Origin of the sequence: Acidovorax radicis N35 (assembly GCF_000204195.1) — a bacterium.
In the GTDB taxonomy this organism is placed as follows: Bacteria; Pseudomonadota; Gammaproteobacteria; order Burkholderiales; family Burkholderiaceae_C; genus Acidovorax; species Acidovorax radicis.
Genome location: NZ_AFBG01000008.1, coordinates 115,343 through 166,884 on the forward strand (window position 1 = coordinate 115,343; position 51,542 = coordinate 166,884).

Consider the following 51,542-nt stretch of genomic DNA (forward strand, 5'->3'; position numbering starts at 1 on the left):
AGCGGTGCAAAGTGGCAATACATCCCCTACAAGGGAGGCGTTACCGCCATTCAAGACACCGTGGCTGGCCAAACCCAGATCCTGATGAACGGCATGCTCGCCACCCTGCCCCAGGTGCAGAACGGCAAGCTCAAGGTGCTGGGCGTTTCCAAAGCCACGCGCATGCCGCTGATTGGCGATGTGCCCACCCTCGCCGAACAAGGCGTGGCTGGTTTCGAATCGGGCACATGGCAAGGCATTCTGGTGCCACGCGGCACCCCGGATGCCATCGTGCAAAAGCTCAATAAAGCCCTCATCACGGCCATCCGCGCTCCCGAGATCCGCTCGCGCCTGGCCGGCCAGGGTGCTGAAGTGGTGACCATGACCCCCGCCGAGCAAGACCAGTTCTTCACCAAGGAACGCGCACGCTGGGCCACCGTGGTGAAGGCCGCCAACATCAAGCTCGACTGATTTCCCACTTCGAAGCTCCAAGGCTTTCAAGGTTTTTCTCACCAGACCCACCATCACCATGAACCCGCAAGAACTCAAATCCATCATGGGCTCCGGCCTGCTGTCCTTCCCCATCACGGACTTCGACGAGCAGGGTGAATTCCGCCCCAAGACCTACATCGAGCGCCTGGAGTGGCTGGCCCCCTACGGCGCCAGCGCCCTGTTCGCCGCTGGCGGCACGGGCGAGTATTTCTCGCTGTCCGGCCCCGAGTACGGCCAGGTGATCAAGACCGCCGTGGATACCTGCCGCGGCAAGGTGCCGATCATTGCCGGTGCCGGTGGCCCCACCCGCACGGCCATCGCCCATGCCCAGGAGGCCGAGCGCCTGGGCGCCCACGGCATCCTGCTCTTGCCCCACTACCTGACCGAAGCCGGCCAGGAAGGTTTGATCGAGCATGTGGCTGCGGTCTGCAAGAGCGTGAAGTTTGGTGTGATCGTCTACAACCGTGACCGCACCAAGCTCACGGCCGATTCCCTGGCCATCCTGGCCGATCGCTGCCCGAACCTGGTGGGCTTCAAGGATGGCGTGGGCAATATCGAGACCATGTCTTCCATCTTCATGAAGATGGGCGATCGTTTCTCGTACCTGGGCGGCCTGCCCACGGCCGAGGTGTATGCAGCGGCCTACAAGGCGCTGGGCACGCCGGTGTACTCGTCGGCGGTGTTCAATTTCATCCCCAAGACGGCGATGGAGTTCTACAAGGCCGTGGCCAGCGACGACATCGCCACGCAGCACAAGTTGCTCAAGGAGTTCTTCATGCCTTACCTGGCGATTCGCAACCGGGTGGAAGGCTACGGTGTGAGCATCATCAAGGCGGGCGCCAGGATCGTGGGCCATGACGGCGGCCCGGTGCGGGCTCCGCTCACGGACTTGAAGCCCAGCGAGATGGAAGAGCTCAAGGCACTGATCGACAAGCTCGGCCCGCAGTAAGCACCCCGAAAAGTGAGTCAAGGGCCTGGTTTTCCAGGCCCTTTTTTCCAGCGATTTCCATACACCTCACACCACGCGCCTGGCCGTGCACGGGCGCGTGGTGCCCGCACGGCACGCCAATACAACACCATTACGGAGACACACCACATGCTCAAGACTCTCATCCTCGCCGCAGCCGGCGCCCTGGCCCTTGTCACGCTGAGCGGCTGCGCCACCCACGCGACGACCACCGCATCTGCCGGGTCCGAGCAGGCCGTGGCCGCTGCTGCCGAACGCCTGCGCCTGGCCATGATCGACCCCACACCCGCCGCGCTGGCCCCCCTGGTGGCAGACGACCTGAGCTACGGGCACTCCGGCGGCCGTGTGGACACCAAGGACAGCTTCATCGGCGACCTGGTCGCAGGCAAGTCCGACTTCGTGACCATCGCCATCTCCGACCAGACTATCAAGGTCGTGGGCCACACCGCCATCGTGCGCCACACCCTCACGGCTGACACCAACGACTCGGGCAAGCCCGGCAAGGTGCAGATCAAGATCTTGGGCGTGTGGCAGCAACAAAGCGGGCAGTGGAAGCTCCTGGCCCGCCAGGCCGTGCGCACGGCGGCATGATGTAACCCGCAGGGCCGCCGCGTGCGGCCCTTTGTTTTTGCACTTCAGCTCAACGAAGCCCATGACAGAAAATTCCCAGCCCCGCATTCTGCAAATCGGCCGCCTGCCCCTTCCCGCGCTGGAGGCCGAACTGGCAACCCGGTACCACGTCGCCTGTCTGGCCGACCAGCCCGATCCGGCATCCTTTCTGGCCGCACAGGGCGCGGAATTCACCGGGGTGGTGACGACGGCATCCATCGGCCTCAAGGCCGAGGTCATTGCCGCCCTGCCCCGTTTGCAGGTCATCAGCAGTTTCGGCGTGGGTTTTGACGCGTTGGACATCGGTGCTGCCAAGGCGCGTGGCGTACAGGTGGGCTACACACCCGGCGTGCTCAACGACTGCGTGGCCGACATGGCGTTTGCGCTGATGCTGGATGTGTCGCGCGGCATTGCAGCCAGTGACCGTTTTGTGCGCCGCGGCGAATGGCCCCAGGCTCGCTTCGCACTGGGAACCCGGGTGTCGGGCAAGCGCCTGGGCATTGTGGGCATGGGCCGCATCGGCCAGGCGGTGGCTGAGCGCGCCAGCGGTTTCCGCATGGAGGTGGGCTACCACAACCGACGCCCGGCCGAAGGTTGCTCACTGTCCTATTTCGAGTCGTTGACTGCGCTTGCGCAGTGGGCCGACTACCTCGTGCTGACCGTCGCCGGTGGCTCTGGCACGCGCCACCTCGTCAACCGCGATGTGCTCAACGCCCTGGGCCCGAACGGCTACCTCATCAATGTGGCGCGCGGCAGTGTGGTGGATGAGGCCGCGTTGATCGAAGCGCTGACCGAACGCCGCATCGCCGGTGCCGGGCTCGACGTGTTCGAGAACGAACCCAGCGTGCCCGACGCGCTGATGGCGCTGGACAACGTGGTGCTGACCCCGCACACCGCCAGCGCCACCCACGAAACCCGCCGCGCCATGGCCGACCTGGTGCTGGAGAACCTGGAATCCTTCTACGCCACGGGTGCCGTGCGCGTGCCCGTACCGGTCGCCTGATGTAAAAAAGCCCTCGCCGGCATGCATCGGCGAGGGCCTAGAAACGCGCGCGCCAGGGGCGCGCCGTCCCGGTTACTTCAACACACCCTTGGAGATGTCCATCACCATGCGCGTGGCCAGGTACAGGCGCGGCACGATGGTGTTGATCTGCACGTACTCGGCGTCGTTGGAATGGGCACCGTAGCCCGACAGGCCCATGCCTTCCACGACGGCTCCCTTGGTCTTCAATGCAGCAAACGCCGCATCGGTCCCCCCGCCCGTGGCCTTCTCGACCACGCTGAGCGGCAGGCCCAGTTCCTGGTAGATGACCTTGCCGTAACCCGCCACGCGGCGCGATGCCTCGCTGGCTTCGAGCGGCGGGCGGCGCACCTCGAACTTCACGTCCACCTTGGAGGCAGGAATGAGCTTGGTCTTGATCTTGTCCTGCAGCGCCTTCTCCAGCCCGTCGAAATCGGCAACCTTGAGGGCCCGCGCATCGGCCTGGGCCGTGGCTTCGGCGGGGATCACGTTGCGGTTGGTACCGGCCTTGGCAACGGTCCAGTTGAGCTTCAGACCCTCGTCGGTCTTGGACAGGTCCTTCATCTGCAGCAACTGGTGCGACAGCTCGTACAGCGCATTCACGCCGTCTTCGGGCTTGGCGCCTGCATGCGATGCCTTGCCTTGCACGGTGATGTAGGCCGCGCCGATGCCACTGGTGGCCAGGCGCAGGGTGCCGTCGGTGCCGCCGCCTTCGAACGAGAGCACCACGTCCTGGTCCGACGCCACGCGCGTGATAGTGCTGCGCCATCCGGGCGAGCTGATTTCCTCGTCGCCGTTGATCAGCACGGTGAGCGTGCCGTAGTCCTTGAAGTTGAGCTTTTGCAGCAAGGCCACGGTGTGGATGATGAGCGCGATGCCCTGCTTGTCGTCCGAAATGCCCAGGCCATAGGCCTTGTCGCCATCGATGCGGAACGGCTGGCCTTTGAGCATGCCTTTCAGGTACACCGTGTCCATGTGCGCGATGAGCATGATCTTCTTGCTGCCCGTGCCCTTGAACACGGCCTGCACGGCAGGGCCCACCTTCTCGGGGGTGTCGTCGAGGCGGTAGATGTCGCTGGTTTGCAGCACATCCACCGTGCCGCCCAGTTGCTTGAGCTGGCTGGCAATGCGCTCGGCGATCTGATTCAGGCCTTCGATGTCCTTGCTGCCCGACTCGATATGCACCAGGTCACGCAGGGTGTCGAGCAGCGGCTGCTGCTCCTTCTGGGCCAGCGCATGGACATCAGCCACCGGCGCAGCGTGGGCCACGGCGGCGGCAAACGCCAGCGCCAGCGAGGCCATCAGGGGGCGGACAAACGAAGGGGCTGAGTGTGGGCGGCGCTGCGGATGGTGCATGGTGCGAAGGCTCGGTGAAGGGATGAGGAAAGCGATTATGGAGTCTTGCAACACCAATTTCAAACACTGATCCTCCTTGCAATGTTTCGGTCAGCGCCTGCGCGCCAGACTCAGCCCGCGGGCGCAAACACCTCGGGGCCCAGCCGTGACCTGTGGCCCCGGGGTTCGAACAGCCACATGCCATACAGCGGCAGAGATTCCGCCAGCCGCAGGGGCGCCACCAGCGTGGACGCGCCGCCCAGCAACGCAGGGTGCGGCACAACAGCCAGCAGATCGGACTGCGCCACCAGGTGCAACAGGCTGGCAAAGTCGGGGCAGCGCACGGACATCTTGGGCGCGGGCATGCGGCGCACACGGTGCGCTTCCGTCAACACATCCACCGGCCCGCTGACACTGGGCCCCACACACGCCCACGCAGCGCCCTGCAGTTGCGCCAGCGAATGGGCCCGGACCCATGGGTGGCCCTTGCGCGCATAGACCTGGGGATGCAACTCGTACAGGGGGCGCTCCGTCACATCGGGATGCGCAAACTTGCGCGGTTTGGGGGCAATGACCGCATCAAAGCGCCGCTGCAGCAGGCCTTCCAGCAGACTGCCTTCATCGGCCGTCGCCATCTCCAGCGAGCGCCGGGCGTTGGGCAGGCACCAGCTGGCATACAGCAGCGGTCCACAGACCAGCGCCGCTGAAGACGTGAGCCCCACCCGCAGCAGGTATCGGTCTGCCGCAGCCACTGACGCGCGGGGCAGCGCCTCCACCCCTTGTGCCAGGGGCAGGGCCTGCGCAGCCACGGCCCGGGCCAGGTCGGTGGGCACATGGCGGCGCCCCTCGCGCACCAGCAAGGGCTGCGCGAAGTGGGCTTGCAGCGCCTTCATGCCATGGCTGATCGCAGGCTGCGACACGCCGCAGGCCTTGGCCGCCAAGGCGAACGAGCCTTGTTCGATGACCGCGTGGAGGTATTGCAGGTAGCGCAGATACATAAACACCTTTTATGTATAAGCCACCATTGTCTCTTGTCGTGCGGCGCGGAGTTGGCGAAGCTACGCACTCCACTCCACGCCCTTTGCATCGCCACGTATGAGCCATACCCCCATCGATACCGTCCGCACCTACCTCGCCCACCTGCATGCCAGCCACACCGACGGGCTGATTGCCTGCTTTGAAGAGGATGGCGTGGTGCATTCGCCCTTTCTGGGCACCATGCGCGCGAGCGACTTTTTCCAAAAGCTCGCCCAGGCTTCCAGCGGCAGCGTGATCACCGTGCTGGATCTGTTCGTCTCCGCGCAACCAGACAACGGCGGCGCCGTGCGGGTCGCCGCCTATTTCCGCTACGACTGGACTTTGAACGATGGGCGAGAGGTGACGTTCACCTGCGTGGATGTGTTCACGTTCGACGCGGGCAGCACCCGCATCCGCGACATGAACATCGTCTACGACACCCACCCGCTGCGCGAGGAGGTGGGCGACAAGTACGCGCCTGATCCGGTCACAACAGCTCCACGCCCTTGAGCGTCACAAAACTGGTCTCGCGCGTCACCTGCACAAAGTCCTGCAGATACGCCTTGGCCGACAGGCTGGGCAGGCAGGCTGCGTGCAGCTCGCCGCGCAGGCCTTTGTCGCCAGGTCCTGCCGCAATGGGCCGCGCCGTCACATAGCCCCGGTCCAGGTAGCTTTGCACCGCCCACAGCGGCAGCGCTGCCACGCCGCGCCCGCTGGCCACCAGCTGTAGCATGGCCACCGTCAGCTCGGTGGTACGGCGCGGGGGGCGCACACCGGCGGGCTCCAGCACCTGGCGGATCAAATCGAGCATTTCGTCGGGCACGGGGTAAGTGATGATGGTCTGGTCGGCAAAGTCCTGCGCCACCAGATGCGGCTTGGCCACCAGCGGGTGTGTGTTGGCCAGCAGCGCGCGGATCTCGAAGCCAAACAGCGCGTGGTAGTCCACGCCCGTCTCGTCGGCATCCACCTCCGACACGATGGCCACATCGGCCCGGCCCTGGTGCAACAGGCCCACCGGGTCGGCGTGAAAGCCGCTCACGATGTCCAGCTCCACCTCGGGCCAGCGGGTGCGAAAGGCGTCCATCGCGGGCATCAGCCAGTCAAAGCAGGTGTGGCATTCCACCGCAATGCGCATCTGCCCACCCTGCCCCAGCACCAGGCGGGCGATGTCGCGCTCGGCGCCTTCCACCTGGGGCAGCATGGCATCGGCCAGGGCCAGCAGGCGTTCACCCACGGCGGTGAACTGCGGCGGCACCGATTTGCGCTCAAACAGCGGCTGGCCGTAGCGGTCTTCCAGCAGCTTGATCTGGTGCGACAGCGCCGACTGCGTGAGGTTGAGCAGCTGCGCGGCCCGCACCAGGCTGCCGCTGTCGCGCAAGGCCACCAGCGTGCGCAGGTGGCGCACTTCCAGGATCGACTGGTTCATTATTAATTTTCAAGTTGATCGACTAAAACTTTCGTTTGAATAATAAACGAGCCCGCACGACCATCGGTGCCTTCATTGCATTGCTCCATTCAGAAGAAGGAAATCACCATGTCGCTCGCAGCAGTTTCCGTAACCGCCGCCACCCGCCGCCCTGTGCTCACGCACACCCTGGGCTTTCCGCGCATGGGGGCGCAGCGCGCGCTGAAATTCGCGCTCGAATCCTTCTGGCGCGGCGACAGCACCGAGGCCGAGCTGCAGGCCACCGCCGCCCAGCTGCGCCAGCAACACTGGCAGGCGCAGGCCGACGCGGGCCTCGGCTTTGTGAGCGTGGGCGACTTTGCTCTGTACGACCACGTAGCCAACCACATCCAGCTGCTGGGCTGCGAGCCTGCGCGTTTTGGCTTTGACGCCCAAGCGCCCGAGCTGGCGCGCTACTTTGCTATGGCCCGGGGCGTGTCGGCCCAAGCTGAAAACCACCAAGGCTGCAGCGCCGGTTGCACAGCCCAGCACCACACCCCCGGCCAACCCGCGCTGGAGATGACCAAGTGGTTCGACACCAACTACCACTACCTCGTGCCCGAGTTCAGCGCCCACACCCAGTTCCACCTGGCCAGCGAGCGCCTGTTTGCCGAGGTGGCCGAGGCCCAGGCGCTGGGCCACCGCGTCAAGGCCGTGCTGCTGGGGCCGCTGAGCTTTTTGTGGCTGGGCAAATCCAAGGCGGCGGGCTTTGACCGCTTCAGCCTGCTGGAGTCCCTGCTGCCCGTGTACGAAGCCGTGCTGGCACGCCTGAAGGCCCAGGGTGTGGAATGGGTGCAGATCGACGAACCCATCCTGGGCCTGGACCTGCCCGATGCCTGGCGCCATGCCTTTGAGCCCAGCTACTGGCAACTCGCCCGCAGCGCGCCCAAGCTGCTGCTGGCCACCTACTTCTCGCCGCTGGCCGAGAACCTGCGCCTGGCCTGCCAGCTGCCCGTGGCCGGGCTGCATGTGGACGCCGTGCGCGCGCCCGACGAGCTGGTGGGCGTGGCCGACTGGTTGCCGTCGCACAAAGTGCTGTCGGTGGGCATCGTGGACGGCCGCAACATCTGGCGCACCGATCTGGATGCGGCGCTGCAAAAGCTGCGCCCCGTGGCCGACAAGCACCAGGGCGAGCTGTGGCTGGCACCGTCGTGCTCGCTGCTGCATGTGCCGTTCAGCTTAGAGGCCGAAACACAGCTGGACGCCGAGGTGAAGTCGTGGCTGGCGTTTGCGGTGGAAAAACTGGACGAGCTGCGCGTGCTTGCCACCGCCTTGTCGCAAGGCGAAGCGGCGGCAGACGACGAACTGCACGCCGCCCGCACCGCCCTGGCCGCCCGCCGTGCCAGCCCGCGTGTGCACCGCGCCACCGTGGCGGCCCGCATTGCCGCGGCCGCACCAGGGGCCGACCAGCGCGCCAGCGCCTTCCCCGCCCGGCAAAAGGCCCAGCGCGCACGGCTGAGGCTGCCGCTGTTGCCCACCACCACGATTGGCTCGTTCCCGCAGACGGCGGAGATCCGCGCCGCACGCGCCGCCTTCAAGCGCGGGGCACTGGATGCGGCCCACTACCAACAGAAGATGGAAGCTGAAATTGCCCTGGCCGTGCGCAAGCAGGAAGCCCTGGGCATTGACGTGCTGGTGCATGGCGAGGCCGAGCGCAACGACATGGTCGAATACTTTGGCGAGCAGCTCGACGGCTTTGCCTTCACCGTCAACGGCTGGGTGCAAAGCTATGGCTCGCGCTGCGTGAAGCCGCCCATCATCTACGGCGATGTGGCCCGCCCCGCGCCCATGACGATGGGCTGGACACAGTACGCGCAGAGCCTCACCGCCAAACCCATGAAAGGCATGCTCACCGGCCCCATCACCATCCTGCAATGGAGCTTTGTGCGCGACGACCAGCCGCGCGCCACCACGGCCGACCAGATCGCCTGGGCGATCCGCGACGAGGTGTGCGACCTCGAAGCCGCAGGCATTGCCATCATCCAGATCGACGAGCCCGCCATTCGCGAAGGCCTGCCGCTGCGCCGCGCGGGGTGGAAGAGCTATTTGGAGCGCGCCACCCGCGCCTTCCGCATCAGCGCCAGCGGCGTGCGCAACGACACGCAGATCCACACCCATATGTGCTACAGCGAGTTCAACGACATCCTGCCCGCCATCGCGTCCATGGATGCGGATGTGATCACGATTGAAACGAGCCGGTCGGATATGGAACTACTGCAGGGCTTTGGCGACTTCAAGTACCCCAACGAGATCGGCCCCGGCGTGTACGACATCCACTCGCCCCGCGTGCCCGGCGTGCAGGAGATGGCCGCGCTGCTGGAAAAAGCCGCCGAGGTCGTGCCCGTGGAGCACCTGTGGGTGAACCCCGACTGCGGCCTCAAAACCCGGGGCTGGCCCGAGACCGAAGCCGCCCTGCGCCACATGGTGCAGGCCGCGCAGGAAGTGCGCGAGCGGTTGCTGGAAGAGGCGGCCTTGGCCTGACGGCCCCCCGGTTCAGCCAGCAGCGCGCTTCATCTCGGCCAACTTGACCAGCACCTGCAGCGCGTGGTTCAGCGGCGTCGGCACGCCCAAGGCGGCGCCGCGCTTGACCACATAGCCATTCAGATGGTCGATCTCGGTGGGTTTGCCACGCGCCAGATCCTGCGCGGTGGACGAATACTGCCCGGGCATGGTGCTGGCGATGCCGCGCACCGCCGCCTGCACATCGCCCGGAATCGTCACTCCGTCAGCAGCAGCCACCGCCAGGCACTCGGCCACGATGTCGGCAATCACCTGCGTCACGCCGGGCACCTGCACCAGCGGGCCGTAGGGCTGCTGCGACAAGGCCGACAGCGCGTTGTAGGCGCTGTTGAGCACCAGCTTGGCCCAGAGCGCCCCGCGCACGTTGTCTGACACCTGGGTGGGAATGCCAGCCGCTGTGAGCTGCCGTGCGGCCTCGTCGCTGCGTGGCGATGGCGCAATCACCAGCTCGCCCCGGCCATGGTGCACCACGTGCCCCGGGCCGCCCATGGCGGTGGCCACGTACACCACGGCGGCCGCCACAGGGGTGCTGGCGTGCAGCACGGCGCGCACACGCTCGTCGTTGTCCACACCGTTCTGCAAGGTCAGCACCAGCGTTCCGGGGGTCAGTTGCGGGCGTATCTGGCGCGCAGCATCTTCCGTGTCGGACGACTTCACACAGAACAGAACCACGTCTGCGCCGTGCACGGCACTGGCCTCGGTGCTGGCCGCCAGGGGCACCTGCACATCCAGCACGGCAGTCTGCAGCCGCAGGCCGTGCTTTTGCACCGCCTCAACATGCGCCTGCCGCCCGATGAGCGTGACGGCGTGGCCCGCACGCGCCAGCAAAGCGCCAAAGTAGCAACCCACGGCGCCCGCGCCCATCACGGCAAAACGCAAGCCGGGGGTGGCACATGGAACAGCAGCGGGGGTGGCGGTAGCGGTCATGGGCGGATGTTCGGCGGTGACTGGAAAAAGAACGGAAGGCAAGCCATGGTATCGCCCCTAAGAACGTGTTTACGATCTTTTCAGGACCGCGCAAGTGCCTTGCCGGGATGGGTTGCAAGGCCCGGTGCGCAGCCAATAGCTCGGCTATTGGCAAGCGCCGCAACGCCGCAGACCGCCCGGCAAGGCACTTGCCCGAAGGGTTGGAGTGAAATCGGGCGACAAGGCCGCCCCGGCTGCTTGCATGGGCACGAGCCCATGCGGCACATCCGAAGCATCCACTCATCCCGATTGCACTCCAACGCGGCCCCGAAAAGATCGTAAACACGTTCTAAGAGTCTGCGCCCGCCCACCGAGCGCATTGCAACCCCCGCCTGATTGGCGCAAAATGCGCCAATCAGGAGATCACATGTCCGCCACTGCCTTTTCTTCCGTCAAGCTCCCCGCCCACCTGGTGGAGCAGGCCCGCCAGGCCGCGCAGCCCATGCGCCGCTCGGTGGCCAGCCAGATCGAATACTGGGCCACGCTGGGCCAGATCGTGGAACACACGGGCCTGAGCGTGCAAGAGGCCCGCAGCGCCATCGAGCAGTATGAAGCCGCTGCCGCGCGCCCCGCCACCCTGGCAGCCCCCGCGTCGGTGGACGCACTCACTGCCCGCTTGCTGGCAGCCCAAACGCGCGGCACGCTGGCGCAGCGGGTGCGTGAAGTGGTGCTGGAGAACCAGGCCAAAGCCGCCGCCCCTGTCGTCTGACCTTGCATGGTGGCCCCCGCCCAGCAGCCCTCCCCGCCGCCCCGCCACAACACGCCACCTCGCTGGTTCCACCTGCTGGCAGGCCCGAACGGCGCGGGCAAATCCACGCTGTACCGCGCCCTGGTGCGCGAAGGCATCCTGGGCCCGCCGCTGGAGTTTGTGAACGCCGATCTGTACGAACAGGCGCACCTGCAGCACATTGCTGACCCCGAAGCCCGGTCCGAAGCGGCGCGCCACTGGGCCGATGCACGCCGCGCTGCCTTGATGAGCAAAGGCGCAGACTTCGCCAGCGAAACCGTGTTTTCGCACCCCTCCAAACTGGCGCTGATCGAAGAAGCCCAGCGCTGCGGCTACACCGTGGCCCTGTACATCGTGGCGCTGAACGACCCGGCCCGGCTGCTGGCCCGCGTGGCGCAGCGCGTGCGCGAAGGCGGGCACGCGGTGCCGCCCGAACGCATCCTGGCCCGCTACCCTCGCACCATGGACAACCTGGCCCAGGCCGTAAGGCGGGCCGACGTGGCCTACCTGTATGACGCGGCAGAGGCCGACGGCACCGGACCGCAACTGGTGGCGGTGTGCTCGCCCGTTGAGGTCAAGGCACTGGCCCAGCCGCTACCCGCTTGGGCTCAGCGTCTGACCGAGCGGTAGAGCGGCCGCGGTCAGCCCGCTTGGGCAATGGAAATGGTGCGTGCCCCGCCCAGCGATGGAAATCAGTTCCAAATCAGCCTCCAGCGCTTATTCCAAAAGCGTTACAAGCTATGCTTTATATAGCAAATTATCGCTTCTTATAACCATTTTATTGTCACGGTCTTTATTTAATTGCAAAGACAATCATTGTCTAGTCAATTAAATTCACCGCCATGACTTCCGACACCTCCAAGCCTTCTTTGCCCCACGCGGGGTTCTACAACGCGGGTCAGCTGCAGCCTGAGAACAGCGTGGGCTACCTGATGCGCAAGGTGATGTCTTCCATCCGCACCCAGGCCGATGCGCAGCTGTCATCCCACGAACTGACCTATGCGCAATGGTTGCCGCTGTTCAAGCTCTCGCTGAACGAGACCGCCACCGTGGCCAGTCTGGCGCGCGACCTGGAGACTGACCCCGCCTCCATGACCCGCTCGCTGGACCGCATGGAAGCCAAAGGCCTGGTCGTGCGCGAGCGCTCCACGGTCGATCGGCGCGTGGTGCAGCTCAAGCTCACCGCGGAAGGCCAACGCATCGCCGCCTTGGTGCCCCCGGTGCTGGCCGACGTGCTCAACGGCCACCTCAGCGACTTCAGCCACGACGAATGGCAACTGCTGTTGTCCATGCTGCGCCGCATGCTCGTGAACGGAAAACCCCCTGTGCCACCTTCGGCGCCTCCTTCCCCCTGAAGGGGGCGCCACCGGCGGCCCTGGCCCAGGCCATGGCCGTTTCCAACGCCCTCGTTTTCCTCCACACAACACCCAAAAACCATTCTGGAGATTTCCGTGACCCCCACCGCCCCTGCTCCGCTGTCCACCCGCTCTGCCCTTGTCGCCCACCTGGCGGTATCGGCCATTGCCCTGGCCGCCGCCCTCTTCCTGGTCGGCTGCGCCAACCCTGGCCCCAGCCACACACCATTGGCGCAGACCACCCCGTCGGCCGCCGGCCTGAACGCTGCAGCCACCGAAACTGCCGCCCCCTCCCAATGGTGGAAGGCGCTGGGCGATGAACAGCTCAACACCCTGACCGACCAGGCCCTGCAAGGCAACCCCAGCCTGGCCGTGAGCCGCGCCCGGCTAGAACAGGCCGTGGCGCTGAGCCAGGTGCGCGAGGCCGCCAACGGCCCGCAGGCCACGCTGGGCGTGGACGCCACCCGCCAGCGCTACACCGCCAACGGACTGGTGCCCGCGCCTGTCGCAGGCAACACCTACAACAGCGGCACCGTGCAGGCCTCGCTGAGTTGGTCGCCCGACTTCTTTGGCCAGCATGCCGCCGAGCTGCAGGCCGCCCTCGGCCAGGCCCGCGCCGCCCAGGCTGATGCAGCAGCCGCCGCCAATACCCTGGCCGCGCAGGTGGGCCGCAGCTATGTGGCGCTGGCCCGGCTGGTGGCGCAGCGCGATGTTGCCGTGCGGGCCCTGGCCCAGCGCGAGGAGCAACGCCGCCTGACGCAAGAGCGCACCGCCGCAGGCCTCGATAGCCAGGTCGAGCTGACCCAGGCCCAGGGCGCCGTGCCCGATGCACGCACGCAGATCGAAGCGCTCGAAGAACAGATCACCCTGGCCCGCCGCCAGCTGGCTGTGCTGACCGGCCAGGCGCCCGACGCGCTGCCCACGGTCACGCCGCAACTCGCCGCACTGCAACCCACCGCCGTGCCCGAGGTGCTGGGTGCCGACCTGCTGGGCCGCCGCCCCGACGTGGTGGCCGCGCGCTGGCGCGTGGAGGCAGCCACCCAGGGCGTGAACAGCGCGCGCAGCGAGTTCTATCCCAACATCAACATCGGCGCGTTCATTGGCCTGAACTCGCTGGGGCTGGACCGGCTGTTCAACGGCAGCTCGCGCCAGATGGGCGTGACGCCCGCGCTGCGCCTGCCAATCTTTGACGGGGGCCGCCTGCGCGCCCAGCTGGGCGGCCGCGCCGCCGAGCTGGACGTGGCCATCGCCCAGTACAACGGCGCCGTGCTCGACGCGGTGAAGGAAGCCGGCGATGCCGTGGCCTCCATCCAGTCGCTCACCCGCCAGCAGGCCTTGCAGGACGAGGCCGTGGCCAGTGCCGAAAAAGCCTACCGCTTTGCGCAGGAGCGCTACCGCGCGGGCCTGGGCAACTACCTGGTGGTGCTCTCCACCGAAAGCCAGGTACTGGCCCAGCGCCGCCTGGCCGTGGACCTGCGTGCCCGCCAGCTCGACACACGCCTGGTGCTGATGAAGGCCCTGGGCGGAGGCTGGACAGATGACACAGCGGTGCTGCACACCGCCGCAGCACACTGACCGGCAACCACACCACATACATCCAAAAACACAACAACACATTCCTGAAAGAACACTGCCATGACCTCCAACAGCGAACCCCTCACCGCCAACGAAGCCAACACCGCCCGCCGCCGGGGCCTCACGATCATTGCCGCCGCCGTCGCGCTGGTGGCCATCGGTTGGGGCGGCTGGCACTGGGCCAATGGCCGCCATGTGGAGACCACCGACAACGCCTATGTGGCGGGCAACGTGGTGCAGATCACGCCGCAGATCGGCGGCACCGTGGTCTCCATCGGCGCGGATGACACCGACTACGTGAAGGCCGGCCAGCTACTGGTCAAGCTCGACCCTGCCGACGCCCGCGTGGCGCTGGAGCAGGCCGAGGCCCAGCTGGCGCAGACCGTGCGTGAAGTGCGCACCCTGTTTGCCAACAACTCCACCCTGAAGGCCCAGGTCAGCCTGCGCAGCGCCGACCTGGCCCGCGCCCAGGCAGAAGCCGCGCGCCTGCAGGACGACGTGAACCGCCGCGCCCCTCTGATGGCCAGCGGCGCCGTGGGCAAGGAAGAGTTCCAGCACGCCAACGCCCAGGTCACCGCCGCCAAGAGCACGGTGGCCGCAGCCCAGGCCGCCGTGGTGGCCGCCCAGGAGCAGTTGGCCGCCAGCCAGACGCAGACCGAAGGCACCTCCATCGAGCAGCATCCCAACGTGCAGCGCGCCTCGGCCCGCGTGCGCGAGGCCTACCTGGCCGTACAGCGCGCCCAGCTCGTGGCGCCGCTGGACGGCCACATCGCCAAGCGCGGCGTGCAGGTGGGCCAGCGTGTGCAGGCCGGCGCACCGCTGATGACGCTGGTGGCGCTGAACGACCTGTGGGTGGACGCGAACTTCAAGGAAAGCCAGCTCAAGACCCTGCGCATCGGCCAGGCCGCCGAGCTGGAAGCCGACGTGTATGGCACCAAGGTCACGTACCACGGCACCGTGACCGGCCTGGGCGCCGGCACTGGCGCCGCCTTTGCGCTGCTGCCTGCGCAGAACGCCACCGGCAACTGGATCAAGGTGGTGCAGCGGGTGCCCGTGCGCATTGCGCTCGACCCCAAGGAAGTGGCCGAGCACCCGCTGCGTGTGGGCCTGTCGATGGAAGTGAAGGTGGACACCGCCGACCAGAGCGGCAAGACGCTGGCCGACACCCAGCGCACCACGCCCGTGGCCGCCACCGCTGTGTTCGACGCGCAATTCAAGGCCGCCGACGACGAAGTGGCGCACATCATTGCGGCCAACCTGGGCCGCAGCAAGGCGGCAGTGGCCGTGGCGTCGCCCAAAGTCAGCGGACAGGCGCCTGTGCAAGCCCAAAAGCATGCATCGGCCCCAGCGCCCTCCGCCATGCAGTCCCCGGTGGTGCAGTAAACAGGGTGAATAGAGCATGACCGCCGCCAACCCCACTGCAGACCAGGCGCCCGCCCATTCAGCGCCTGCTGCAACACCTCCCCCTGCCCCACCCGGACCACCTGCCGCCTACCCACCGCTGCAAGGCACGGCCTTGCTGCTGGGCACGTTGTCCCTGTCGCTGGCCACGTTCATGAACGTGCTGGATTCGTCCATCGCCAACGTCTCCATCCCCGCCATTGCCGGTGACCTGGGCGTAAGCCCCGGCCAGGGCACCTGGGTCATCACCAGCTTTGGCGTGGCCAATGCCATCTCGGTGCCGCTCACGGGCTGGCTCACCCAGCGCTTTGGCGCGGTGCGCCTGTTCACCATGAGCGTGCTGCTTTTTGTGCTCACGTCCTGGCTGTGCGGCTTTGCCTCGTCGCTCGAGATGCTGGTGTTCTTCCGCGTGCTGCAGGGCCTGGTGGCCGGGCCGATGATCCCACTCAGCCAGACGCTGCTGCTCGCCAGCTACCCCAAGGCCCTGGCAGGCACGGCGCTGGCGCTCTGGGGGGTGACCACACTGGTCGCGCCCGTGGTGGGGCCGCTGCTGGGCGGGTGGATCACGGACAACATCTCGTGGCCGTGGATCTTCTACATCAACGTGCCCGTGGGCCTGCTGGCCGGGCTGCTGACCTGGGGCATCTACCGCAAGCGCGAGACGCCCATCCGCAAGCTGCCCATCGACACGGTGGGCCTCTCCCTGCTGGTGCTGTGGGTCGGCGCGCTGCAGCTCATGCTCGACAAGGGCAAGGAGCTCGACTGGTTCGCCTCCGGCGAGATCATCACCATGGCCGTCGTCGCGGTGGTGGCCTTTGCCGTATTCCTGGTGTGGGAGCTGACCGAGACGCACCCGGTGGTGGACCTGAAACTCTTCAAGGGCCGCAACTTCACCTTTGGTGCGCTGGCGCTGTCGGTGGCCTATGCGCTGTTCTTTGGCAACGTGGTGCTGCTGCCGCTGTGGCTGCAGCAGTGGATGGGCTACACCGCCACTTCGGCCGGCATGGCGCTGGCGCCGGTGGGCATCTTTGCCATTTTGCTCACGCCGCTCGTCGGCAAAAAGGTGGGCCAGTGGGACCCGCGCCGCATGGCGACGGCCGCGTTCATCGTGTTCGGCATCGTGCTGTGGATGCGCTCGCAGTTCACGGTGCAGACGGACTTCATCCACATCCTGATCCCTACGCTGCTGCAGGGTGCGGCCATGGCGTTCTTCTTCATCCCGCTGACCACGCTGACGCTGGCGGGCATTGCGCCCGAGCGCATCCCCGCCGCTGCAGGCCTGTCCAACTTTGTGCGGATCACCGCCGGAGCCATGGGCACCTCGATCGCCACCACGCTGTGGGAGAGCCGCGCCGCCATGCACCATGCGCACCTGACCGAAGGGCTGGTGCAGGGCCAGGGCGTGTTTGCGCAGACGCTCGACACCCTGACTGCCACGGGGCTCACCCAGTTGCAGGCGCTGGCGCAGGTCAACCGGTTGATCGACCAGCAGGCGTTCACCCGTGCGGCCAACGACATCTTTCTGGGCTCGGCCGGGTTGTTCCTGCTGTTGATTGGTCTGATCTGGCTGACCCGCCGCCCCGCCAGAACGGGGGGCGCAGGTGCTGCGGATGCAGCCGGGGCGCACTAATTTGAGAAAAATTGGCCGCTAGCGCTTATTCATAAAGCGCTAGCAGCTATATTTTCGATAGCATTTCATCTTTTCCCAGCAGCACGACCTCAGCCCTCCATCCCACACGGCGTGTCGGAAAACCCTGACCGCCGTGCGGGCGTGGCACCTGCGGGTAGCGCGCTGGATGCGCCCAACAATGCATTCACCGCAACCCACAACAAGGAACCGCCATGTCACTTTCGCTGATTCTCCTGATCGTCCTGATCCTCATCCTGGTCGGCGCACTGCCCACCTGGGGCCACAGCCGCTCATGGGGCTACGGACCCAGCGGCGGGATTGGCCTGGTGGTGCTGATTCTGGTGATCTTGCTGCTGATGGGTCGGATATAGACCTCTGACCGCACCGTGCACATGCCGCCAGCCTCAGAAAAGGGGCAACGGCCACCGCAAAAAGCACAACGGCCCTTCGTGGGCCGTTGTGCTTTTTTGTGAATGGAACCGCGTATCGCGCCCAGACACAGCCGCCGCTTACGCCACGCCGGCCCGCTTGGCGCCCGTCGCGGCAAACGCGGTCGAAAACGCTGCAAACTCCTTGTCCGCCACACTGCCATCGGCATTGCCGTTGCGGTCCATCAGTTGCATCACGGCCTGCGAAAAATCGCTGCCCGCCTGGACGCCCTTGGTCTTGGCCAGGCCCTTCAAGAATTCATCCTGCGTGATGGAGCCATCCTTGTCCGCATCAAACCCCGCCGTCAGCTGCGCCTTTTGCGCATCGTCGGCGCCAAAACGGGTCAGCAGTTCCTGAAAATCCTGTGTGGACACCGGGCGGCCCGACAATGCGGCCGACGCTGCATTGGCGGCCGAACCCGCGCTGCCACGTGCCACCGCACCCAGGGCGTTCTCCAACTTGCCCTGCGACACCAGGATGCCTTTGCCTGCAAAGCCCGCCAGAGCCTCCGCCTGCGGGCTCAGGGTAAGCACGGCAGACGGCTCGGGTTCCACATCGGCCCCGCTGCGCCGCGACGCGGCCGACTTGCCAGGGCCGCCGGAGGTGGCGTTGAAAATCAAGGACGCGACCGAAGCAAGGCCAGAGAGAAGGGGGGACATCGCTGTGAACTCCTGTGTGGCGAAAGCCTCGGTGCCTGTGTCAAAAAGACAGGCCACCGCTTCGCCCAGTGAGCCGAGGGTACGCGCCCTCCACCGCGGCAATGCCCGGATGAAACCGTGAAATGAGCGTTACTTCAGCACGTAGCCAGCCAGCACCGACTGCACCTCATAGATGCTGAGCTTCTTGTTGAACTGCTTTTGAAACGGCGCCGCAGAGCCAGAGATCCAGATCTTGAGCTCCGCATCCAGATCGAACGTGCCCCCGGTCTCTATGCTGAAGTGCGTGATGCTCTTGTACGGAAGAGAGTGGTACTCGACCTTGCTGCCCGTCATGCCCTGCTTGTCCACCAGCACCAGCCGCTTGTTCGTGAACACGAAGTAATCGCGGATCAGCTGATAGGCATGCTCCACCACCTCGCCCGGGGCCAGGATGCGGCTGAATTCCTCCTGGATCTTGGCGGCATCGATCTTGGATGCGTTGCCCATCACGCCGTCAAACAATCCCATGTGCTGTGCTCCGGTGAAGTCGTTGGATCGCGTGTTGTACCGCAACGGCTGCAACGGCTATGGATAGCCCGGCCCAAAGGCCACAAACTCCCCCACCAGCTGGCCCGCAGACTGTCCCTGGTAGTGCAGCGCGGAAGCCTGCGCGATGCGGCCCAGCCCCTTGCGCTGCAGCATGCGGGTGAACGGCTGCCAAACCTCTGGCGCAGGAGCCTGGGCCACGGCGGTGAAGGTGCCGTCGATGGGCGCCAGGTAGTCCATGGTGTTGCGCTGGATCACCAGGCGGCTGCCCAGCCCTTCGGCGGACAGCCGCAGGTGCAGCATCGACCAGGCGGCCAGGATGGCCACGGCCGACGCGCTGCCGCCAAACACCGTCTCGCGGTGGTTGATGTTGGGGGCCAGCGGCGCGCTCAGCACCACCTGGTGCGGCGATGCCTCGACCACGGTGACTTCCATGGCCTGGGACAAAGGGATGTGCTGGTGCAGATAGGACTGCAGTTCAAGAGAGTTCACGGTGCGGCGCCAGGTGGTCAGAGGATGGCAGGGGCGAAACCGGCACATGGATCATGGAAACTGCCCCGCCCCCGCGACGACCACGCCGTTGGAAGGCTCGGGCAGCGTGTCGATCAGCGTCGCGCCGCCCAGGGCGGTGATGCGCACCTGCAGCGGGCCGGTGGCGATTGCGCTGGGGTGGACAAAGTAGTTGTAGTCGGTCCGCGCGACGGCGATCCAGTCCGCGCTGCCGCTGGGCTTGATCTCCAGGCCGGTGATGGGCAGGCGGTGGTTGCGCACCTGGATGGCCACCCACCAGCGGCTGCTGCCCTCTTTGTAGCGGTAGCTCACCGGGCCGGTGAGATCACCCGGCACCACGTGCCAGCGGATGGGCACGCGGCCCGCGATGGGGTCGGCAATGCGGGCGAATGCGGACTCGCTGAGGTCCAGGTCGCCCGTCTTGCACTCGGGGCACTGGTCGGTGATGCGCACGGTGATGGACCCCTTGGGCCCGGTCACCGCCACGAACTGGCCGCAGACGGCGCTGCCCGCGTAGTCAGGGCCGTTCATCGCCGCCACCATGAGGTTGCCGGGGCTCGCGTCGAAGGTGCAGTTGCCCTCGCCCGTGGCGCCGTAGAACGTGCCTTCGCCGGTGTAGGTGGGCGACAGCGCACCGGGTACGGAGGGCGCAGGGGATGCACCCGGTACGGGCGCCGGGGCCGGAGATGGCGCATCGGCACCTGCGGTGGGCCCATCGGCCGAGCCCCCGCCACCACAGGCGGCCAGGGCCACCAGAAAAATCAGTGCCGCGTGGCGGGCATTGCGGGCATGGCAAACCTGGAGCAGTTTCATCGCAAGGGCCTCGGTTCAAGAAAAAGACAGCGGAGTATCCACAATGGCGGACGCTGGCTGGGGTGCATCGCGGTGCACGATGTGCAGCGCCCCGGCCGAGCTGGGAGGCTCGGCCAACGCGCTGCGCAAAAAGGCGGGCCGCAGGTCCAGCGCGGCCAGCTCGTGCAGGGGGAACCACGCAAAGATGAGCGTCTGGTTGCCCTCCACGCCCTCATACGGCCCGTCAGAGGCCGCCAGCAACGACCCGGGGAGCGGGGTCGCATGCAGGTACAGCCCGATCTCGTGGTACGAGTCACCGGCATGGCAGAAGAAGTTTTCCACCACAAAGGCCAGGTTTCCCAGGGCCACGGCCGTGTCGAGCTCTTCGTGCAGCTCGCGCGCAATGGCCTCCGAGGCACTCTCCCCCGGCTCGATGGCGCCGCCCGGCAGCGCCCAGAATGTGTCTCGCTCCAGGCGGTGCAGCAGCACCCGGCCGTCCGCGCGCCGCACCACGGCTGCTGCACGCTGGCGGGTGCGGATGGGGGGCGGCGCAGGGCGGGAGGCTGGCGGGGCGGCGGGCGTCGTGGTCATGAAGGCGGCAGTAGGGTTGGGGTACAGGGCGAGACGATCCTATCCACTGCAGCCCGCATGGATGCGCCCCTGCCCCGGCCACGTTGCAAGCAATCGCAACAGGGCACGACGAGGGCGCTGGCGGTTTTGGGCGGCCTCCTGTGTCCCACCGCCTGCTAGATCCATGCAGTGCGAATCCAGTCCACGGCGTTCTGCAGCGGGTGGTGGGAGGCGATCTCGTCCATGCGGCCGAGCTTGTCCACCGCGTCCAGCGCAATGATTTCGTTCGGATTGAACACAATCTGCAGCCGGTGGTAGCGGTCGTCCAGCAGCTGCTGCGCCTGGTAGTCCGAGATACCGGCAACCCCGTCCATCAGCACATTGATCAGCGGCTGCGCCCACTGGGCATAGCCCCAGTCAAGCGCTTGGCCCTTGATGTAGGTCAGGCTCACACCCGTGCCCAGCGAGAGCATCACCACCTCGTCGAGCGCCGCCCGCTCCGCAGGCTGGTTGCGGCGGGAGATGGCCTGGGCCAGCGCCACGATGCTGGGGTTGTTGGCATACAAGCCACCATCGATGTACCCGTCGGCGGAAGGAAAGTACGTGGGCGCCGAACTGGTGTACAGCGCAATGCTGGCCACCAGCTGCTCGCCGTCGGAATCGGCCCCCTTGAAGTTGTGGAAGATCTTGGGCTTCCAGGTGCGCTTGGCGGCCACCTCCTCGTTGTCGAGATCGAACGTGGGAATGGCCACCTTGCGCAGGATGTCCTTGAGCTGCAGGTCGCCAAACACAGCCTTGAGTTCGGTCTTAAGAACGTGTTTGCGATCTCCCAGGGGTCGCGCAGCAGTCTTGGCGGGATGGGATGCAAGGCGCGGTGCGCAGCCAATAGCCCGGCTATTGGCAAGCGCCGCAACGCCGCAGACCGCCCGCCAAGACCGCTGCCCGAAGGGTTGGAGCGAAATCGGGCGATTGGAAGCCCTGGCTGCTTGCATGGGCACGAGCCCACGCGGCGCATCCGAAGCATCCACTCATCCCGATTGCGCTCCAACGCGACCCCTGCGAGATCGCAAACACGTTCTCAGGCCTTTGCTGGAGTAATCGGCGCCCACCGTCTTGCCCAGATCGCGCACGTTGTCCCACAGGCTGTCGTCAAAGATGACGCCACCGCGCTGCTGGTAGAGGGTGCAGATTTCCTCGGGCGTCTTGCCGCAGGCCAGGCCGAGCGCGAGGATGCCGCCCGTGGAGGTGCCCGCAAACAGATCCACCGTATCCAGCCAGCCCGCAATCTGCGGCTGGACATTGAGCCGCGCGAGCAGCCGTGCCGTGATCAGCCCCCGCAGCCCGCCACCATCCAGGCTCAATATCCGGTACTTGGCCATCGCAAGCCTCCTTCTTCGGCGGATCCACCCTGCATCCGCCACACATGCTAGAGACCCGGCAGCTGAAAGAAAAGACCAGAGGAAGGCGGCGTGGGGCGAAAATAACCGTCAAAACTGGCCCTGGCGCTTATCCATCAAGCGCCATTAGCTCCTCATTCAATAGCATTGACCGCTGGCAGCAGCAGCCCTTGCTGCGCAGCCACGGTTTCGCGCAAGAACGCCCAGGTCGCCTGCATGCGCGCAACGTGTTTGTTCTCTGCAGGCATCGACATCCAGAACGTGCGCTGAAACCGCGCCACCCCGGGCAACACCGGGACCAGCGACGGGTCTTGCGCCGCCACGAAGGCGGGCAGCACCGCCAGCCCGGCACCAGCGCGCGCCGCCTCGTACTGCGCCAGGATGCTGGTGCTGCGCAGCACAAAATGCGCGGGGCGGTGCAACTCGTCCAGGATCTGCAGTTCCTTGCTGAACAGCAGGTCATCCACATAGCTGATGAAGGTGTGGCCGCGCAGGTCCTCGGCTGTGTGGATGGGCGCATGGCCCGCCAGGTAGCCGCGCGTGCCGTACAACTGCAGCACGTAGTCGGTGAGCTTGACCACCAGCACCGCGCCGCGCGCCGGGCGTTCCAGCGAAATCACGATGTCTGCCTCGCGCCGCGACAGGTGCACCAGCCGGGGCAGCGCCAGCAGGTCCACCACCAGACCCGGGTGGCCCAGCGCAAAGCGGGCCAGCTGGGGCGCCAGGATCAGGTTGCCAAACCCTTCGGTGGTACCAATGCGCACCAGGCCGTGCAGCCCCTGGCGCACACCCGGTGCAGCACTCTCGACCGCAAGAAAGGCCGCCTCCATCGCCTCCACCTTGGGCATCAGCTGCCGCCCGGCCTCGGTCAGCCGGTGGCCCCCGGCGTCACGGGCAAACAGGGCCGAGCCGACTTGCTTTTCCAGCGCCTGCAGGCGGCGCGACACGGTGGTGTGCTCCACGCCCAGGCGGCGTGCGGCACCCACCAGCGTGCCGGCGCGCGCCAGCTCCAGAAAGTAGCGGAAATGGTCCCAATCCATGTCCCGATTGTGGCGCCCCGCACAGTGAAGACGGAAAAACACCCACTTCAGCGCCCTCAAAACGAGACCGCTCCAGGCCGATCGGGCCCCCTGGATCGTTATGTCGGACATGTATCGCGTGATACATGTCATTTAGAAATTTACACAGTATGCTTTTTATTGCACACTGCGCCCGCACTGACAACAGCCAGAACTGGGCAGCGCAACCAAAAGAGCCTTACAGCCATGGCGGCCGCGATGACCGCCAGAAACAGTCCAGCGCAAGGGAGAAAAAATGAACGCATTTGCGCAGCCTTCGGGGCTGCCCGCAGGCACGCCTGTGCCCAGCCACACGCCACGCTGCCTGCAGCGCCTGGCCATGGCGCACACCTGTGTGGCCATTGGCCATGAGCCACCCCTCTTTTTGCGCACCGTGGGCCACACCCTGCCCTCCTTTGCCCACCCGCATCCTTAGTCCCCGACCTCTATGCAACGCACCACCTTTCCCTATAAGTCGCTTTGGGCTGGCCAGGCCTGCCTGGTACTGGCCACTTTCACCGTCCATGCTGCGGATGTGAGCATCACCCCGCCGCCCGGTGGAGGGTTCGTGATCAAGGGGCCCGCCAATACCGAGCGCCTGCGCGTGCAGGACTCCGGCGAAGTGCGGGTTCCCAGCTTGTCGGGAACCGCCAATACCAATGCCAATGTGCTGTGTTTTGACGGCCCGACCGGGCGGCTCGGCCAGTGTGCACCGGGCGTGACTGCGGGAGCCACCGGCGCCACGGGCCCAGCTGGCCTCACAGGGGCTACGGGCGCCACCGGTGCGACAGGCCCGGCTGGTCTGACGGGCGCAACAGGTGCAGCAGGCCCGACGGGGGCCACGGGCTCTGCGGGCGCGACCGGCGCTACCGGCCCTGCAGGAAGCCCTGGTGCGCAAGGAACAGCAGGTCTCACGGGCGCCACCGGAGCCACGGGCACGGTGGGCCCTGCAGGTGCCACAGGCGCCACGGGTGCGACCGGCCTCCCAGGCCCTGCGGGATCGCTCAATGTCAACGTGCGGACTGCATCCGGCACGGGAACGGCGGACAGCTGCAACGCGACCGCTTGCTGCCTGCCCGGGGAGAAGGTTGTAGGGGGCGGGTACGAGGGTGCCAGCGGTGCTGGCGGGATCGACGCGGGCGGCGTGTTCATCGCCGCCAACTACCCCACGGTGGGCGGCACCTGCGGCGCTTCGGTGCAAAGTTGGAGCATTCGACTTCTGAACTCCTACCGTGTTCCCGCTTTGACCACCGCCTGCAGCGCTTACGCCATCTGCGCGCAATGACGTCTCCGGAATCCTCGCTTTCTTACCTGCAGCCGCAAGGCCTGATGGTGCAGGGCATGCGGACAGCCCGGCTGCCCTGGCGGTTTGACACCGCAGCCGCCCTGGCCGAGGTGAATGCCCTGCCTGCGTCCCTTTGGCGCACGCATTTCAACGAAGGCCGCCACGACGGCGGGTGGCAGGCGCTTGCGCTGCGTTCTGCGCCTGAGGCCCCCATCGACATCGTCCCTATTGATGTCGCGGCATCGGGCTATGCCAACACGCCCGCCCTGGAACAATGCCCCACGCTGTGCGCCATGCTGGACACCATGGCTTTGCCATGGAAGTCCGTGCGGCTCATGCAGTTGCTGCCGGGCTGCGAGATCAAGGAGCACACCGATGCCGGTGTGTGCGCAGCGCGTGGCGAGGCCCGCCTGCATGTGCCGCTGCAGACGGGCGAGCAGGTGTTCTTCCATGTTGATGGCGAGCGCATCCCGCTGCGGGTCGGCGAGTGCTGGTACGTGGATGTATCGCTCCCGCACCGCGTGCGCAACCGGGGCAGCCAGCCCCGGGTCCACCTGGTGGCGGACACTTCGGTGGACATGCGCCTGTTCGAGGCCTTCCGCGCCAGCGATGGCGGCGATCCTCTGCCCGACCCCAGTGACCCGTGGAGCCAGTTCATCCGGTTTCGTGACTTTGTGGGAGCAGATGCAGAGTACTCCGCAAGGCTCAGCGCCATCACCAACACCACCGAGTTCGTGCACGAATCGGTGCGCATGGGGCTAGACGCGGGCTTTCAATTTGACGCATCGGATGTGGAGTCGGCCCTGAAGGCCGGGCGCCGCGCATGGGTGGAACAATGGATTCTGTGAACTTCAGCGGCTGGCGCCCGATCCGTTTTTACATCGCCAAGGGCCAGGTGATGGTGGACTGGATCCGCTTGCTCGACGAGCCGCTGCGCGAGCCCTTCTTCCAGCACGGCATCCAGAGCCAGATGCAGCGCCCTTTCCATCTGGCGTTCCGGCGCCAGACGCCACTTCACGACCTGCTGGCCTGGCATGAACAGTCTCCGGGCCTCGATCCCTCGCTCGTCATCTTCCACGTGTCGCGCTGTGGCTCCACGCTCATCACGCAGGCGCTGGCCGAAAGTCCGCACCATCTGCAGCTGTCGGAGCCCGCTCCGGTGGACTTTCTGCTGCGCCAGGCCTTGCCCAGCGGGCTCATCGACAAGGCGCAGGTCGTGCGTGCACTGCGCGCATGGGTCAGCGCCTGGGCCCAGCGCTGCGACAGCGCCAGCCCACGGCTCGAATCCGTGAGCCTCAAGCTCGACGCCTGGAACACGGACAAAGCCCCGCTGGTGGCCGAGGCCTGGCCCGAAGCGCGCTGGGTGTTCCTCGCCCGGGAACCGCTGTCGGTGCTGGTTTCGCAAATGCGAGAGCGCGCATTTTTCTTGGTGCCGGGCACACTGGGCGCCTGCCTGGATGGCCTCAGCCTGCAGGAGCTGGCCGCCATGCACCCTGAGCTTTACTGCGCACGGGTGCTGGGCGATATCTATGCGGCCATGGCCCGGGAGTTCGACCCCGCACGCACGCTGCTGCTCGACCATACCGAGCTGCCCGGCACCATCGAAACCAACGTGCTTGTGCACATGCGCTGGCCCATGTCCGCAGATGATCGTGTGCGGATGCGCGAACGCATCACGCGGCACGGCAAGCACCCCCACCAAGCCTATGTTCCAGACACGGAAACCAAACACAGCATGGCAAGCGACCATCTCCAATCCCTGACTGCACAATGGATCGCCCCTCACTACCAGAGGATTCAGGACTTGCGCCAGTCCCACCGTTCGGCGACCTCCCATCCGCTGGTTGAGGAGGCACTGCCATGATCGCGCCCCTGCATCGGCGCCATTTCCTGGCCACGGGCGGAGCGGTGGCGGCCACCGGCGCCCAGCTCTCGGCACCTGTTCTCGCTTCCGTCGGCCCGACTCGCCCCCAGTGGCGCATTCTGGGCATCGCGCCTGCATCAGAAAAGCTGCCGCAGCTTGCACACGACTACCGGCAAGGCGTGGAGCTGGGCCTGGCACAGGCTGGCGCCTCGCAGGTCGGGCTGACCTGGCTGTCGGCAGGCCCCTTGCCTGGAGCTCCTGCCAAGGCCATCGGGTCCGCACTGCAGGACGGCAAGATCGATGCCGTGATGGGGTGGATGCCCCCTTTGCTGGCAAAAAAGGTATTGGCCCTGACGGAAAAGGCCGGTGTGCCCCTCTGGATCAGCGACAGCGGGGCCGACATCGCAGCCCCTTCGGAGCACCACCCCCTGCAGGTTCGCCACAGTCTCGAGCTGTGCGCCATGGCATCTGCCCTGGCCGACACAGTGCATGCGCAATGTGGCCCACGCGCTTTCCTGTCGATGGGCTGGCACGAGTCGGGGTATGACTTCATCCAGGCCTTCCAGCACCGCTGGCGCTCATTGGGCGGGCAGATCGTGGGCCGCCACATTGCAGGCGCACCAGGACGCTCACCAGAGTTTGGTGACCTGAAACAGGCGATTGTTTCGCAGCAACCCGACGTGGTGATTGCGTTGTTCTCCGGCTCTCAGGCGAACCGTTTTACCCAATGGTGGCAAGCCCAGACGGCCTCGCTGCGCACCGAATTGGCGGGGTTTCCCTGGCTTTCCGATGGCGCCTCGGGCGTTCGTGCATGGACCGTGGCAAGCTGGCCCACCGCCAACATCGCAGAGCCTGGTTGGAAGGCCGGCTTCGCACAGGCAGGCCTTGCGTGGACCGCTGGCGCACTGCTGGGTGCCGAGGCGGGCTTCAGCCTGGGCACCGCCCTGGCGGCGGCCACCCCGGGGACCAGCGCACACGACCTTTGGGCAACGCTGCACACAGCCTCGCTAACCGGCCCTCGCGGTGTACGCAGGTGGGCCGATACCGCCAGTGACAGCGTCGGCCCGCTGTGGGAGCGCTCCACCGTGCTCAATGCCCAGGCTTGGCGTGAGCGCCAAGCCTATCCCGCCCTCTCCGTGTCCTCAGCCGCACATGGCGGCTGGACAACCGGCTATTTTTTGACTTGACGAGGAATACCTATGAATCCAATGATGGGTGAAATCAGAATGTTCTCGGGCACTTTCGCCCCGAGGAATTGGGCGTTCTGCAATGGCCAGCTTCTCAGCATCTCCCAAAACTCCGCACTGTTTGCCATTCTCGGTACCACCTACGGCGGCGACGGGGTAAACACCTTTGCACTGCCGGACTTGCGCGGCCGGGTCCCGGTCGGCACAGGACAGGGGCCGGGGTTTCCTCCAGTGCTCGTGGGTGAGATTGGGGGCGAGCGCACCCAGACACTCAACAGCACGCAAATGCCAGCCCATGTGCACACAGCCCCTGCCCCACTGGCATCTACTACCCTGGGCACTCAGCAGGAACCCGGCGCCACGGCCATACCAGCCGGGTCCAACCAGCGCAATGCGCAATACGCGGCAAGCGGTACCGCCAATACCCAACTGCCCATGAGCAGCACAACGACCGGCAGTGCCGGGGGCAATCAGCCGTTTTCCATCATGCAGCCCCATCTGGGCATGAACTACATCATTGCCCTGGAAGGCGTATTTCCGTCCAGAAACTGAGCGAAACCGCCCCGCGAGACGGGTGCAAAAAAGGGCAAACGCTTGCGTTTGCCCTTTTTGTTTTGCGGTGCCCGGCCCCACTACCCGCCGCAGAGATGCGATGGCACCCGCCGGATATGCCGCAGCCAAGACGACCATCGTCCGAATGTGCATAAAAGCACATTGAACTTGCAGTTTGCCGCATTGTAATTACATATTTGCACGCATAACATGCACGGGTTGGCCTGCATTGCGGGCCCTTTCCAACCCCCCGGAGACAAACCCATGAACGCACCCACCAACGTGGCCGCACTGGCCCCCACCGTCAAGCTGCTGATCGGCGGCCAGTTCGTCGAGTCCAAGACCACCGAATGGCGCGACGTGGTCAACCCCGCCACGCAGCAGGTGCTGGCCCGCGTGCCCTTTGCCACGGCCGAAGAAATCGATGCCGCCGTGGCATCGGCCAAGGAAGCGTTCAAGACCTGGAAGAAGACGCCCATCGGCACCCGCGCCCGCATCTTCCTCAAGTACCAGCAGCTCATCCGCGAAAACATGGCCGAGCTGGCCGCGATCCTCACGGCAGAACAAGGCAAGACCCTGCCGGACGCCGAAGGTGACGTATTCCGTGGCCTCGAAGTGGTCGAACACGCTGCCAGCATCGGCAACCTGCAGCTGGGCGAGCTGGCCAACAACGTGGCCGGTGGCGTCGATACCTACACTCTGCTGCAGCCGCTGGGCGTGTGCGCGGGCATCACCCCCTTCAACTTCCCGGCCATGATCCCGCTGTGGATGTTCCCCATGGCGATTGCCACGGGCAACACCTTCGTGCTCAAGCCCTCCGAGCAGGACCCCATGGTGACCATGCGCCTGGTCGAATTGGCGCTCGAAGCCGGCATTCCACCCGGTGTGCTCAACGTGATCCACGGCGGCGAAATGGCCGTCAACGCGATCTGCGACCACAAGGACATCAAGGCAGTCTCCTTCGTGGGCTCCACCAAGGTGGGCACCCATGTGTACAACCGCGCCACCCTGGCCGGCAAGCGTGCGCAATGCATGATGGGCGCCAAGAACCACGCCATCATCCTGCCCGACGCGAACAAGGAACAGTCGCTCAACGCCATCGCCGGTGCCGCATTTGGCGCAGCCGGCCAGCGCTGCATGGCCCTGCCCGTGGTGGTGCTGGTGGGCGAGGCGCAAAAGTGGATTCCCGAGCTGGTGGCCAAGGCCAAGACGCTCAAGGTCAACGGCGGCACCGAAAAGGGCACGGACGTGGGCCCACTGGTCTCCTGTGCAGCTTTGGCCCGTGTGGAAAGCCTGATCGAACGCGGCATTGCCGACGGCGCCACGCTGGAGCTGGACGGCCGCAAGCCCACGGTGCCCGGCTATGAAAAGGGCAACTTCGTGGGCCCGACGATCTTCTCGAACGTGAAGCCCGGCATGGCCATCTACGACCAGGAAATCTTTGGCCCCGTGCTGGCCCTGGTGCCCGCCGCCGACATCGATGAAGCCATCGAGTTCATCAACAGCAACCCGAATGGCAACGGCACCGCCATCTTCACCCAGTCGGGTGCGGCTGCACGCAAGTTCCAGGAAGAGATCGATGTGGGCCAGGTCGGCATCAACGTGCCAATCCCCGTGCCAGTGCCGTTGTTCTCGTTCACGGGTTCGCGCGCGTCCAAACTGGGCGACCTGGGCCCTTACGGCAAGCAGGTCGTCATGTTCTACACGCAGACCAAGACGGTGACGGCCCGCTGGTTTGATGACAGCACCACGTCGCATGGTGTGAACACAACGATTAGCTTGAAGTGACATCCCCCTGAGGCGCTGCGCGCCTTCCCCCTTCTCTCGCGCTTTGCGTGGGAAGGGGGACGCCACCCGTGCCTGAACCGTGAGATGGCGGCCCTTGCACGGTGGCACTGGCCCGGGCCGCGCCGGTTTCAACGACTGCGCGCGGTGGTAAAAGCGGGGCATGCAAATTGATCTGACAACGATGCGGGGATGGGCCATGGTCTTCGGTGCTGCTTGCGCGATGCTGATGGGTGCTGATGCCCACGCACAGGCCGGTGCTGCCTGCAAACCCGGCGGCACGGTGGAAGAAACCAACGCCTGCGCCGTGCAAGCCTTCCAGGCGGCAGACACCGAGATCGCTATCCTCTACGGCGACGTGATGCGCGCCCTGTCGGCCCACGAACGGCCCCAGCTGCGGCAGGAGCACACGGCCTGGCAACGCGAGCGCACCACGCGCTGCAAGCAGGCGCAGCGCAGCACCGAATCGCAACCCCAGTGGCCGCGTCTGTACCACGAGTGCCTCACGGCCGAAACCCAGGCGCGCCGCAAAGGCCTGATGCGCTGGCTCACGCTGGACCACCCGTCCGCCAAGCCCTGAGCAAGGCCCCCAGAACAACAAGAACTGACGACGAGACAGAACACCATGGACTTTGAACTCACCGAAGAACAACGCGCCTTTGCCCAGACGGCCCGCGACTTTGCACAAGCCGAGTTCGCGCCCCACGCGGCGTTGTGGGACGCTGAAGGTATCTTCCCCAAGGAAGCTATCGCCAAGGCGGGCGAGCTGGGCTTTTGTGGCCTGTACGCGCCCGAGAACGCGGGTGGCCTCGCCCTGCCGCGCCTGGACGCCACCCTGGTGTTCGAGGAAATGGCCGCCATCGACCCCAGCACCACCGCCTTCATCACCATCCACAACATGGCCACCTGGATGCTGGGCACCTGGGCCACCCCCGCCGTCCGCGATCACTGGGGGCCGCTGCTGACCACGGGTGAAAAGCTCGCGTCGTACTGTTTGACCGAGCCCGGTGCTGGCTCGGACGCCGCCTCGCTCAAGACCCGGGCCGAGCTGGTGGGGAACGAATACATCATTAACGGCAGCAAGGCCTTCATCAGCGGCGCAGGCAGCACCGATGTGCTGGTGCTCATGGCACGCACTGGCGACGCGGCCTCGGGCGCCAGCGGCATCAGCGCCTTTGCCGTGCCAGCCGATGCGCCCGGCATCACCTACGGCAAGAAGGAACACAAGATGGGCTGGAACAGCCAGCCCACGCGCACCATCAGTTTTGACAACGTGCGCATCCCTGCCGACCACCTGCTGGGCCGCGAGGGCGAAGGCTTCAAGATCGCCATGAAGGGCCTGGACGGCGGCCGCATCAACATCGCCACCTGCTCGGTGGGCGCGGCGCAAGGCGCGCTCAACGCCGCCCAGCAGTACATGCAAGACCGCAAGCAGTTCGGCAAACCCATCGCCAGCTTCCAGGCGCTGCAGTTCAAGCTGGCCGACATGGCCACCGAGCTGGTCGCCGCCCGCCAGATGGTGCGCCTGGCCGCCAGCAAGCTCGACGCCGGTGCGCGCGACGCATCCACCTACTGCGCCATGGCCAAGCGCTTTGCCACCGACGCAGGCTTCACCGTCATCAACGACGCCCTGCAGTTGCACGGTGGCTACGGCTACATCCGCGAATACCCGCTGGAGCGCCTGCTGCGCGACGCCCGTGTGCACCAGATCCTGGAAGGCACCAACGAAATCATGCGGGTCATCATTGCGCGGCGCATGCTGGATGGGGATGCGACGGAGGCGATTCGCTAAGCGGTTACTCCTATTTTCATAGCTGTTAGCGCTTATCCAACGGGCGGTAGCAGCACATTTGAATCAGAACCCATGCCCGCCCGCCCCCTCTCCGACGAAACCCTGCACCTGATCGACGCCGTGCGCACGGCGCTCGCGCACCGCAGCGACGTGGAAGAGCGGACCATGTTCGGCTGCTACTGCTTCTTTGTGGACGGCAAGCTGTGCATTGGCATCAAAGGTGAAGAGCTGCTGGTGCGCCTGCCACCGGACCGCCACGCCGAACTGCAAGAGATGCAGAACACCCGCGAACTCTCGCCCGGCGGCGGCATGCAGGGCTACTTCTGGGTGGAACCCAACGGCTACGCCACACGCGCGCAGTGGAACTACTGGGTCGAAGAAGCCCTGGCTTACAACCCGCTGGCCAAGGCCTCGCCGCGCAAGAAGAAAACAGCCAACACCCCGGCTGCAGCGAAGAAAGCACCCGCCAGCACCGACACCAAGCCGAAGACAAAAGCCGCCGCGAAGAAGCACAGCATCTTCGAAGCCGACGACTGATCTGCCCCACCCCACCCGGAGCCCACCACCATGCCCCTTCGCATCGTCCGCCTCGGCACCCCGCGCGCCGCCGGGGAAGGCACCCGCATCGGCACCGTGCGCCGCCCGCCGCGTGGCGTGCCCAAGGCCGAGTTTGCCAGTCGCGACTTCTACGACGTGTGGTACCCCCTGCTCTCCCCCAGCGCCGACCTCATGGCCCAGGGCCAGCAGGTGCCCACCGGCCAAGAAGGCGACAAGGCGTGGGAGGCCTTCGCCAAACAGTTCCGCAAGGAACTGGCCCAGCCCGAGGCCAGCCGCACGCTCGATTTGCTGGCCGCGCTGTCGCACCACAGCGCCATGTCGCTGGGCTGCTACTGCGAGGACGAAGCCCGCTGCCACCGCTCGGTGCTGCGCGCCGAGCTGGCCCAGCGCGGGGCCGACATCAGCCCCTAGATTTCAAGCTTTTTAGGCCATTACCGCTCGATGGACAAGCCTTTCTAGCTATCAAATTCATACCAAACCTACACACCTTCCCTTTCACCATCACAACGACATCCAGGAGCAACACAGCATGAAAATCGCATTCATCGGCCTCGGCAACATGGGCGGCCCCATGGCACACAACCTGCACAAGGCAGGCCACGAAGTGCGCGCATTCGACCTCTCGCAACCCGCCCGCGACAAGCTGGCCGCAGACGGCGTGCCCATCGCCGCCGACGCCAAGGCCGCCGTGGCGGGTGCCGAAGTCGTCATCAGCATGCTGCCCGCCAGCCAACATGTGGAAGGCCTGTTCCTCGGCGCGGGCGAGCTGCTGGCCCAGTTGCCTGCGGGCACGCTGATCATCGACTGCTCCACCATCGCAGCCGCCACCTCCCGCAAAGTGGCCGACGCCGCCAAGGCCAAGGGCATGGCCTTTATCGACGCGCCCGTCTCGGGCGGCACGGGCGGCGCCATTGCAGGCACCCTGACCTTCATGGTGGGCGGCGACGCCGCCGACCTGGAACGCGCCCGCCCCGTGCTCGAAAAAATGGGCGCCAACATCTTCCACGCAGGCAGCGTGGGCGCGGGTCAGACGGCCAAGATCTGCAACAACATGCTGCTGGGCATCCTGATGGCGGGCACCAGCGAAGCCATTGCCCTGGGCGTCGCCAACGGCCTGGACCCCAAGGTACTCAGCGAAATCATGCGCCGCAGCTCGGGCGGCAACTGGGCGCTGGAAAAGTACAACCCCTTCCCCGGCGTGATGGAAACCGCGCCCGCCAGCAAGGGCTACGCGGGCGGCTTTGGCACCGACCTGATGCTCAAGGACCTGGGCCTGGCGCAAGAGAACGCGATGGCGGTGAAGGCTGCTACGCCGCTGGGGGGCATGGCGCGCAATCTGTACGCGGCGCACAGCCTGGCGGGGCATGGGGCGCTGGATTTTTCCAGCATTATTAAGATGGTTCAAAAGGGGTAATCGCTCTTCCATCAAAGAAAAACGCCAGCGTCTGCTGGCGTTTTTTATTGGGGTTACCGGAGTTGAAAAGACTCCTCAAAACCCGGCGAGATTCACTTCCCATCGCGCTTCAGTTCCAGAGTGGAGGCGTTGCAACGTCGGAGTTGACCGGCGCGAACCGGCAGTGCGTGTCCGCGTCGAACGACATGTTAGGCAGCATCGTCACGTCGCCTCGGGCTCAAAGAACAGTTCATCGAGATCAATAAATTCATCTGCGACGTGACGCAAACGCCGGCTCAAACCGCTCGAAAACGCGGCTAGCCATACCTGCTTTCCGTTCCGTGAGACTTCTTGCGCAAGCGGGAGAAAGTCTCCATCCCCACTCAATAGAAAAATGATGTCGATCCGGGGATCTGCAGCATGACGAAGAACATCAATTGTTAGATTGATATCCACGCTCTTCGTTTTTGCAGATCGAGATTCCTTCTTGAAAATGCGTGGATACAGCGACCCCGAATAGGTAATTGAATCGTCCTGATTTTCAGGTGAATATCCGAACCGGACGCCCGTGATCCGCTCATGGATCTCTTCCAATTTGAGATCATCTCCGGAGACGGTCTGGTAATAAGAGAGTCGAACGACGTCAGAAACGAATTGTTCGGTGATTTCTTCATGCCATACCAAAACGTCTTTTTCATACTCGATACCGGCGCGCGGCGTGCGACCGGCTTTCACTATTGCTTGATAGCGCGCGACGAGGTTTTCGCCATCGGCAAATCCCATTAAGCGGTGTGTCATGTGTTACCTAACGTTAAAGCTCCGTGGGCGGCGAAGCCGTCCGCTGCAGCAAGAGGTTAGAAGGCGTGTTGGCAGAAACTGTTGGTTCTTCTTTGGTAAGGACAGACACGCACTCGTCGCGACCGACAACCAAATACTCGCGGACCCAACTTTGGCGACCAGAAAAGAACGTTGGACGGGACAGTTCCAAAGCCTTCCAACCATTGGCTGTGACTTCGAAAAACCAGCCATCACGCAGGGAGCATTGCGACCAAAACTCTGTCAGGTCCAATTCGTCCAACACGCGGAACCCGTATGTCTGTGTGAATGTGACCTTTGCACTCCACTGAGCTGACGAGACCAAAATAACTAGACCATCAGAGGAAAAGTCCACAGACAACACATCGATTGTTTCGTCTGATGTGAAGGGGGTAGCAACGGCAGTAACGTGGGGTGGATCGATCACCAAAAAAAACCTTCTAACGTGATGTATCCCGCAAACCTTGCGAAATACACTGGACCGTGCGGAATATTCTGGACATTGATTTCTCTTGGATGCGGCTCCGGGCCTATGTTTGCAGCCATAGAGCTGTTCAAAAATCCAGGTATAAAAATTCCGCCAAACCCGGCGGCTTTGGCCGGTCAGACTATAGCTCGCGAAAGTGCGGAGCCGACGCATCGGCGCTTCCTCGCGCCACCACCCGCACTTAAGTATGATTCGCATCCCCTCATGCTGCGCCGCACCATCCCCGCCCTGCCTTTCCACATCGTGCTTCTGCTGGTGGCGTTGTTCAACGCGCTGGCGGGTGCGCCCTTGCATGAAGCGCGGCACATTCAGGAGCTGGTGCGCAGCGCCACAGCCTCGGCAACCGCAGGCGATGTGGATGCATTGGCAACCCGCTCCGCAGCCAGCGACGATCACAGCGAAGAGACACACACCACCTGCGCCTGGTGCCTGACCCACGCGCTGGAGGCGGGGCTGGCGCATGCACCGGCTCGCCAACCGCAACTCCCCGCAGCACCCAGCGCCATCGCGCCGCACAGCGCAGCCCCCTTCACGGCCCAGCAGGTGCGCTGGCCGTTTGCAGCACGCGATCCTCCGCCAGCCCAGCGGGCCTGACACGCGTCGGGCCCCAGCCAGCCTGCGCTCTATAGCGCATCCCCTTTTCGTTTTTGCCCTTGCATTCACCCCCGTGGGGTGGGTGTGGGCGCGCGGCCATGTGCACCTGCCAACTCCCAGGCGGGTGTGAGCCGCGTTGCTCCTGGCTTTTGCATACACCGCTTTTGGACTGGTTTGCCATGCGTTCTTCCTCTGCTTCTGTTTCTTCTTCACGCCCTGCGCCCCTGCCGCGCCCCACATTGACGGCCATGGCTACCGCCGCGCTGCTGACCTCCCTCCACCCCGCCTGGGCCGCAGACGGCGATGTGGTCACCCCGTCCACCCTGTCTGCCGTGGACGTGGTGGGCCGCAGTGCCTCGGGCACCTATTACGCCGACGAGGCCGAGGGCGCCAAGACCAGCCTTCCGCTGCGCGAGCTGCCGCAGTCCGTGCGCGTGATGTCGCACCAGACGCTGGACGACCTGGGTGCCACGCGGCTGGATGATGTGCTGGACTACGTGGGCGGGGTCTCGCGCCAGAACAACTTTGGTGGGCTGTGGGACAACATCGCCATCCGCGGCCTGCCGGGCAACGAGAACACGGGCATGGCGACGCTGCTCAACGGGTTTTCGTCCAACCGGGGCTTCAACGCGCCGCGCGACTTGGCGGGGGTGGAGCGGGTGGAGTTTCTCAAGGGCCCCGCCGCAGCCCTGTATGGCAGCAGCGAGCCCGGTGGCACGCTCAACATCGTGAGCAAAAAGCCGTTGTGGAAGGCCGCCCATTCGGTGGAGGCCTACGTGGGAAGCTACGGCCTGGGCCGTGCGGCACTGGACACCACCGGCCCCATCAACGACCGGCTGGCCTACCGCCTGAATGTGGCGGTGGAAGACAAGGGCAGCTTTCGCGACCATGTGCGCGCTCAGCGGCAGGTGGTGGCCCCGGCGTTCACCTGGAAGCTCTCGCCCGACACGGTGCTGGAGTACACAGCCGAATTTCTGCGCCACGCCACGCCGCTGGACCGGGGCGTGGTGGCGGTCAACAACCGCCTGGGCGCGGTGCCTGCCAGCCGCTTTTTGGGCGAGCCTGCCGACGGCGATGTGACGGTGACCAACCAGACGCACCAGTTGGTGTTGTCGCACGAGTGGAACCCCGACTGGCGCAGCCGCGTGGGGCTGTCGTACCGCGAGACGGGGATGGAGGGCTTCTCGACCGAAGCCACCGCCCTGCAGGCCAATGGCCGCACGCTGACGCGCCAGCGGCGGCATCGCGACTTCCAGTCGGACGACGTGGCCGTGCAGGCCGAGCTGCAGGGCGCCCTGCGCACCGGCAGCCTGGCGCATGAGCTGCTGGTGGGGGTGGAAAGCTACCGGTTCAGCATGGACTCGGTGATGCTCCGGGTGAACCCCAGCACTGCCGCGCCCTATGCCATCGACATCTTCAACCCCGTGTACGGCCAGGCCCAGCCCACGCCGGGGCGCAACACCGATACGCTGGAGAAGCAGCGCAACACCGCGCTGTATGTGCAGGACACCCTCAAGCTGGGCGAGCAGTGGCGGGTGATGGCCGGGCTGCGGGCCGATAACTACGACCAGAGTCTGCAAAACCGCATCACCAACCGCACCACGGCGCAAAGCCCTTCGGCCGTGTCGCCGCGCCTGGGCGTGAGCTGGCTGCCCACGCCGGGGTGGACGGTGTATGCCAATGCGGGCAGTTCCTTCCGCCCCAACACGGGCAGCAATGTGGCGGGCAATGGCTTTGACCCCGAAAAATCCCGCGCGCTGGAGCTGGGCGCCAAGTGGGAGAGCGCCGACCAGCGCCTGGGCGCCACGGCTGCGCTGTTCGACATCACCAAGCGCAATGTGCTGACCAGCGACCCGCTGAACGCGGGATTTTCGACCGCCGCTGGCGAGGTGCGCAGCCGGGGGCTGGAACTGGACCTGGCCGGCCGCCTGAGCACCCACTGGCGCGTGAATGCCAGCCTGGTCATCAACGATGTGGAGGTGACCCGCGACAACACGCTGGAGGTGGGTGGCCGCCTGCTGAACGTGCCGCGCGTGAACGGCAGCGTGCTGGCGGTGTACGAAAACCAGTTGACCAACGGCCAGCGCTATGGCGTGGGCGGCGGCGTGACCCACATGGGCAAACGCCTGGGCCAGGCCCGCACGCAGGCCGAGGCCAATGCAGGCACCGCCGCGTTTGAGCTGCCCAGCTACACCACGGCCAAGCTGATGGCGTACTGGCGCCTGAGCCCCACGCTGAACCTGTCGCTGGACGTGGACAACGTGTTTGACAAGGTGCACTACACCAGCTCGTACAGCCGCGTATGGGTGGCACCGGGGGCGGCGCGCACCGTTACCGTCGGGCTGCAGGCCAAGTTTTGATGAAGCTCCCCCTGAGTCGCTTCGCGCCTCCGTGCGGCCCCCAGAGGGGGCAGCCCTTCGAGGACGTCCAAGCCTGCGCAGGCAGGCTTGGAGCCGCGCCTCTCAGCCCCTCTCACGCTACGCGGGAGGGGGACGCCCCCAGCGCGGCGGGGGCGGCCCTTGCGCGGGGGCACTGGTCTTTGGCCGCGCCAGTTTCGTCGGTTGCGGCGAACGCGCAGGGCTATGGAAAACTGAAAAATGAACACTTCCTCGACTTTTCTTAGGCCGCTGACGCGGCGCCGCGCCTTGCAGGCCCCCGTGGCCGCGCTGGCGGCGGGCGCCCTGCCCGCTGCCTCGGCGCAGGGCGCACCACCCGCTTCCGCCCTCTCACCGCTGCAAATCGTCGGCCCGTGGGAGATCAGCGGCCTGGCGCCCGCCAGCAGCGGCTATGTGTTCACACGCCTGCAGGTCACCGAAACCCTGCTGGACGCTGCAGACGATGGCCAGCCACGGCCCGCGCTGGCGCGGCTCTGGCGCCGATCGGCGGATGGGCTGGTGTGGCACTTTGAGCTGCGGCCCGGGGCGCGTTTTCACGATGGCACGCCGGTGACGGCCGCCGCCGTGGTGCGCAGCCTGCAGGCCGCGCACGTGGCGCCCGCACTGCTGAGCCAGGCGCCCATCGAATCCATCACCGCGCCCGGCGAGGGCACGGTGCTCATCCGCCTGCAACGCCCCCACACTGCCCTGCCCGCGCTGTTGGCACACTCCAGCACCATGGTGCTGGCGCCAGCCAGCTATGGGGCAGACGGCAAGGTGCGCAGCATCATCGGCAGCGGCCCCTACCGCATTGCGGTGCTGGTGCCGCCGCAGCAGGTCGAAACGGTGGTGTTTGACGCCTATGACGGCCCGCGCCCCGCGATTGCCGCCGTGCGCTACCTGGCCGCCAGTCGTGCCGAAACCCGCGCGCTGATGGCCGAGAGCGGCCAGGCCGACCTGGCCTATGGCCTGGACCCCGCCAGCCTGCGGCGGCTGCAACGCCATGCGCAAAACCCTGCTCTGGCACGCCGCACGCCGGTGCGCATTGCATCGGTCACGCTGCCGCGCACCGTCATCGTCAAGCTCAATGCGGGCCTGCCCGCGCTGCGCGACGTGCGCGTGCGCCAGGCGCTGAGCCTGGCCATCGACCGTGCGGGCATTGCCCTGGCGCTGATGGGCGACGAGGCGCTGGCCGCCACGCAGCTGCTGCCCCCCACGCTGGGCGCGTGGCACAACCCGCATCTGCCCCCTCTGCAGCACGACCCCGAAGCCGCCGCGCGCCTACTGCGCGCCGCTGGCTGGCAGCGCCACGGCGACGGCCTGCGCGATGCCGAGGGCCAGCCCCTGCACCTGGTGATCCGCACCTTTGTGGACCGGCCCGAGCTGCCGCTGATTGCCACCGCCTTGCAGGAGCAGTGGCGCCTGGCGGGCATGGCGGTGAAGGTGAGCATCGGCAACTCGGGCGACGTGCCCCGGGGCCACCGCGACGGCAGCCTGCAACTGGCGCTGGCGGCGCGCAACTACGCCAACGTGCCCGACCCCACAGGCACGCTGGCGGGCGACTTTGCCGCCCAGGGCGGCGACTGGGGCGCCATGGGCTGGCACAGCGACGCCGTGGTGCAGGCCCTGCAGGAACTGACGCGCACCCAGACGCCGCCCGAGCGCACGCGCGCGCTGCGGCAAACCATCACGCACACCCTGCAAACCGAACTGCCCGTGATCCCCGTGGCGTGGTACCGCCAGCATGTGGCCGTGGCGCCCCGGCTGGCGGGCGTCACGCTGGACCCGCTGGAGCGTTCTTACCGCCTGACCGGCATGGAGTGGACCAACCAATGAACCCCTTGATTTCAAAACCCTGGGCCGCCCTGCTCGGCCGCAGGCTGGTGCAGGTGCTGGCCGTGTCGCTGCTGATCGGCACGCTGTGCTTTTTGATGGTGCGCGCCCTGCCGGGCGACCTGGCCATGCGCGTGGCGGCGGGCCGCTATGGCTATGACCTGGTGAGCAACGCTGCCGCCGACGCGGTGCGCGCAGAGCTGGGGCTGGACCGCCCCGGCTGGCTGGCGCTGTTGCACTGGTGGCGCGACATGGCCACCTTCAACCTGGGCCAGTCGCTGGTGTCGCAGCGATCGGTGTGGCACGAGGTCACGCACCACCTGGGCGCCACGCTGCGCCTGTCGGCCGCCGCGCTGGCCATTGCCTTTGCCGTGGGTGTGCCGCTGGGCGTGTGGGCCGGGCTGCGGCCCCAGGGCTGGGTGGACAAAGCCAGCTGGCTGATAGCCGTGGTGTTGCGCGCGCTGCCGCCGTTTTTGCTGTCGGTGCTGCTCATCCTGCTGGTGGCGGTGCAGTGGGGCTTTTTGCCTGCGGGCGGTGACGAGAGCCAGGCCAGCCTGGTGCTGCCCGCGCTCACGCTGGGGCTGGGCCTGGCTGCCGGGCTGGCGCGTGTGACCCGCGCTGCGATGCTGGAGGTGGTGGTATCGCCCTTCTTTGAATTTGCGCGCACCAAGGGCCTGAGCGACTGGCAGGCACTGGTGCGCCACGGCCTGCGCAATGCCGCCGTGCCGGTGACGGCCTACCTGGGCGTGCAGGCATTGTTTCTGGTGGAGGGCGCGCTGGTGGTGGAGACGCTGTTTGCCTGGCCCGGCATCGGCCACGCGCTGGTGCACGCCGTGTTCGGGCGCGACATCCCGGTGGTGCAGGGCACGGCCTTGTGCATGGGCGTGCTGTTTGTAGTGTTCAACCTGCTGGTGGATGCGGCGTGCCTGGCGCTGGACCCCCGGCATACCCAGAAGGTGGCGAAATGAGCAGCCCCCCTGAGTCGCTGCGCGCCATCCCCCCAGAGGGGGGACGCACCCCGGTGGCCTGGCAAAGCCAGTTCCACGGGGGCGCTGAGGCAGAGCCTTCTGCCCCCCCGCGTCCTTTCCGCTGGCCTGTTCGCACCGTGCTGGGCATTACCTTGCTCGGCCTGCTGGCGCTGTTTGCCCTGCTCGGCCCCTGGCTGGTGGGCGCCAGCCCGGTGGTGCAAGACCTGCGCAACACCCTGGCGCCCCCCAGCGCCCAGCACTGGCTGGGCACCGATGTGCTGGGCCGCTCTGCCCTGGCACGGCTGGCGCATGCGGCGCAGCTGTCGCTGGGCATGGCGCTGCTGGCGGCCGTGAGCGCCGCCGTGCCCGGCACGCTGCTGGGCATCGTCGCCGCATGGCGCGGCGGGCGTACAGAGCGTACGCTGCTCATGCTGTCGGACTCGGTGCTCGCCATCCCCGGCCTGCTGCTGGTGCTGCTGGTGGCCGCCCTGGCGCCCGGCGCGCTGTGGGCGCTGTATGCGGGCCTGTCGGCTGCGCTGTGGGTGGAATACTTCCGCGTGAGCCGCGCGGTGGCCCGGCCCGTGCTGGCGGGCGACGCGGTGCAGGCATCGCGCCTGCTGGGTTTTGGGCGCGGCTATGTGCTGCGCCGCCACCTTCTGCCTGCGCTGGCGCCCACGCTGGGCACGCTGCTGGCCTTCACCACCTCGCAGGCCGTGCTGGCGCTGGCCGCGCTGGGTTTTGTGGGTGTGGGCATGCAGCCGCCCACGCCCGAGCTGGGCCTGATGATGACCGAGGCCATGCCCTACTACGAAGAAGCCCCGTGGCTCATTGCCGCGCCCACCGCCCTGCTGGTGTGGCTGGTGGCCGCAATGATGCTGCTCAACCCCGACCGGGAGACCGCATGACCACGCCTTTGCAATCCAACACCCTGCTTGCCGTGGAGGGCCTGGGCATCCAGGTGGGCGGCAGGCGGCTGCTGCGCGACATCAACTTCAGCCTGCGGCCGGGCGAGGCACTGACCCTGGTGGGCGAAAGCGGCGCGGGCAAGTCGCTGCTGGCCCAGGCCATCATGGGCAACCTGCCGCCTGCGCTGCAGGCCACGGGCCAGATCACGCTGGATGGCACCAGCACCCGCGCCCAGGACGCCGCCGCGCGCCGCGCCCTGTGGGGCCGCAAGCTGGCGCTGCTGCCGCAGGAACCCTCGCTGGCGCTCAACCCCCTGGCCCGCGTGGCGCCGCAGCTGGCCGAGGTGTACCGCCTGCTGCACCAGCAGCCCCCCAGCGCCGCCAGCGCGCAGGCCGAACAGGTGCTGAGCGCTGCGGGCCTGGGCGGTGCAGGCAGCCACTACCCCTGGCAACTGTCGGGCGGCATGGCCCAGCGCGCGGTGGCCGCCATCACCCTGGTCGGAGGCGCGCCGGTGCTGATGGTGGATGAGCCCACCAAAGGCCTGGACGCGCATTGGCGCGGCCGCATGGTGGAGTTGTTCCAGTGCGTGCTGCAGGCAGGCGGCTGCCTGCTCACCATCACGCACGACATGCAGGTAGCGCAGGCGCTGGGCGGCCAGGTCATCGTGCTGCGCCACGGGCAGGCGGCGGAGCAAGGCGACATCCACACCGTGGCCGCCGCGCCGCAGCACGCCTTTACCCGCCAGCTGCTGCAGGCCGACCCGGCCCACTGGCGGCCATTTGCCGAGCCCACGCTGGGCGAGTCCGTCGTACAGGCGCGCGGCATCTCCAAAGCCTATGGTGCGCAGAAGCTGTTTGCGCCGCTGGACCTAGAACTGCACAGCGGTGAACGCATCGCCGTGCAAGGCCCCAGCGGCACCGGCAAAAGCACACTGGGCAATGTGCTGCTGGGCCTGGTGGCGCCCGACACAGGCCGTGTGGAGCGCAGCGCCCGGCTGCGCCCGCATGCGTTCCAAAAGCTGTACCAGGACCCGGTCAGTTCGTTTGCTCCGCACATCAGCCTGGCCCAGTCGCTGCGCGATGCCGCCCGCCTGCACCGCTGCGACTGGAAGGCGGTGCAGCAGCGCCTGGCGCAGCTGCGCGTGCCCGAGGATTTGTTGGCACGCAAGCCAGAGCAGGTGTCCGGCGGCGAGTTGCAGCGCATTGCGCTGGCGCGGGTGCTGGTGGCCCAGCCGGCCTTGCTGTTTGCCGACGAGCCCACGTCACGGCTGGACCCGATCACCCAACACGAGTCGCTGAAAGTGCTGCTCGATGCGGTGCAGGAAACCGGGGCCGCTTTGGTGCTGGTGACCCATGACGAACATATCGCAGGGGCCATCTCGACGCGAACCCTCCACTTCGCAGCGGCGGCCCCCCATCCGCTGGGGCCGTAGCGGCAAGGAAAGTCAGTGGGGCCGCCGGCCAGGTTCACGTCCCAGAATGTGCCGCCCGGCCCTGCGCCAGAGGGAGAAGAAAACGGGCCTCAAACACCTCTGCGGCTACCGGCTTGCTGAGCAGGTAGCCCTGGATCTCGTCGCAACCCAGCAGTCCAAGCCGGCGTCGCTGGTCGTCCGTCTCGACCCCTTCGGCAACCACCTTGAGTCCCAGCGACTGGCCCATGCTGATGATGGCCGAGACCAAGGCCTGGCCCTGCTGGCCCGTGTCCATCCCCAGGATGAAAGAGCGGTCGATCTTGAGGGTGTCAGCCGGTAGCGTGGCCAGGTAGCTTAGTGATGAGAACCCGGTGCCAAAGTCATCGATGGCGATCGTGATGCCCATCTCACGCAGGGCGTGCAGGCTGCGGCGGCAATGCTCCACGTCCTCCATCACCATGCTTTCGGTGATCTCCAGCTCCAGCCCCGCCCCTGCGGCCGGGTCAAAGGCCAGCGCCTCGCGCACCTCGACTACAAAGCTGCGGTGGCGCAGCTGCAGGAACGACACATTGACCGCCACACGCAGCGGTGTATGGCCGGACTGCCGCCAGCGCTGGTTGTCTGCCAGCGCCTGCTGAAGCGCCCAGCGGCCTACGTCGTAGATGAGGCCCGTTTCCTCCAGGATGGGAATGAAAAACCCGGGTGGCACCAGGCCACGCTCGGGGTCGTTCCAGCGGATAAGGGCCTCGGCACCTGTCACCACGCCACTGGCCAGACACTGCTTGGGCTGGTAGTGCAGAACAAACTGCTCCCGCTCCAGGGCCTCGCGCAGGCGGCCTTCCATGCCCAGAGCCTCGGCCACCCGGGTGTTCATCTCGGAGGTGTAGAACAGCAGGCTGTCTGCCGAAGCCTTGGCCTTGTTGACAGCCGCCTCCGAGTTGCGCAGCAGCGTTTCGGCATCCGTGCCATCCATGGGGTACAAGGCAACACCCGCCTTGGCGGCCATGCGCAGCTCGGTGGCGCCCAGGGCAAAGGGCGTGTCAAAACAGGCGCGCAAGAGATGATCCACCGCCAGTGCCACCGACCCTGCATCGCGCGCATCGGTCACCGCGATGCCGTAGCTGTTGATGCCAATGCGCGCCACGTCATACACATCCCCTGCGGCGTGCTGCAGCCGCTGCGCCACTTGCCGAAGCAGTTCGTCACCCATCTGACGCCCCAGCGTGTCATTGACGAAGCGGAAACGGCTGATGTCCATCAGCGCGATACCCAGCAAAGGCCGGGGGCCTTCGCGCGGGCGCAAGTGCTGGCCGGTGCGTTCCAGAAAAAGGGTGCGGTTGGGCAGCCCGGTGATCTCATCGTAGTAGGCCAGGTAGCTCAGCCGGTCTTCCTTGTCGAGGTGATCCAGTGCAAAACCAATGTCCCCGGCCAGCTCGGTCAGCAGCTTCATCTCGGTCTCGTCGAAGAAGCCCACCTCTTCGGAAAACAGCGCCAGCACCCCCACCACCTCGCGCGCAACCAACAAAGGCAGCATGGCCAGCGATGCCACCCCGCTCTGCGCCAGCAGGTCTGGAAAGAGAATTCTCGGGTCGCCCGCCACGTCGTCGCAAACGGCGGGAAGCCCCGTGCGCACCACCTGCGCGCTCAGGCTCTCGCCCGGGGTGGGCTGCGCGTGAAGCCGCAGGCGGTCCCGGATGTGCGACAGGAAATCCTCTCCAGCCCCGGACAGCGCCACGGGAACCAGTTGTTGGCTGGGCAGGTCCACCCTGCCCAGCCACGCGATCTTGAACTGCCCCTCCTCCACAGCAATGCGGCACGCCTCGTGAAAGAGCTCGTCGCGCTTGCGCACCCGCACGATCAATGTGTTGATGCCGCTGAGCATGGCGTACACGCGGTTGAGCCGCTTGATCTTGTGCTCGGCGTCCTTGCGCTCGGTGATGTCTTCACCCAGGGCGGCCACCCCCGTCACCTGTCCACCCGCCGACCGCAGCACGGTGTTGTTCCAGTGCACCAGCCTGCGGTCGCCAGAACGGGTGAGGATTTCGTTGTCGTAGTGCCAGGCCGAGGGTCGATCCGCCAGCACATCGGCGAACACATCACGCACATCCGCCAGCTCCGGTGGCAGAAACAGCGAGAACCAGCTTTGCCCGAAGACCTCCTCGCGCCGCCACCCGGTCAGGCGCAACAGGTAGTCGTTGCAGTAGGTGATGCGACCTTCGCAATCGAGCATCAACGAGATCATCTCGACCTTGTCGAGCATGTCGTTGAAGCGCCGATCACTTTCGTGCAACTCTTCTTCGGCGCGTTTTTCCTTGGTGACGTCCTGGATGGTGTTGAACCAGCGGCTTTGTTCACCACGGCCTGCCTCGTCTTCGAGGGGCTCCATCACCTGCCGCAAGTGCAGCAGTTCGCCATCTGCGCGCAGCACTCGGTAGGTGAAATCCAGGCGAGCCCCCTGGTGCGCGGCCTGCAGCGCATGTTGGCGGAACATTTCGCGGTCTTGCGGGTGCACCAGCGCCAGCCAATCACGCGCGGACTTTGGCATGGCCTCTTCGGCCAGCCCCAGCATGTCTGGCAGCGTGTCCAGCCAGCTTTCAAAAGCGCCATCGGGTCCGCTGATCACATGGGTGATCTTGGCAAGTGCCTGCGCCCTTCGCAGGCTGGCCTTGTTGGCGCGCAGCGCGTCCATGGCACGCTGGCGCTCGAACACTTCCACCTGCAGTTGTTCGGCGTGTTTCTGGATCTCGATGTACAGGCTGCCGTTTTCGTAGATGCGGCCGACCTGTGCCCCCAGGATGGCCAGGACTTTTTCGTCATCGGCACTGAACGCGTCCTCGCCCTGCTTGTTGGCCAGGCAGATCCAGCCATAGGAAAACGAGAGCGAGGTGATGGGCGCAATCAACCCCGTATGCAGTGGCGGGTAGCCCGCAGGCAGGCCGATCTCGCTCGGGTCTCCGCTTTCATTGGCCAGGCGCTGCGAGCGGCGTGCGGCGCGCAACTGCCCCAGAAGGCCATGCGAAACCACCGGCAGGTTCAGCGGCCCAGTCAGCGCGGGCTCGATGCCACTGGTGCAGGTAATGGAGGTATCGCCCTGCTTGCGCACCACACCCAGCACCGCATACTGCGCCCCCACCAGCTCGCGTGCGCCACGGCACACATTGGCCAGCAACACCTGCGGGTCCCGCTCGGAGGCCAGCTGCAGGTTCAGATCGGTCAACGCCGCCAAGCGCCGGTTCATGGCTTCCAGCTCCGCGATGTTGCCCGTGAGCTTGTCTGTCATGAGTTGCAGGTGCAGCGTCTGAAAACTGTGCTCCAGCGGATGGAAGGGCTGCGGCGGCACCTGCGACAAGGCCTGTTCAATGGCCGAGATGATGTCCTGCGGCTCGCAGGGCTTGACCAGCACCTGCGTCACCCCGCAGGCCAGTGCCAGGTTGCGGGCCTCCTGCTCTCGGTAGTGCGCGCTGTAGAAGATCACCTGCGTTGCGGCCAATTGTTGGTCGGCCCGCAGCTGGCGCACAAATTCGTAGCCGTCCATCGTCGGCATCAGGATGTCGGAGATCACCAGATCGGGATGCTCGGCACGCACGAGGGCCAGCGCCTCGGCACCGTCTGAAGCCTCCAGGGCCTGGTGGCCGCTGTGCCCGATGAGCGTGACCACCAGCGCACGGTTGGCCGGAAGGTCATCGACAACAAGGATCTTGGCCATGCTACCCCGGGGACCCACCTGAGGCCGTGCCCGGCGGCGCACAGGACGACGAGCCCAGAAACGCCTCGACCTGGCTCACGAAGGTTTCCGGCGTGATGGGCTTGGACAGGTGCTCGTCAAAACCGACTTCAAGCGCCTTCTCGCGGTCGCCCGGCATGGAAAAAGCGGTCACCGCCACCAACGGCACCACACGCCATGTGGGGTGCGAGCGCAGGCTTTGTGCCACCTCATACCCATTCATCACAGGCATTTGCAGATCGCACAGGATCAGGTCGGGCCCTTCGGCCAGCGCCAGCCCCAGGCCTAGCGCACCGTTTTCGGCCAGCAGCACGCGGTGTCCTGCGTTTTCGAGCAGGTAGGTGACGAGCAGCCGACTCGCGTCATCGTCTTCGATGACCAGGATCGTGGTTTTCATGCACTAGCCTCCTGAAATTTCACCGTGAAGGTGCTGCCCTGCCCCTCGGTGCTTTCCAAGCCCACGCTTCCCCCCAGGGCCTCGGCAAGCTTGCGGCTCAGGTGCAGCCCGAGGCCGGTGCCTTCGTGGTGGCGCCGGTCGGCGCTTTCGCCCCTGGAGAAGACCTCGAAGAGCCGCGATTGCTCCTGCAAGGGAATGCCGGGCCCGGTATCGCGCACCGACACCTGCACGGTGCGCCCTTGGGACGCGAGGGTTTCCTCCAGCACCACGTCGACACGCCCCTGCGGAGTGAACTTGATGGCATTGCCCACCAGATTGATCAGTATCTGGCTGAAAGCCCGGCGGTCGGTGTGCAACTGCACCGCCTGGGCGGGGGCCTGTACGTTGAACACCAGCCCCTTGCGCACGGCCTCCGGCTCCAGCGTGGCGGCGACCTCTGCCACGATGCCACGGCAATCGAGCGCCTCGACGTGGAGCGACACCTTGTTGGCGCTGAGCTTGGCCACATCGAGCAAGTCGTTGATGAGCGAGAGCAGGTGCCGCGCCCCCGTCTGCACGATGCGCAACTGCTTGTCCTGCTCAGGGTTGAGCGGCCCCGGCAACTGCATCAGCAAGGTGCCCGTGAAACCGATGATGGCGTTGAGCGGGGTTCGCAGTTCGTGGGACATGCTGGCCAGAAAGCGGTCTTTGACCAAGGCCGCATTTTCAAGCTCCAGGTTCTTTTCGCGCAAGGCCCGTTCGATCCGTTTGCGCTCGGTCACATCACGGATCGCGCTGGAGACAAACAGGCCTTCTTCCGTCTCCAGCGGGCTCAGGCTGATCTCGACCGGAAACTCGGAACCATCCTTGCGCAGGCCATACAGATCAAGGCCCGCGCCCATCGAGCGGGAGCGTGGTTCCGCAAAAAAACGGTGGCGATGTTCGGGGTGCCGGCCACTGAAGCGCTCGGGCACCAGCAGCTCAATCTTCTGGCCCAGGAGTTCGTCGCGGCTCCAGCCAAACAGTTTCACGGCCTGCGAATTGACCAGCACAATGCGGCCCTCCCGGTCGACGATGACCATCGCGTCCGGCGCGGCTTCCAGCAGGTCCTTGAACTTCTGGTCGGCCCGCTTGCGGTCGGTGATGTCGCGGATGGCACTCATCACCATCGCGCCTTCTTCGGTGTGGATCGGGCTCAGGCTGATCTCCACCGGAAATTCCCCACCGTCCTTGCGCAGGCCAAACAACTCTAGCCCCGCCCCCATGGTGCGGGTGCGCGGTGCTCCAAAGAAACCGCTGCGGTGCCCCAGGTGTGCACCCCGGTAGCGGTGAGGCAACAGCACCTCCACCGCCTGCCCCAGCAATTCGGCCCTTTCGTAGCCAAACACGCGCTCGGCCTGGGAGTTCACCAGGACGATGCGGCCCGTCACGTTGACCATCACGATCGCGTCGGGGGTGGATTCGAGCAGGTCACGAAACCGCGCCTCGAGCAGCTTGGCCTCGCGCTGGACCTTGAGTTGGGTGACATCCTTCTTGCTCGACAGAAAGTACAGCAGTTGGCCAGCCTCGTCGTACACAGCCTTGGTGGACACGTTGACGTGCACCAGCGAACCATCCTTGCGACGGCGCACCGACTCGTGCACGGTGGTCAAGCCACGCAGGGCCTCCGCGCGGATGTCCGCTTCCTCATGGGACCGGTCCTCGGGAACAATGAGATCAATGAGAGGTCTGCCCTGCGCTTCTGCAGCCGCATAGCCAAAGATCGCTTCGGCAGCGGGGTTCCAGTTGAGCACCGTGCCCTCGGGCGACAGCACCAGCAACGCATCGGGGTTTTGCTCCCAATATGCGGCAGAAAAATCAGACGCCATGCAGCCCTCCCTGTAGGGACCACCCCCACCTGCATCCCCTTTGTAGTGTGTGCGTGCGGATGCAAGCCCCTGCCATCACCAGCCCTGGTCCATGGCTGGCCTCATATTAGGCGGGAAGTCTCCAGATTGCCAACATTCAAATGCCAAGGAGACCCCCTGGCGGCAACGCCAGGGTCGGCACGGCTGCGGGGCCTGCTGCGCATCGGCATGGCCATAAAAAAAGCCCCTGTTCCGCCATGGGAACAGGGGCTTTGTGGGATGCGCAAGCGTTGGTGCAGGCTTACATGTGATCGATCATTACTTGGCCAAAACCCGAGCAGCTCACCTGGGTGGCGCCGTCCATGAGGCGGGCGAAGTCGTAGGTCACCTTCTTGGAGGCAATCGACTTCTCCAGCGAACTGATGATCAAGTTGGCCGCTTCAATCCAGCCCATGTGGCGCAGCATCATTTCGGCAGAGAGAATCTCGGAGCCGGGGTTCACGTAGTCCTTGCCTGCGTACTTCGGGGCCGTGCCATGCGTGGCTTCAAAACAGGCCACGGAGTCAGACATGTTGGCGCCAGGCGCAATGCCGATACCGCCCACTTGCGCTGCGAGCGCATCGGAGATGTAGTCACCATTGAGGTTGAGCGTGGCCACCACCGAGTATTCGGCGGGACGCAGCAGGATCTGCTGCAGGAAGGCATCGGCGATGCTGTCCTTGATGGTGATTTCCTTGCCGGTCTTGGGATTCTTCAGGCGGCACCATGGGCCGCCGTCAATCAGCTCGGCGCCAAATTCCTTCTGCGCCAGGGCGTAGGCCCAATCGCGGAAGCCACCTTCGGTGTACTTCATGATGTTGCCCTTGTGCACGATGGTCATGCTGGGCTTGTCGTTGTCGATCGCGTACTGGATGGCCTTGCGCACCAGGCGCTCCGTGCCCTCGATGGAAACAGGCTTGACGCCGATGCCCGAGGTGTTGGGAAAACGGATTTTTTTGACTCCCATTTCGTCCTGCAGGAACTTGATGAGCTTCCTGGCCTTGTCGGATTCGGCTTCGAACTCGATGCCGGCGTAGATGTCTTCCGAGTTCTCGCGGAAGATCACCATGTTGGTCTTCTCGGGCTCCTTGAGCGGCGATGGCACGCCCTTGAAATACTGCACGGGGCGCAGGCAGACATACAGATCCAGCTCCTGGCGCAAGGCGACATTCAGCGAGCGGATGCCGCCGCCCACGGGCGTGGTCAGTGGGCCCTTGATCGACACCACATACTCGCGCAGCACCTGCAGGGTTTCTTCCGGCAGCCAGACATCGGGGCCATAGACCTTGGTCGATTTCTCGCCCGCATAGACCTCCATCCAACGGATCTTTTTCTTGCCGCCATAGGCCTTGGCCACGGCGGCATCCACCACCTTGATCATCACAGGCGTGATGTCCAGGCCGGTGCCGTCGCCTTCGATGAAGGGGATGATGGGCTCGTCCGGCACATTCAGGGACATGTCGGCATTGACGGTGATTTTCTGGCCTTCAGCAGGCACCAAAATGTGCTGGTAGGTGGTCATGGGTGAGATGTCTCCTGTGTGCGCCAAAACGGATTCGGCAGATACGGCAAAGCAGTGTGGTTTCGAACCATTCTAATGACAAAAATTTTCGCCCAAGCCCCTGTCAACGCACCGCGCGCTGCTATCGTTGCGAGTGGAGCCGTACGGTTTTCGTGCGGCCCTCAACCCTTCGTTCACACTGGAAACGGCATATATGAAAAAACTCCTCGCTGTCCTCGTGGCCGGTCTGTTCACCGCTGGTGCTTTTGCACAGGCGCCTGCAGCCGCTCCTGCCCCCGCCACTGCACCCGCAGCCGCCCCCATGGCTGCCCAGGCTCCTGCACCGGTAGCCAAGACCAAGGCAACCAAGACCGCCAAGAAGAAGACCACCAAAAAGGTCGCCAAGAAAAAGACGGCCCACAAAGCCGCCTGAACCCGGGAACAGAGACCTGGTTGAGGCCTCCAACCTCCTCCCAGGTCCCCGTTGATTCAAAATCGCCCGCAGCTGCGGGCTTTTTTATGGGGAGGGCCGCGCTGCGAACTTTCCGCCCGCCATGCAATCAGCCTATCGTGTTCGTATCCGTGTTGATCAGAAAGCCTCTCCCATGACCGCCTTTCGCGCCGCCCCGCCCCCCACCACCGGGACCACACGCCTCGAGCGTCTGGACTGCCTTGCCCGCCGCGCCACCAGCGCCCTGGGTTTGGCCATGCTGGCCGGACTCACGCTGCCCGCAGTGGCCACGGCCCAGGAAGGGCCACAACTGAACCTGCAGCGGATCGAACTCACCGCAGGCATGCACCGCATCGACGCCCAGGTGGCCCAGGCACCCCAGGAGCGCCAGACTGGCCTGATGTTTCGCAAGGAGATGCCCCAGCACGAGGGCATGCTGTTCGTGTTCGAGCAAGCTTCGCAGCAGTGCTTCTGGATGAAAAACACGCTGCTCCCGCTCACGGCCGCTTTCGTGGCGGATGACGGCACCATCGTGAACCTGGAGGACATGAAGCCCCAGACACTGGACTCGCACTGTTCCACCAAGCCCGTGCGCTACGTGCTGGAGATGAACCAGGGCTGGTTTGCCAAGAAGGGCATCAAGGCCGGCACCAAGCTCGCAGGCGCGCCGTTCAGCCGCAAATAACAGGGCCACGCCGGGCCTTGTTTGCTATATTTTTAATAGCATTTACCGCTTGATACTCAAGCGCTAGCAGCCCATGGGGCTTGAAAATCGATTGAAAAATCGAACCTCCCAACAAAAACGACGCGTCGTTGTTGT

51 protein-coding genes (1 of these 51 cut by a window edge) are annotated in these 51,542 nt (G+C 65.7%); 33 read left to right on the top strand and 18 right to left on the bottom strand.

The features are described 5' to 3' along the window. The 4 genes from ARADN35_RS0103435 to ARADN35_RS0103450 form a co-directional block, all read left to right on the top strand. Positions 1–450, top strand: partial view of a Bug family tripartite tricarboxylate transporter substrate binding protein gene (locus ARADN35_RS0103435; RefSeq protein ID WP_010458985.1) — the 3' portion only. 522 nt of this gene lie to the left of the window's left edge; the window shows 450 of its 972 coding nt (coding positions 523–972); the start codon falls outside the window, past its left edge; its stop codon occupies positions 448–450. Positions 451–508: 58 nt separating this feature from the next. Next, positions 509–1,420 (top strand): 5-dehydro-4-deoxyglucarate dehydratase, encoded by a 912-nt coding sequence (gene kdgD, locus ARADN35_RS0103440; protein ID WP_010458987.1) that lies wholly within the window; start codon positions 509–511, stop codon positions 1,418–1,420. A gap of 147 nt (positions 1,421–1,567) precedes the next feature. Then, the gene (locus ARADN35_RS0103445; RefSeq protein ID WP_010458989.1) at positions 1,568–2,029 is read left to right on the top strand and encodes a nuclear transport factor 2 family protein; all 462 of its coding nucleotides are present in this window, start codon (positions 1,568–1,570) and stop codon (positions 2,027–2,029) included. A 61-nt stretch (positions 2,030–2,090) separates the two neighbouring features. Further along, positions 2,091–3,050, top strand: a complete 960-nt coding sequence (locus ARADN35_RS0103450; RefSeq protein ID WP_010458991.1) for a 2-hydroxyacid dehydrogenase — start codon at positions 2,091–2,093, stop codon at positions 3,048–3,050. A 72-nt stretch (positions 3,051–3,122) separates the two neighbouring features. Here ARADN35_RS0103450 and ARADN35_RS0103455 read toward each other — a convergent pair whose 3' ends face one another. Then, on the bottom strand, positions 3,123–4,424 hold the full coding sequence (locus ARADN35_RS0103455) for a M20/M25/M40 family metallo-hydrolase (protein ID WP_035198031.1): 1,302 nt from the start codon (positions 4,422–4,424) through the stop codon (positions 3,123–3,125). A gap of 110 nt (positions 4,425–4,534) precedes the next feature. Next, positions 4,535–5,401, bottom strand: a complete 867-nt coding sequence (locus ARADN35_RS0103460; RefSeq protein WP_010458995.1) for a LysR family transcriptional regulator — start codon at positions 5,399–5,401, stop codon at positions 4,535–4,537. Positions 5,402–5,498: 97 nt separating this feature from the next. Here ARADN35_RS0103460 and ARADN35_RS0103465 point away from each other — a divergent pair, with 97 nt between their 5' ends. After that, a complete protein-coding gene (locus ARADN35_RS0103465; RefSeq protein ID WP_010458997.1) occupies positions 5,499–5,930 on the top strand; it encodes a nuclear transport factor 2 family protein in 432 nt (143 codons plus the stop codon). Here the strand turns inward: ARADN35_RS0103465 and ARADN35_RS0103470 are convergent. Beyond that, positions 5,908–6,846, bottom strand: a complete 939-nt coding sequence (locus ARADN35_RS0103470) for a LysR family transcriptional regulator (protein ID WP_010458999.1) — start codon at positions 6,844–6,846, stop codon at positions 5,908–5,910. The two genes, ARADN35_RS0103465 and ARADN35_RS0103470, sit on opposite strands and share 23 nt — an antisense overlap. A gap of 108 nt (positions 6,847–6,954) precedes the next feature. Between ARADN35_RS0103470 and metE the strand changes: the two genes are divergently transcribed. Then, positions 6,955–9,345 carry a 5-methyltetrahydropteroyltriglutamate--homocysteine S-methyltransferase gene (metE, locus tag ARADN35_RS0103475; protein WP_010459001.1) on the top strand — a complete coding sequence of 797 codons (2,391 nt, stop codon included), beginning with the start codon at positions 6,955–6,957 and terminating at the stop codon, positions 9,343–9,345. Positions 9,346–9,357: 12 nt separating this feature from the next. Here metE and ARADN35_RS0103480 read toward each other — a convergent pair whose 3' ends face one another. Further along, complete coding sequence (locus tag ARADN35_RS0103480; protein ID WP_010459003.1) at positions 9,358–10,311, bottom strand: ketopantoate reductase family protein; 954 nt, start codon at positions 10,309–10,311, stop codon at positions 9,358–9,360. A 406-nt stretch (positions 10,312–10,717) separates the two neighbouring features. Here ARADN35_RS0103480 and ARADN35_RS0103485 point away from each other — a divergent pair, with 406 nt between their 5' ends. From ARADN35_RS0103485 to ARADN35_RS27160, 7 genes are all read left to right on the top strand, one after another. Next, positions 10,718–11,059 carry a TA system antitoxin ParD family protein gene (locus ARADN35_RS0103485; RefSeq protein ID WP_010459005.1) on the top strand — a complete coding sequence of 114 codons (342 nt, stop codon included), beginning with the start codon at positions 10,718–10,720 and terminating at the stop codon, positions 11,057–11,059. A gap of 6 nt (positions 11,060–11,065) precedes the next feature. Then, complete coding sequence (locus ARADN35_RS0103490; protein WP_010459007.1) at positions 11,066–11,707, top strand: ATPase; 642 nt, start codon at positions 11,066–11,068, stop codon at positions 11,705–11,707. Between the two features lie 212 nt (positions 11,708–11,919). Continuing rightward, positions 11,920–12,432 carry a MarR family winged helix-turn-helix transcriptional regulator gene (locus ARADN35_RS0103495; RefSeq protein WP_010459009.1) on the top strand — a complete coding sequence of 171 codons (513 nt, stop codon included), beginning with the start codon at positions 11,920–11,922 and terminating at the stop codon, positions 12,430–12,432. Between the two features lie 96 nt (positions 12,433–12,528). Then, complete coding sequence (locus ARADN35_RS0103500; RefSeq protein WP_010459011.1) at positions 12,529–14,007, top strand: efflux transporter outer membrane subunit; 1,479 nt, start codon at positions 12,529–12,531, stop codon at positions 14,005–14,007. 60 nt (positions 14,008–14,067) lie between these two features. Next, positions 14,068–15,390: an HlyD/EmrA/EmrK family protein gene (locus tag ARADN35_RS0103505; protein WP_010459014.1), complete on the top strand. Its 1,323-nt coding sequence runs from the start codon at positions 14,068–14,070 to the stop codon at positions 15,388–15,390. Positions 15,391–15,406: 16 nt separating this feature from the next. Further along, complete coding sequence (locus ARADN35_RS0103510; protein ID WP_029413117.1) at positions 15,407–17,038, top strand: DHA2 family efflux MFS transporter permease subunit; 1,632 nt, start codon at positions 15,407–15,409, stop codon at positions 17,036–17,038. A 212-nt stretch (positions 17,039–17,250) separates the two neighbouring features. Beyond that, on the top strand, positions 17,251–17,409 hold the full coding sequence (locus ARADN35_RS27160; protein WP_007856361.1) for a DUF3309 family protein: 159 nt from the start codon (positions 17,251–17,253) through the stop codon (positions 17,407–17,409). A gap of 138 nt (positions 17,410–17,547) precedes the next feature. Here ARADN35_RS27160 and ARADN35_RS0103520 read toward each other — a convergent pair whose 3' ends face one another. The 8 genes from ARADN35_RS0103520 to ARADN35_RS0103555 all read right to left on the bottom strand — a co-directional run bounded on the left by ARADN35_RS0103520 (position 17,548) and on the right by ARADN35_RS0103555 (position 22,960). Continuing rightward, positions 17,548–18,126 carry an EF-hand domain-containing protein gene (locus tag ARADN35_RS0103520; protein WP_010459024.1) on the bottom strand — a complete coding sequence of 193 codons (579 nt, stop codon included), beginning with the start codon at positions 18,124–18,126 and terminating at the stop codon, positions 17,548–17,550. A gap of 129 nt (positions 18,127–18,255) precedes the next feature. Next, positions 18,256–18,633, bottom strand: coding sequence for a PH domain-containing protein (locus tag ARADN35_RS0103525; protein ID WP_010459026.1), 378 nt, complete (start codon positions 18,631–18,633; stop codon positions 18,256–18,258). 57 nt (positions 18,634–18,690) lie between these two features. Continuing rightward, complete coding sequence (locus tag ARADN35_RS0103530; RefSeq protein WP_035198136.1) at positions 18,691–19,143, bottom strand: YiiD C-terminal domain-containing protein; 453 nt, start codon at positions 19,141–19,143, stop codon at positions 18,691–18,693. Between the two features lie 51 nt (positions 19,144–19,194). Beyond that, positions 19,195–19,974 (bottom strand): expansin EXLX1 family cellulose-binding protein, encoded by a 780-nt coding sequence (locus ARADN35_RS25785; protein WP_010459029.1) that lies wholly within the window; start codon positions 19,972–19,974, stop codon positions 19,195–19,197. A gap of 15 nt (positions 19,975–19,989) precedes the next feature. Then, positions 19,990–20,544 (bottom strand): NUDIX hydrolase, encoded by a 555-nt coding sequence (locus ARADN35_RS0103540; RefSeq protein WP_010459031.1) that lies wholly within the window; start codon positions 20,542–20,544, stop codon positions 19,990–19,992. A 155-nt stretch (positions 20,545–20,699) separates the two neighbouring features. Continuing rightward, the gene (locus tag ARADN35_RS25790) at positions 20,700–21,515 is read right to left on the bottom strand and encodes a patatin-like phospholipase family protein (RefSeq protein ID WP_341864651.1); all 816 of its coding nucleotides are present in this window, start codon (positions 21,513–21,515) and stop codon (positions 20,700–20,702) included. Between the two features lie 36 nt (positions 21,516–21,551). Then, on the bottom strand, positions 21,552–21,902 hold the full coding sequence (locus ARADN35_RS0103550; protein WP_029413124.1) for a patatin-like phospholipase family protein: 351 nt from the start codon (positions 21,900–21,902) through the stop codon (positions 21,552–21,554). 152 nt (positions 21,903–22,054) lie between these two features. Continuing rightward, a complete protein-coding gene (locus tag ARADN35_RS0103555) occupies positions 22,055–22,960 on the bottom strand; it encodes a LysR family transcriptional regulator (protein ID WP_010459033.1) in 906 nt (301 codons plus the stop codon). Between the two features lie 274 nt (positions 22,961–23,234). Here ARADN35_RS0103555 and ARADN35_RS0103560 point away from each other — a divergent pair, with 274 nt between their 5' ends. The 12 genes from ARADN35_RS0103560 to mmsB all read left to right on the top strand — a co-directional run bounded on the left by ARADN35_RS0103560 (position 23,235) and on the right by mmsB (position 33,415). Next, positions 23,235–23,414 carry a hypothetical protein gene (locus ARADN35_RS0103560; RefSeq protein ID WP_010459034.1) on the top strand — a complete coding sequence of 60 codons (180 nt, stop codon included), beginning with the start codon at positions 23,235–23,237 and terminating at the stop codon, positions 23,412–23,414. Between the two features lie 12 nt (positions 23,415–23,426). Next, complete coding sequence (locus ARADN35_RS25795; RefSeq protein WP_010459036.1) at positions 23,427–24,263, top strand: collagen-like domain-containing protein; 837 nt, start codon at positions 23,427–23,429, stop codon at positions 24,261–24,263. Next, positions 24,260–25,111, top strand: a complete 852-nt coding sequence (locus ARADN35_RS25800) for an aspartyl/asparaginyl beta-hydroxylase domain-containing protein (RefSeq protein ID WP_010459037.1) — start codon at positions 24,260–24,262, stop codon at positions 25,109–25,111. Before ARADN35_RS25795 ends, ARADN35_RS25800 begins: the two co-directional genes overlap by 4 nt. Then, entirely contained in the window at positions 25,099–26,127 is a 1,029-nt protein-coding gene (locus ARADN35_RS0103575) for a hypothetical protein (protein ID WP_029413127.1), read from the top strand. The genes ARADN35_RS25800 and ARADN35_RS0103575 overlap by 13 nt, the downstream gene beginning before the upstream one ends. Continuing rightward, the gene (locus ARADN35_RS0103580; RefSeq protein ID WP_010459041.1) at positions 26,124–27,314 is read left to right on the top strand and encodes a type 1 periplasmic-binding domain-containing protein; all 1,191 of its coding nucleotides are present in this window, start codon (positions 26,124–26,126) and stop codon (positions 27,312–27,314) included. Before ARADN35_RS0103575 ends, ARADN35_RS0103580 begins: the two co-directional genes overlap by 4 nt. Positions 27,315–27,338: 24 nt before the next feature. Continuing rightward, entirely contained in the window at positions 27,339–27,866 is a 528-nt protein-coding gene (locus tag ARADN35_RS0103585; RefSeq protein ID WP_244265840.1) for a phage tail protein, read from the top strand. Positions 27,867–28,130: 264 nt separating this feature from the next. Next, positions 28,131–29,654 (top strand): CoA-acylating methylmalonate-semialdehyde dehydrogenase, encoded by a 1,524-nt coding sequence (locus tag ARADN35_RS0103590; RefSeq protein ID WP_010459043.1) that lies wholly within the window; start codon positions 28,131–28,133, stop codon positions 29,652–29,654. A gap of 160 nt (positions 29,655–29,814) precedes the next feature. Beyond that, entirely contained in the window at positions 29,815–30,231 is a 417-nt protein-coding gene (locus ARADN35_RS0103595; protein ID WP_050812437.1) for a lysozyme inhibitor LprI family protein, read from the top strand. A 45-nt stretch (positions 30,232–30,276) separates the two neighbouring features. Further along, positions 30,277–31,443, top strand: coding sequence for an acyl-CoA dehydrogenase family protein (locus ARADN35_RS0103600; protein ID WP_010459047.1), 1,167 nt, complete (start codon positions 30,277–30,279; stop codon positions 31,441–31,443). A 72-nt stretch (positions 31,444–31,515) separates the two neighbouring features. Further along, on the top strand, positions 31,516–31,980 hold the full coding sequence (locus ARADN35_RS0103605; RefSeq protein ID WP_010459049.1) for a TfoX/Sxy family protein: 465 nt from the start codon (positions 31,516–31,518) through the stop codon (positions 31,978–31,980). Between the two features lie 30 nt (positions 31,981–32,010). Next, positions 32,011–32,412, top strand: a complete 402-nt coding sequence (locus ARADN35_RS0103610) for a DUF488 domain-containing protein (protein ID WP_010459051.1) — start codon at positions 32,011–32,013, stop codon at positions 32,410–32,412. A gap of 100 nt (positions 32,413–32,512) precedes the next feature. Next, the gene (gene mmsB / locus ARADN35_RS0103615) at positions 32,513–33,415 is read left to right on the top strand and encodes a 3-hydroxyisobutyrate dehydrogenase (protein ID WP_482746707.1); all 903 of its coding nucleotides are present in this window, start codon (positions 32,513–32,515) and stop codon (positions 33,413–33,415) included. A gap of 201 nt (positions 33,416–33,616) precedes the next feature. Here the strand turns inward: mmsB and ARADN35_RS27170 are convergent, their stop codons facing one another. Both ARADN35_RS27170 and ARADN35_RS27785 read right to left on the bottom strand, forming a co-directional pair. After that, on the bottom strand, positions 33,617–34,177 hold the full coding sequence (locus tag ARADN35_RS27170) for an NYN domain-containing protein (RefSeq protein ID WP_159103178.1): 561 nt from the start codon (positions 34,175–34,177) through the stop codon (positions 33,617–33,619). Between the two features lie 28 nt (positions 34,178–34,205). After that, entirely contained in the window at positions 34,206–34,637 is a 432-nt protein-coding gene (locus ARADN35_RS27785) for a hypothetical protein (RefSeq protein WP_139019162.1), read from the bottom strand. A 264-nt stretch (positions 34,638–34,901) separates the two neighbouring features. On the opposite strand from ARADN35_RS27785, the gene ARADN35_RS0103625 reads away from it, so the two are divergent. From ARADN35_RS0103625 to ARADN35_RS0103650, 6 genes are all read left to right on the top strand, one after another. Beyond that, on the top strand, positions 34,902–35,291 hold the full coding sequence (locus tag ARADN35_RS0103625) for a DUF2946 family protein (RefSeq protein ID WP_010459056.1): 390 nt from the start codon (positions 34,902–34,904) through the stop codon (positions 35,289–35,291). A gap of 248 nt (positions 35,292–35,539) precedes the next feature. After that, positions 35,540–37,651, top strand: a complete 2,112-nt coding sequence (locus tag ARADN35_RS0103630) for a TonB-dependent siderophore receptor (protein WP_010459058.1) — start codon at positions 35,540–35,542, stop codon at positions 37,649–37,651. A gap of 237 nt (positions 37,652–37,888) precedes the next feature. Further along, the gene (locus tag ARADN35_RS0103635; protein WP_050812438.1) at positions 37,889–39,502 is read left to right on the top strand and encodes an ABC transporter substrate-binding protein; all 1,614 of its coding nucleotides are present in this window, start codon (positions 37,889–37,891) and stop codon (positions 39,500–39,502) included. Beyond that, positions 39,499–40,467, top strand: a complete 969-nt coding sequence (locus tag ARADN35_RS0103640; protein ID WP_010459065.1) for an ABC transporter permease — start codon at positions 39,499–39,501, stop codon at positions 40,465–40,467. The genes ARADN35_RS0103635 and ARADN35_RS0103640 overlap by 4 nt, the downstream gene beginning before the upstream one ends. After that, on the top strand, positions 40,464–41,372 hold the full coding sequence (locus ARADN35_RS0103645; protein WP_010459067.1) for an ABC transporter permease: 909 nt from the start codon (positions 40,464–40,466) through the stop codon (positions 41,370–41,372). Before ARADN35_RS0103640 ends, ARADN35_RS0103645 begins: the two co-directional genes overlap by 4 nt. Beyond that, positions 41,369–42,805 (top strand): ABC transporter ATP-binding protein, encoded by a 1,437-nt coding sequence (locus ARADN35_RS0103650; RefSeq protein WP_010459069.1) that lies wholly within the window; start codon positions 41,369–41,371, stop codon positions 42,803–42,805. The genes ARADN35_RS0103645 and ARADN35_RS0103650 overlap by 4 nt, the downstream gene beginning before the upstream one ends. A gap of 34 nt (positions 42,806–42,839) precedes the next feature. Here ARADN35_RS0103650 and ARADN35_RS0103655 read toward each other — a convergent pair whose 3' ends face one another. From ARADN35_RS0103655 to icd, 4 genes are all read right to left on the bottom strand, one after another. Next, positions 42,840–46,490: an EAL domain-containing protein gene (locus ARADN35_RS0103655; protein ID WP_010459071.1), complete on the bottom strand. Its 3,651-nt coding sequence runs from the start codon at positions 46,488–46,490 to the stop codon at positions 42,840–42,842. A gap of 1 nt (position 46,491) precedes the next feature. Next, positions 46,492–46,905, bottom strand: coding sequence for a response regulator (locus tag ARADN35_RS0103660; RefSeq protein WP_010459073.1), 414 nt, complete (start codon positions 46,903–46,905; stop codon positions 46,492–46,494). Further along, entirely contained in the window at positions 46,902–48,752 is a 1,851-nt protein-coding gene (locus tag ARADN35_RS0103665) for a PAS domain S-box protein (protein WP_010459076.1), read from the bottom strand. The genes ARADN35_RS0103660 and ARADN35_RS0103665 overlap by 4 nt, the downstream gene beginning before the upstream one ends. Positions 48,753–49,032: 280 nt before the next feature. Then, positions 49,033–50,292 carry an NADP-dependent isocitrate dehydrogenase gene (gene icd / locus ARADN35_RS0103670; protein ID WP_010459078.1) on the bottom strand — a complete coding sequence of 420 codons (1,260 nt, stop codon included), beginning with the start codon at positions 50,290–50,292 and terminating at the stop codon, positions 49,033–49,035. Positions 50,293–50,485: 193 nt separating this feature from the next. Here icd and ARADN35_RS0103675 point away from each other — a divergent pair, with 193 nt between their 5' ends. Next, positions 50,486–50,704 carry a hypothetical protein gene (locus ARADN35_RS0103675; protein ID WP_010459080.1) on the top strand — a complete coding sequence of 73 codons (219 nt, stop codon included), beginning with the start codon at positions 50,486–50,488 and terminating at the stop codon, positions 50,702–50,704. A 172-nt stretch (positions 50,705–50,876) separates the two neighbouring features. Further along, the gene (locus tag ARADN35_RS0103680; RefSeq protein ID WP_010459082.1) at positions 50,877–51,407 is read left to right on the top strand and encodes a DUF192 domain-containing protein; all 531 of its coding nucleotides are present in this window, start codon (positions 50,877–50,879) and stop codon (positions 51,405–51,407) included. The last annotated feature ends 135 nt before the right edge of the window (positions 51,408–51,542 follow it).

Excerpts from the sequence above, each read along its gene's own strand:
- ARADN35_RS0103560 (WP_010459034.1), top strand. The coding sequence starts at position 23,235 with ATGAACGCATTTGCGCAGCCTTCGGGGCTGCCCGCAGGCACGCCTGTG.
- ARADN35_RS0103610 (WP_010459051.1), top strand. The coding sequence starts at position 32,011 with ATGCCCCTTCGCATCGTCCGCCTCGGCACCCCGCGCGCCGCCGGGGAA.
- ARADN35_RS0103495 (WP_010459009.1), top strand. The coding sequence starts at position 11,920 with ATGACTTCCGACACCTCCAAGCCTTCTTTGCCCCACGCGGGGTTCTAC.
- ARADN35_RS0103660 (WP_010459073.1), bottom strand. The coding sequence starts at position 46,905 with ATGAAAACCACGATCCTGGTCATCGAAGACGATGACGCGAGTCGGCTG.
- ARADN35_RS0103575 (WP_029413127.1), top strand. The coding sequence starts at position 25,099 with ATGGATTCTGTGAACTTCAGCGGCTGGCGCCCGATCCGTTTTTACATC.
- ARADN35_RS25800 (WP_010459037.1), top strand. The coding sequence starts at position 24,260 with ATGACGTCTCCGGAATCCTCGCTTTCTTACCTGCAGCCGCAAGGCCTG.
- ARADN35_RS25790 (WP_341864651.1), bottom strand. The coding sequence starts at position 21,515 with ATGCAAGCAGCCAGGGCTTCCAATCGCCCGATTTCGCTCCAACCCTTC.
- ARADN35_RS0103505 (WP_010459014.1), top strand. The coding sequence starts at position 14,068 with ATGACCTCCAACAGCGAACCCCTCACCGCCAACGAAGCCAACACCGCC.
- ARADN35_RS0103650 (WP_010459069.1), top strand. The coding sequence starts at position 41,369 with ATGACCACGCCTTTGCAATCCAACACCCTGCTTGCCGTGGAGGGCCTG.
- ARADN35_RS0103490 (WP_010459007.1), top strand. The coding sequence starts at position 11,066 with ATGGTGGCCCCCGCCCAGCAGCCCTCCCCGCCGCCCCGCCACAACACG.
- kdgD (WP_010458987.1), top strand. The coding sequence starts at position 509 with ATGAACCCGCAAGAACTCAAATCCATCATGGGCTCCGGCCTGCTGTCC.
- ARADN35_RS0103465 (WP_010458997.1), top strand. The coding sequence starts at position 5,499 with ATGAGCCATACCCCCATCGATACCGTCCGCACCTACCTCGCCCACCTG.
- ARADN35_RS0103645 (WP_010459067.1), top strand. The coding sequence starts at position 40,464 with ATGAGCAGCCCCCCTGAGTCGCTGCGCGCCATCCCCCCAGAGGGGGGA.
- ARADN35_RS0103635 (WP_050812438.1), top strand. The coding sequence starts at position 37,889 with ATGAACACTTCCTCGACTTTTCTTAGGCCGCTGACGCGGCGCCGCGCC.
- ARADN35_RS25795 (WP_010459036.1), top strand. The coding sequence starts at position 23,427 with ATGCAACGCACCACCTTTCCCTATAAGTCGCTTTGGGCTGGCCAGGCC.
- metE (WP_010459001.1), top strand. The coding sequence starts at position 6,955 with ATGTCGCTCGCAGCAGTTTCCGTAACCGCCGCCACCCGCCGCCCTGTG.
- ARADN35_RS0103630 (WP_010459058.1), top strand. The coding sequence starts at position 35,540 with ATGGCTACCGCCGCGCTGCTGACCTCCCTCCACCCCGCCTGGGCCGCA.
- ARADN35_RS25785 (WP_010459029.1), bottom strand. The coding sequence starts at position 19,974 with ATGAAACTGCTCCAGGTTTGCCATGCCCGCAATGCCCGCCACGCGGCA.
- icd (WP_010459078.1), bottom strand. The coding sequence starts at position 50,292 with ATGACCACCTACCAGCACATTTTGGTGCCTGCTGAAGGCCAGAAAATC.
- ARADN35_RS0103470 (WP_010458999.1), bottom strand. The coding sequence starts at position 6,846 with ATGAACCAGTCGATCCTGGAAGTGCGCCACCTGCGCACGCTGGTGGCC.
- ARADN35_RS0103455 (WP_035198031.1), bottom strand. The coding sequence starts at position 4,424 with ATGCACCATCCGCAGCGCCGCCCACACTCAGCCCCTTCGTTTGTCCGC.
- ARADN35_RS0103520 (WP_010459024.1), bottom strand. The coding sequence starts at position 18,126 with ATGTCCCCCCTTCTCTCTGGCCTTGCTTCGGTCGCGTCCTTGATTTTC.
- ARADN35_RS0103525 (WP_010459026.1), bottom strand. The coding sequence starts at position 18,633 with ATGGGATTGTTTGACGGCGTGATGGGCAACGCATCCAAGATCGATGCC.
- ARADN35_RS0103600 (WP_010459047.1), top strand. The coding sequence starts at position 30,277 with ATGGACTTTGAACTCACCGAAGAACAACGCGCCTTTGCCCAGACGGCC.
- ARADN35_RS0103655 (WP_010459071.1), bottom strand. The coding sequence starts at position 46,490 with ATGGCCAAGATCCTTGTTGTCGATGACCTTCCGGCCAACCGTGCGCTG.
- ARADN35_RS0103480 (WP_010459003.1), bottom strand. The coding sequence starts at position 10,311 with ATGACCGCTACCGCCACCCCCGCTGCTGTTCCATGTGCCACCCCCGGC.
- ARADN35_RS0103445 (WP_010458989.1), top strand. The coding sequence starts at position 1,568 with ATGCTCAAGACTCTCATCCTCGCCGCAGCCGGCGCCCTGGCCCTTGTC.
- ARADN35_RS0103675 (WP_010459080.1), top strand. The coding sequence starts at position 50,486 with ATGAAAAAACTCCTCGCTGTCCTCGTGGCCGGTCTGTTCACCGCTGGT.
- ARADN35_RS27170 (WP_159103178.1), bottom strand. The coding sequence starts at position 34,177 with ATGGGATTTGCCGATGGCGAAAACCTCGTCGCGCGCTATCAAGCAATA.
- ARADN35_RS0103555 (WP_010459033.1), bottom strand. The coding sequence starts at position 22,960 with ATGGATTGGGACCATTTCCGCTACTTTCTGGAGCTGGCGCGCGCCGGC.
- ARADN35_RS0103680 (WP_010459082.1), top strand. The coding sequence starts at position 50,877 with ATGACCGCCTTTCGCGCCGCCCCGCCCCCCACCACCGGGACCACACGC.
- ARADN35_RS0103595 (WP_050812437.1), top strand. The coding sequence starts at position 29,815 with ATGCAAATTGATCTGACAACGATGCGGGGATGGGCCATGGTCTTCGGT.
- ARADN35_RS0103485 (WP_010459005.1), top strand. The coding sequence starts at position 10,718 with ATGTCCGCCACTGCCTTTTCTTCCGTCAAGCTCCCCGCCCACCTGGTG.
- ARADN35_RS0103665 (WP_010459076.1), bottom strand. The coding sequence starts at position 48,752 with ATGGCGTCTGATTTTTCTGCCGCATATTGGGAGCAAAACCCCGATGCG.
- ARADN35_RS0103585 (WP_244265840.1), top strand. The coding sequence starts at position 27,339 with ATGGGTGAAATCAGAATGTTCTCGGGCACTTTCGCCCCGAGGAATTGG.
- ARADN35_RS0103605 (WP_010459049.1), top strand. The coding sequence starts at position 31,516 with ATGCCCGCCCGCCCCCTCTCCGACGAAACCCTGCACCTGATCGACGCC.
- ARADN35_RS27160 (WP_007856361.1), top strand. The coding sequence starts at position 17,251 with ATGTCACTTTCGCTGATTCTCCTGATCGTCCTGATCCTCATCCTGGTC.
- ARADN35_RS0103550 (WP_029413124.1), bottom strand. The coding sequence starts at position 21,902 with ATGGCCAAGTACCGGATATTGAGCCTGGATGGTGGCGGGCTGCGGGGG.
- ARADN35_RS0103540 (WP_010459031.1), bottom strand. The coding sequence starts at position 20,544 with ATGACCACGACGCCCGCCGCCCCGCCAGCCTCCCGCCCTGCGCCGCCC.
- ARADN35_RS0103640 (WP_010459065.1), top strand. The coding sequence starts at position 39,499 with ATGAACCCCTTGATTTCAAAACCCTGGGCCGCCCTGCTCGGCCGCAGG.
- ARADN35_RS0103450 (WP_010458991.1), top strand. The coding sequence starts at position 2,091 with ATGACAGAAAATTCCCAGCCCCGCATTCTGCAAATCGGCCGCCTGCCC.
- ARADN35_RS0103460 (WP_010458995.1), bottom strand. The coding sequence starts at position 5,401 with ATGTATCTGCGCTACCTGCAATACCTCCACGCGGTCATCGAACAAGGC.
- ARADN35_RS0103625 (WP_010459056.1), top strand. The coding sequence starts at position 34,902 with ATGCTGCGCCGCACCATCCCCGCCCTGCCTTTCCACATCGTGCTTCTG.
- ARADN35_RS0103580 (WP_010459041.1), top strand. The coding sequence starts at position 26,124 with ATGATCGCGCCCCTGCATCGGCGCCATTTCCTGGCCACGGGCGGAGCG.
- ARADN35_RS0103510 (WP_029413117.1), top strand. The coding sequence starts at position 15,407 with ATGACCGCCGCCAACCCCACTGCAGACCAGGCGCCCGCCCATTCAGCG.
- ARADN35_RS0103590 (WP_010459043.1), top strand. The coding sequence starts at position 28,131 with ATGAACGCACCCACCAACGTGGCCGCACTGGCCCCCACCGTCAAGCTG.